We start from the raw sequence: 46,044 nt of genomic DNA on the forward strand, positions 1-46,044 counted from the left end.
CTATCGGGGAACAACCACCCGCTCTTCAATATGTGACCGCTTCCGGCTTCAGGGCGACTCGCTCCGCGATTACCCCATGTTTGAAATCTAATAGCCGGCTGACGCACGCGCTGATGTCCGCGCTTCATGAAGATCGGAACCTGCTAAAGTGGGTAAAGACACTACTTCGATTCAATAACCCCGTTCGAGGTCGATCTTGTTGGACAGAGGCTCTCCTCTTGCGACTTGACCGCAGAGATCGGCGGCCTGGTCGATTCCAGAATCCACCCAGAAGCTCGCGACATGAGGTGTGACGGTCACCTTGGGATGAGTCCACAACGGCGATGAAGCCTCCAGCGGTTCACGCTCAAACACGTCAAGACAAGCACCAGAAAGCTGACCTTCGTCGAGAGCGCGGATCAGGTCGGCTTCGTTGACATGCGCGCCCCTGCCGACGTTCACAAGGTAGGCACCTCGCTTCATTGTTCCAAAGGCACTCGAGTTCAGTATCCCACGAGTGTCACCAGTCAGGGGAAGTGAACAGATAACGAAGTCCCGATTTGTGAGTGCGTCCGCAAGCTGGGCACGGCCAAAGTAACTGTGTATACCAGGAAGCGTCTTTTGACGACGAGACCAGACTGCTGTGTCGTAGCCAAAGTCTGCAAACAGCTTTGCGGCCCAGCCACCGATCCGGCCCGCACCCAGCACAACAAGTCTTGTCTCGGAGATCTTCCGCGGCGCGATCGGATTCCACAACTTGCGGGCTTGTAGACTCATGTAATCCGCAACATGCCGTTGCTGGCAGAGAACGCGAAGGACGATGTACTGCACCACTTCCGAAGCCTGCTCACGCGTTGCGAGCCTGATGAGCGGAACACTCTTGGGAAAGCTCTGAAGATCAATACCCTCGACACCGGCTCCCAAATAGACGACGGCGCTTAGCCCCGTCATGGCATCAAAAAAGCCAGGACTGGCGCCCTTGTCGATCAGCACAATATCTATGTCACTTTTGTTCCCGGCGTCTGGCCAAAGCCTGAACTCCAGCTGCGGCACACGGGTTTTCAGCTCAGCAGCCCATACTTGTGCATCAATGTAGTCAGGATACTCATTGACCATCAGAACGGTAATGGGCTCGCCTAACACTTCGCCCCTCCCAGATTCAGGTAATCAGGCATCCACCGGATTACCAGTCTGTTGAGACTGAGGTTTGCGCAAACTGGCACCAGTTGCAAGACCAGACCCCGGCAAAAATGGCGTTGGTGATCCGCCAAAGCCGTGATGTCTGCCCGCTGCTGGCCGAGGATATCGATTTCGCTTTCTTCAAGGCATAGTTCTCCCCTGGTGTTGCTGGAACGCATGACAACCGGGCCGGTCACGCCGGTGATGGATGGGCGATGGCCGGAGTTCCGCGATCAACCGCAGGATGTCGGTGAAGAGTTGCCTCGGGATAGCGACCTCCGCATCTGGAAGGCGACATAACGCCCATGGCTGATAACCTCGGCACCGATCTTGATGAGCTTCTTTGTCACCTGGTAAGTGGTGCCAGAACATCTTTCCTGCTGTCGGCACTGCGGACGTTGCCGGGACGCAGGGCACGGCGTTCGAGGTCACCTAGCTGGTTGAATTCCACGCATCCCTCTTCTGGGATAGAGATTCTTGCAAAAGCCTATTTCGGCAGATGCTGCGATCAGGTTTTCACTGGCGGCTATGTTTGGCGATCTCAGCCCGACGCTCTGGCCTCATAATCTCGGCCCGCTTCTTGCCGCCTTTCGCGCCCAGCGCTTTCGCGGCAGGTCTTTGCCGTCGTCAATCACGTCGTCGGCTTCCTCGCCAGTGGCAATCCGCATGACGCGAACGACATTGCCGATAATGTCGGCGGGGCGCTTCTGGCCTTTAGGTCCGGTTGGCATTCCTAGTTCTCCGCATGGCTAAAGACGACAGCGCCGTTGTCCTTACGAACTTCAACGGACACGATTCCATCGTCACCCTTTCGGATTTGGAACATGGAGGTTGCATGATCTTTCGCGGTCTTCTCCTCGTCGAAGATCACCTTGTCGACGATGCCTTGCCTTCCATACCAGATCACAGTGTAGACCATTGTTGCTGCCATGCGTTCCGCTAAGCATATAGGCGTTTTCGCATATGGGGCAAACGAGATAGGCGTTTCCGCGTATTTCAACCTGAGACACTACCGAGCAGGGTGAAGGGTTGCGCGAATGATGAATAGGAAGCAGCGCACCCGCCCCTCATCCGCCTGCCGGCACCTTCTCCCCGTATAGAGACGGGGCGAAGGGCTCCGCTCACCCAACCGTTTCTTAATGTGTTTTCGCTACACGCGTAGCCAGAAAAGAAGCGGAAAACGGAGTGTGATCGGGGTGCGCTTTTCCGCGGCGACGACAGCCGGGCGGTTCTTGCCGCAGCGCCTTGCGCTGCGCATCGGGCCGCTGCTTGGCCTGATCGATGCCGTGCTGTTCAGCGCCGGCGCGCGGGGCGAAGCCGGCCGCATGTCGCTGATCGCCTTTTCGGTCCGCATCGTCAGCGCCGTCATCGCCTTCGTCAGCCAGGTCCTGATGGCGCGCTGGATGGGCTCGTTCGAATACGGCATTTTCGTGCTTGTCTGGGTGACTATGGTCATCGTCGGCAACCTTGCCTGCCTCGGTTTCCACACCTCGATCATCCGCTTCATCCCCGAATATCGCGAGCGCGGCATGTTGGCCGAATTGCGCGGCATCGTGCGGGCCAGCCGGCTGTTCGTGCTGATTGCCTCCACCGTGATCGCCGGCCTCGGCGCGCTCGGCGTCTGGCTGCTGTCGTCCTACATCGAAAACTATTACGTCGTGCCGTTCATCCTCGGCATCATCTGCCTGCCGATGATCGCCATGTCCGACCTTCTGCAAGGGCTGGCGCGGGCCAATTCGTGGGCGCTGTTTGCGCTGTCGCCGACATTCCTGGTGCGGCCGGTGCTGATCCTGGCGTTCATGGCGCTGATGCTGCTGGCGGGCTACGCACCGGACGCCAAAACGGCGATCTTCGCCGCCATCGCCGCCACCTATGCCACCACGCTCGGCCAACTCATCGGCGTCACCTCGCGCATCGACAAAAGGATCCCGGCCGGGCCGATGAAGCTGCATTTTGGCCAATGGTTCATCGTCTCGCTGCCGATCTTCCTGGTCGAGAGCTTCTTCTTCCTGCTCACCAATGCCGACGTGCTGATGGTCGGCGCCTATCTCGATCCCAACGACGTCGCCGTCTATTTCGCCACGGTCAAGACGCTGGCGCTCGTGCATTTCGTCTATTTCGCCGTCAAGGCCGGCGTTGCCCAGCGCTATGCGCAGTTCACCCATGGCGAGCCGCAAAAGCTCGCCGCCTTCGCCCGCGAAACCGTGTCGTGGACCTTCTGGCCGTCGCTGGCGATGGCGCTGCTGGTGCTGGCGCTGGGCGAGCCGATGCTGACCCTGTTCGGCCCGGAATTTTCCACCGGCTATCCGCTGCTGTTCCTGCTGGTGTTCGGGGTCGTCGCGCGGGCCGCCGTCGGCCCTTGCGAAAGCCTGCTCACCATGAGCGGCAACCAGAACATCTGTGCCGCTGTCTATGCCATGACGCTGGCCTTCAACATCGCGCTCAGCGTCGTGCTGATCCCGCTCTTCGGCCTGTGGGGCGCGGCGATGGCCACCGTCTTCGCCATGATCTTCGAGGCCGGCGCGCTGTCCTTCACGGTCTGGCGCAAGCTCGGCATCGCCATGGCCATTTTCGTGCCCGCCAAAGGAGCCGCCTGATGGCTGCCGTCCCCTTGCTCGAGGAAACCAGCGGCGGCCCGGCCGGCGCCATGGTGTCCGGCCTTGCCGGACTTGCCCGCGAAGCCGATCCCGCCCATGTCGAGATCCTCGCCAACAACCGGCCCGAGCGCAAGCTTGCCATCTATCCGGCCTCCGCCGGCTTCGACCTGGTCGAGGAGCTCGACTATCTCTGCACGCGTACGATCGAGCCCAACGTCTTCTTCAATCCGCGCTTCCTGGCGCCGGCGATGCCTAGGCTCGAGGACCGCGAGGTGCGGCTGGCCGTAATCCGCGACGGCGACCAGTACCGCAACCGGCTGCGCCTGCTGGTGCCGTTCTCGGTCGAGCGACCGGTGGTGCCGCTCGGGGTTCCCGTGATGCGCACCTGGTCGAGCCCGTTCGGCCCGATCGGCACGCCGCTGGTCGATCGCGACGATCCGATCGGCGTCATTGAGGATTTCTTCGCGATGCTGTCGAGGCCGCATCTGAAGCTGCCGAAGGTCTTCGTGCTGCCCGACATAAGGCTGGATGGCCCGGTGGCGAGCCTGCTCGCCAGCGTCGCCGAAACGCGCGGCCTGACGCTGGTGACCACCGGCAAGGCCGACCGCCCGGTGCTCGAAAGCGGGCTCGACGGCGAGGAGTATCTGAAGACTTCACTGCGCGCCCACCATTATCGCGAGTTCCGCCGCCTGAAGCGCCGTCTCGCCGATCTCGGCCAGCTGGAGCATGTCGTGGCGCGCGGGCCGGACGAGATCCGCCACGCCATCGAAAATTTCCTGACGCTGGAGGCTTCCGGCTGGAAAGGCCGCGAGCGCACCGCCATGGCCATCGACCGCTACCGCGCCGCCTTCGCCCGCGAAGCGGTGCACCGGCTGGCCGAGCAGGACCTCTGCCGCATCCATTCGCTGACGCTCGACGGCCGCACCATCGCCTGCCTGGTCGTCTTCGTCGAGGCCGGCGTCGCCTACACCTGGAAGACCGCCTATGACGAGACGCTCGCCGCCTATTCGCCGGGCACGCTGCTGATGATCGAGGTGACCAGGCAGCATCTCGACGACCCCAACATCATGATGACCGATTCCTGCGCGGTGCCCGACCATCCGGTGATGAGCCGGCTGTGGTCTGAACGCAAGCCGATGGGCACGCTGGTGATCGGGCTGACGCCGGACGCGGACCGCCCCGCCCGTCAGGCGGCCTCGCAGCTTCACCTCTACCGCGAAACCCGCAACATGGCGCGCCTGCTGCGCAACCGGATGAGGAGCCTGCTGCGGCGGCGCTAGTGCATCGGATCCAAAGTGGGACCCGGCCCGGCCGTCCGTCTCCACACCGTCGGCCCGCTCGGGCCTAGCTCGTCAGGGTTAATTCTCCCGATCAACGGAAAGGATTAGCATCGACGCAGTCCCAACCGGGATGAGGCGATCAATTACGGCCGCGCGTCCAGCATCATTGCCGCCTCGGTCCTGCACGGCCAGAAGAAAAATCTGGGAGGAATGCATGACGAAAACAACTCACCTCAGGCGTCTCGGTATCGTCGCCTTGGCAGGTCTCGTTGGCGCGTGTCTGAATGCCGCCGCGCCTCGGGCCGCCGAACCCGACAAGGCCGAGATCGATGCCCTGCGTAAATCGCTGTCCAGGTATGAAGACTACAAGGTTGCCATTCGCGAGCTTTATCTATCGACGGTTGGATGCGTCTTCTACAGCGGAGAAAAGGTAGAGGGGGCGATGGACTACCCTAAGGGCGCGATGGGCATCCATTTCGTCAACGTCACGACTGTCGGCCCGACCGCGGATCCGACGCGTCCCAATGTGCTGATCTATGAGCCGGTCGGCGGCGAATTGCGCCTGGTCGGCGTGGAATGGCTCGTGCCCTTGACGCCGGACACCAAGGAGCCGCCGAAGCTTTTCGGCCAGACATTCATGGGGCCTATGGAGGGGCATTATCCGCTCATCCCGAAGGAGTTCCACCACTACGACCTTCACGCTTGGCTGTTCAAGGAGAACCCGCTCGGAATGTTCAGCCCGACGAACCCGGACGTGAAATGCGACAATTATGCGTTTCCGATGCCGGAGCAGCCGACCAAGATGGTGCCGGGGCCGATGTGATAGCGACCACCGTTACAGTCTGGGTTGTCGAAAGCGCTCGGGGCCTCAGTTATCCCAGGAGGCTCCTGGGATAACGACCAAACCGAGCTCTCTCGACGGATGGGAAAATGGTGCCCCTAGCCGGGATCGAACCAGCACTCCTTGCGGAACTCGATTTTGAGAAGCCGGATATGCCTTATCCTAATCTTATCCGGCAGTATCCAATTGTACGGTAACCGATTGTAGCGGCTAGCCTTTTCGGCCCGTCCAATCATCCATACCTAACCGGACATACGCCACGGTTTGATTTCTGGCTGCACCTACTCTGCACCTGAAATCGACCTCAACGGAGGTTAGGCATGCCCAAGATCAAGCTCACAAAGACGGTCGTCGATGCCGCGAGGGCCGATCAGGAACCCTACGAACTTCGCGACACAGTCATACCTGGGTTTTTGCTGAAGGTCACCCCGACGGGACGCAAGGCATTCATGGTGGCCTACGTCGCGACCAACGGCCAGCGGCGCAAACCGGCCATCGGGCGCTTTGGCGAAATCACCGTTGAGCAGGCTCGAACGATTGCCCAGGACTGGCTCGCCGACGGCCATTGACAGACACCGGGGCGCCGAATGTCCGAAATCGCACGCGGCAAGGGGCAGTGACCATGAAAATTGAGCGGACCGACGACAGGAGTACGATCGACCGGTGCGTCGCGCGCACGCGCGCTCTGCTGCAGGACGCGCTGATTGCCCTGATCCCCGAGCGCGGCTATGCGGCTCTCACCGTGGGAGACATCTGCCAGAAAGCTGATGTCGGCAGGTCGACCTTCTATACCCACTACGCCGGCAAGGACGAACTGCGCAGCGCGACCCTGGAGGCGCATCTGCAGTCGCTGAGCAAGCGCGTGTCGGCAGACGGAAAGACGGGCTACCGCCTGTTCGAATTCAGCCTGCCGATGTTCGAGCACGCGCGGACGTTCCGGTCGCTTCATCACGCGCTGCTTTCGAGCAGCGGCGACACGATCCACGACCAGTTGCGCGAACGGATACGGCGCGCTGTGCGGGTGGAACTTGCCGGCAAACGGACCGGCGGCACAGGGATGCCCACCGAATTCGCCGTCCAGTTCATATCAGGAGCATTTCTCGCCGTGCTTGCCTGGTGGATCGCCGAGAGCGCCAGCCTTTTGCCGGCGCAGGTCGACGACCTCTTCCAGCGGATGGCCGCTCGGGGTGTCTCCGCCATGGGCATCGGCGGCTCGGATTGAAGCAGGCTTAAGTTGAATCATTCGCGTCGCCGATCCCGGCGTCGTTGGGCACTTTATTATCGTTCCTCCGGCGGCCGAATCTTGCGGAACGTCACGAGCAGAAGAATGTCATAGACGATCTTCAGGGCTCCAGCGATGAGGAGCGGCCAGCCAAAGCCCGAAACGGCAAGCAGCGAGCCGGCCAGCATCGGACTCGCCGCCGATGCGAGGCTGCGTGGCACGGCGGTGACGCTCGCTGCTGCGGCACGCTCGCCCGGCGTCACCACCGCCATCACGTAAGAGGTGCGGGTTGGCACGTCCATCTGCGACAGCGCACTCCGGATCAGCAGAAGGACGATCACCGGAGCGAGGCTGTGCATGAACGGAATGAGCAGCAGGCAAAGGCTCGACGGCAGGTGGGTGAATACCATCGTGTTCACCAGTCCGATTCGTTTGGAGATTTGAACCGCCACCAGATACGACACGGCTGAAAGCACGCCCGTGCAGAAGAAAATTGCGCCTGTGGTAGCGAGGGACAGGCCAAAGGTTTGATAAAGCCACAGTGCCAGCAGGGACTGAACCACAAGGCCGCCCGCAAATGCGTCCAGGCTGAAGAGCGCGGCAAGCGCAAGGACGATGGTTCGAGACTTGCGCAAGGGCTCCGCCGGCGCAGCATCCGCTTCGATCGATGCGTCGGGCAGCCGCCGATACAGGAGCAGCGATCCGACCCCAAGGAAGGCATAGAGCAGGAAAGCAAGCTGAAGGGCCTGTTTGATTTCTATCCCGATCAGGTGTCGCAGGAGGTCGGGAGCGCCGGCCGCCAGAGCGCCGACAGCCCCAATGAGGGAGCCGACAACGCTGTAGCGGGCAAACAGCGCGGTTCGATCGCGATCGGTGACGCTGTGGGCAAGTTCCGCTTGCTCGAGTGGCAGAAACACGCTCACGTCGCCGGAGGATGGGTTCAATGTTCCGACGAACGCGACCAAGAGCAGCGGCCAGAAATCATGGACGAGCGCAAAGGCAAGTCCGGTCAGAATCATCAGGCCCGCTGCCGCGATGAGCAGCGAGCGGCGCGAGAAACGGTGCGCGATGGCTCCGACGCCCAGCGTGAGCGCCGCCGATCCCGAGAGCGTTGCCGTGGCGAAGATCCCGATCTCGAAAGCGTTGAAGCCGAGCGCCGCCAGATAGGCGGGAAGCAAAAGACTGACAAGTCCGTCGCCAAACGCCCGCAATCCCCGTGACGCCAGCAAATGGGAAGCCGTCGGGCCGGCACCGGACGGCAGGAGCACAAGTCTGCGCTTCGGCAATTGCAACGCTTCCGTCGGCCTTCGAATTGTCAACGCACCTCCTGCATACCGCCGGGCAGAATCCAGAGCCTAGATCGAACCCGTGGCGACGCCGTAAAGAATACCCAATATTGAACAGGCCACCAGGACCGGGATCATGCCGACCTTGAAACGGAATACCGCTACCAGTGCGCCGAGCGTCAGGACCAGTGACGGGATATTGACGGAATTGAACACCGGCACGTCCAGCGTGATGCCCAGCCAGCTGACGTCATGGAGTTCGCGGAACAGGACATGAAGCGCGAACCATACCGCCAGGTTCAGGATCACACCAACCACCGCGGCGGTGATGGCAGACAGCGCTGCGGACAAGGCCTTGTTGCTGCGCATCGTCTCCATGAACGGCGCGCCGAGGAATATCCACAGGAAGCACGGGACGAAGGTTACCCATGTCGTGAGAAGGCCGCCGAGCGTTCCGGCAACCAGCGGGCCGAGCACGCCTGGCGCCCGATAAGCTCCCATGAAGCCGACAAACTGGGTGACCATAATCAATGGGCCGGGCGTCGTCTCGGCCATGCCGAGGCCGTCCAGCATCTCTCCTGGCTTGAGCCAGCCATAGTGCTCCACACCCTGCTGGGCGACATAGGCCAAGACCGCATAGGCGCCGCCGAAGGTAACCATCGCCATCTTCGAGAAGAAGATCGCAATATCGGTGAAGACGTTGCCTTGCCCGAGGAATGCAAGCAGCGCGAGGACCGGGACCAGCCATAGCAGCAGTCCCACACCTGCCACCTTGAACCCCCACGCGGCGGAGGGCCGTGCATGAGCCGGCACCCCTTCGCCAAGCGCGGAGTCGGCATCGTCGACCTGCGTTCCGCCAACCTTGCCATGTCCGTTGCCCGACTTGAAAGCAGCCCAGCCTGCCCTGCCCCCCACGTAACCGATCCCAGCTGCGATCAGAATGACCAGCGGAAACGGCGCATGAAAGAAGAACAAGGCGATGAAGGCAGCCGCAGCGAGGCCGACCATCACATTGTTCCTGAGCGCTCGCCTGCCGATCCGCAGGACCGCTTCGAGCACAATGGCCAGGACCGCAGCCTTCAGGCCGAAGAAGAGCGCCTGGACAGCGCCGACATTGCCGAAGACCGCGTAGATCCAGCTCAGGATCATGATGGCGATCGCCCCGGGCAGCACAAACAGGGTTCCCGCCACGAGACCGCCCTTGGTCTTGTGCATAAGCCAGCCGATATAGATTGCCAATTGCTGTGCCTCAGGACCGGGCAGCAGCGTGCAGTAGTTGAGCGCATGCAGGAAGCGAGTCTCGCCGATCCAGCGCTTTTCCTCGACGATGATGCGATGCATCATGGCGATCTGGCCGGCCGGGCCGCCAAAGCTGAGCATCGCCACGCGAGCCCATACGCGCATAGCGGCAGCAAACGAAACGCCATGGTCGTGAGCCTCGGCCGGAGACGGGTGGGCCGCGATGGACTGCTCCAGATTGGCCATTGTTCGGGTCCTTGCGATCATCCGCGTTTCTTGCGGAAATACTGATAGAGGTTGTCGAAGACAGGAGCGCCCTGCGCGATCCGCTGCTCGTCGCTCTCATTAGCCATGGCTATGCCGGCAATCAGGCTGGCAATTCCTGTCGCCTCCTCGCGGCCGAACTTGTTGTCCTTGAGGTCGATGTCATGGACGATCTCGGCGATGGCCTGAAGCGCTGGGTCATTGATGCCGGCGCGGGTAAGCAGAACCTCGAAGCTGCAGCGATCGCCCTCATGGGTGATTTCGCCTTCGAACATGTCGAAGCGCAATTCCCCCTCCTTTGGCACGTATCCCTTGCCCGCCACGAAGCGGATGATCGCGTCAGCATCGATGAAGCGATGGATCAGCCAGCTGCAGGCAATACGGTCGACATGCACGTCCCGGCGTGTGACCCAGATCCGGCCCTTGAGCTCGCTCGGCTCGGCGGCCTTCTTCGGTTCCTTGGTCATAGCCTTGTCCTCTACAAGCTGTGTCTCGAGTTCGGCGATCAGGCCTTCGACGGCGAGGCGGCCGCTGGCGCCGAAGAAGTCGATTGCCGCCACTTCGGCGAGCCTCTTGCGCAAGCGGCTGAGTTGCGAACGCGCTTCCGCCCGTCTTTCCGATGTCGCGTTCGTCTTGATTTCAGCGGCCAGATCGCCGGCTTCCTCGACGATCTCCCCGTAATCGACGTCACGGGCGGCGTCGAACATCGCCCGCACCTGCGCGTCCGACAGACCGTCGACAAGGCGTGCCTCGCACATCATGGCCTCGCCGCCGCCAGCGACGATCTCCTTCAGAAGCCATTCGAAATCCTCCTGCATCTCGGCATTGGCCGGCAGGGCGTAAACGGTGCTTTTGACTGCGACCGCGCCGATGCCTTGCAACCGTCGCCAGATCTTCACCCGGAAATAGGCTGGCTTGCTTGGCAGCTGATGGATCAGGAGCAGCCAGCGCTGATCCTGCGATTCCCCCTCATTCATAAGTGAACCGTATCACGAACAGAGTGAGATGCAACACTTGTATCATTCTTGATTCGAGCATAGCGTTTGCTTCCTCACGGATGGGCCGTGCCGCCGAACGAGGGAACCCGATGCCACACCAGATCATGCCGCTGCCGTTCAAGCCGCCCAGGCTCGTCGGATTGTCCGAACGGTTGTTGGCCAGCCACTACGAAAACAATTACGGCGGTGCCGTTCGCCGCCTCAACGCCATCGAACGGCGGCTCGACGGTCTCGATTGGAACACGGCGCCCGTCTTCGACATCAATGGTTTGAAGCGCGAGGAGTTGGTTGCCGCCAATTCGGCGATCCTGCATGAAATCTATTTTGATGGGCTGGGTGGCGCCGGCGATGCCGGTGGCGATCTTGCCGCAGCACTGGAGCGCGACTTCGGCAGCGTGGCCGCATGGCGCGCCAAGTTCATGGCTTGTGCGAAGGCGCAGGCCGGAGGCTCGGGATGGACACTGCTGACCTGGTCGGAGCGCCGCGATCGGCTGACGATCCAATGGGCGGCGGATCACACCAACTGCCTCGCTGGCGGCATGCCGATCCTCGCGCTCGACATGTACGAACATGCCTACCACCTCGATTTTGGCGCCAAGGCTGGCGCCTATGTCGATGCCTTCATGAAGAACATCCATTGGGAGCGGGTTGCCGCCCGCCACCGGCGGGCTGTCGTGCAGAGCGATCCTTCAACAGGACCTGCATCGGACGAAAGGCTTCCAACTGTTGCGCCAGAGAAACTGCGGATCCGGCTCGACCAGGGCGAAGATCTCGTCGTGCTCGACGTCTGCCTCGCCGAGGATCTGGCAAAACGCAGCGATATGCTGCCCGGAGCCAAGCTCCGCGCTCCCGAGACCATTGCCGATTGGGCCGCTGAACTGCCGAAGGACAGGCCAGTCATCGTCTATTGCGTCTACGGCTTCCAGGTCAGCGGCGACGCCGTCGCCGAACTGCGTCGCCGCGGCGTCGATGCAACAGCGCTCTCAGGCGGCATCGCCGCCTGGCACGCCATTGGCGCCCCAACTGTCCCCCTGGTGATCAGCGAAGAAAGGATTGCGTCATGAAATGGGTTACCCGCGAGCGTCCGGTCATCGACCGAATCGCCTGCCCCTGGTTGATTGCACGCTTCATCGACAAGGAACCGGAGTTTCTCTTTGTGCCGCCTGATCAGGTGATCCCTGTTGCCCGGGAGACTGGCGCGACGCCTTATGACGTGCCCGGCGTCGAGTTCACGCATGTCGGCGACGGCTGCAGCTTCGACACTTTCGTCTCGAAATATGGCCTCGAGCGCGACCCGGCGATCGTGACCATTGCCGCGATCGTGCGCGGCGCCGACACCGACCGGCACGATCTCACGCCACAGTCGGCCGGCCTGCTCGCGATCTCCATGGGTCTGCGGGATGTGACACCCGACGACCACGAGGTGCTGAAGCACGGTTTCGTCATCTATGATGCGCTCTACGCCTGGGCCTCCCGACGCAAGGCGGAGACCCACAGCTGGCCACCCGGCTCGAAGCCGGCGGCCGCATGACCAATTGGGCACTGGGGGCGGATCTCAAGGAGATATCCCATGCATGCAAAACTGATGATCGGTGCGATGGCCACGGCAATGTCAGCGCTGCTCCAGCCCGCCGCCGCAGCTCCCGACTGGCAGATGGTTGCAAAGACATTCGGCAAATCCGGAACCGAAATGCCCGATGGCGTCTACAGGGTCGGCCTGCCGCGAACTGACTTGAAAGTATCGCTCGACGGGGTGGCTCTTAAGCCGGGATTCGCCCTCGGAGGCTGGGTCGCGTTCGAACCGATGGGAAACCAGGCCATGGTCATGGGTGACATCGTCCTGACGCAGGACGAAGTGAACCCGGTCATGAAAAAGCTTGAAGAAAGTGGCATCGAGATCACCGCGTTGCACAACCATCTGCTGCGCTCGCAGCCGATGACGCTTTACATGCATGTCTTCGGCGAGGGCGACCCCGTCGCGCTCGCCACAGCACTTCATGCCGGGTTGGCGCTGAGCAAGACGCCGATGGAGAATGCCACGCCCGCCGCGGCACAGCCGCAGATCCCGTTCGACACCGCCGCTGTCGACAAGGCTATCGGTCGCAAGGGCAAGGCCAATGGCGGCATCTATCAATTCACCATCCCACGGGCCGAAACGATCACCGACGGCGGCATGACCATCCCTGCGTCCATGGGCAGCGCCATAGGCATTAACTTTCAGCCAACCGGAGGCGACAAGGCTGCGATCACAGGCGATTTCGTGTTGATCGCGTCGGAGGTAAACCCCGTGCTGCGTGCCCTGCGCGACAACGGCATCGAGGTAGCGGCCTTGCACAGCCACATGCTCAACGAACAGCCACGGCTCTTCTTCATGCATTTTTGGGCCAATGACGATGCCGCAAAGCTGGCACGCGGGCTAAGGGCGGCTCTCGACAAGATGAATCTTTCAAACAGCTAGCCCGCGGAATCGCGGGCAGTCGCGAGCAATTTGTCTGGTCGTGATACGTGCCGTTCCAATCGTCGCGGCTAGTTCGATTGTGACGGACTGACTCGCCGTCCAGGTGCTACTGTCCATCGATCGACGCACGCGCGATAACACCGATCACTCGCACGAACGGGTCGACGCGGAGCCGACGTTGCATGGATTGGGTTCAACTGTGCCTGCTCAGCGTGGCGGGCTTTCTCACCTGGGCGCTCAATACGGTATCAGCGGGCGGTGGCGGTTTGCTGTTGATCTCAGCAGTGACGTTCCTCACGGGCAGCGCCGCAGTCGCTCCAGTGATCACCTTAACCGAGCTCATCGGCAATCCGGTTCGGATCCTTGCATTTCGTCGCGACGTCGATTGGAGCATCGTGCGCTGGTATTTGCCCGGCGCCATCTCAGGCGGCGGGCGCTTGGCTGTTCGCCAACGCACGCGCCGAATGGCTGCAGATCTTCATCGGCCTCTATCTGATCGGCGCCATTTTGGAATTCCATGGCGGCGCGCGCGAGCGGAGCTATCGGGCCCGCCTTTGGTGGTTCTTGCCCGCCGGCCTGATCGTGTCCCTGCTCTCCGCTTTGATGGGCACAGTCGGCCCGGTGCTGAACTCGCTTTACCTGAACTATGGGTCCCGCAAGGAGACCCTGGTCGCGACGAAGTCGGTGAATTCGTTCGTGACAGATATTGTCAAAGTCACGGTCTTTACCGGTCTCGGCGCATTTGGCGGCCAGGCGCTGGCTTTCGGCCTTGCGACCGGATTTGGTGCTGCGCTTGCGACGCTTGCGGCAAAACCTTGGCTCGAGCGGATGAGCGGACGGCAATTCCGGACAGCGGTCGTGATGCTGATGGCCGTGAGCGGCATGCTGATGATCTGGAAGCAGCACGACCTCATCGTTGCGCTCTACCATGAGCTCGCCTTCTGTCTTCAAGCCAACCAGGACGAATGCGTCCAAACGTAAACCTGCGCCGCCCGGACTTCGGGGCGCGAGGTGGTGCTGGACCAGTCGTAAGGATCAGTGATGGTGACCTTCCGGCTCCGCCATCTTGAACGGCAGGATCTGTTCCCTGCCCTTTGCCGCCAGGATCAGCCTCGCCTTGAACTCGTGCGGCTCGGCCGGGGCGACGCTGCTCTCAAGGCTATGATGATCGCCCGCGACTGGTGCGAGGGAAAGCGTCTCGGAGCCTTCGGACCGGTCGATGATTACGGTTGCCTGGAGATCGTCGGCATGGCTGTCGATGGTGAGGCGCATACGTTCGCCGGCCGGCGTGTCGACGATTTCGAGCGTGCCCGTTGCCAGCTCGCAGGCGACCTTAAACGGCTCGGGCGCGTGGTGCGCATGGCCGGAACCTGCCACCACTGGCCCGCGCTCGCCTTCCAGGCGGATGTTCGCCTCCGAGAGCGCGGGTAGATGGTCGAACAACTCCCCTCTCAGAGCCTCTGTGATGCCGACCACATCGTTCGCGCTCGCGGTTTCGGCCACCTTGATGGCGATATCGGCATGCAGCCTGTGGCCGATCCAGCGCGCCTGCACCTGGGCGACCCGTTCGATGCCCCGCACATGTTCGGCGGCATGATGGATTTCGTCGACAATGCCTGGCTCGACGCCATCCAGCATGCGCGTCAGCACCGCCTTTGACGACTGCCAGACAATGGCGAAGATCGCCACCGTGATCAAAAGGCCGACAATCGGATCGGTGAGCGGAAAGCCGAGCCAGACGCCGATGGCGCCGAGAACGACCGCGAGGCTGGTGAAGCCATCGGTGCGGGCATGATAGCCGTCGGCGATCAGCGCCGCGCTATTGATCTCGCGGCCGACGCGGATGCGGAATACCGCGACCGCCTCATTGCCGAGGAAACCGACGAGGCCGGCGGCGGCAACCCAGCCAAGGAAACTGATGGCCTGGGGATGGATCAGCCTGTCGATCGCCTCATAACCGGCGACGATGGCGCTGAACAGGATGATCAGCACGATAACGATGCCGGCTAGGTCCTCGACCCGGCCAAGGCCGTAGGTGAAGGTCTTCGACGGTTTGCGCCTCGCCAGCATGAAGGCGATCCACAGCGGGATGGCGGTGACCGCGTCGCCGACATTGTGGATGGTGTCGGCAAGCAGCGCCACGCTGCCCGACAAGAACACGATGATCAGTTGCAGCAACGATGTGATCGCCAGCACGACAAACGACCATTTGATCGCCCAGATGCCGCGTGTCGTCGTCGCGATGGTGGGATCGACCACGCCGTGCGTATGGCCATGTCCACCGCCCTCGCCATGATCATGGCCGTGCCCGCCAAAGCCCTGGGTTGCCGGGCCGAAGCCAAACCAGTCGCGAATACCGTCCATCACGGGGGGTGTCTCACAGGTACTTGGTGATGTCCTTGAACTCGTCGATCGAGCGGCGCTGCTCGCGCGGCAGCGGCCCTACGACATCTTCCAGGCAATGATTGAGATGATCCTGGATGAGCGTCTTCTTGGCTTGGGAAACGGCCTTCTCGACCGCATGAAGCTGCTGGGCGATGTCAAGGCAAGGCCGGCCTGCTTCGATCATCTCTATGACGCCCCTCAGATGGCCGTCGGCCCGCTTCAGCCGTTTAACGATGTCGGGATGGGTCTCGTGTATGTGGGGACGCTCGTTCATCCTATGATACTATCCCCCTGGAGAGGATAGTCAAGGCAGGATGGTCGATCTCGCGGCACTCAGGAAACTGCTTCGAGGCAGGGACATCGCCCTGAGTCACCGTTAAATGCGACGCGATGATGTAGCGAGGTGCGCCGCTCAACCCCTCTCGAATGTGATCAGGCCGCATTGACTGCGGTGCACTCAAAACCCCTTGCGGCAAAGAGTTTCAAGATCCGCTTTCGCTATTCCCTCTAGGACGAGCGCGGGAAGAATATCGTTATCCCGCTTGAGATCGCGGCCATATGCCGCCGATAATATGGAAATTCCGGATTCGTGGAGGACCGCTGGGGTTCCGCTGATCTTCCCCAGAACGGCGGTCGGCAGCAGTCCGAACGGTACATCCTCGAGGATATAGCGGCTCTCGATAGTTGTCGGGCCAAAGCCACCGCGGCCACGGCGGTCCATCTCTTGGTTCATCTCCGAAACAGTGCTCATGGGCACATGGAACGACAATGAAAAATGTTCCTGGACGGTACGCACTGCTATCCCAAAATGGCCAGCGATCGCCAATCGTTCGGCGTCCAAAGCTTCGATAAAGCGGCCAACAGCCGGCGTGATGTTTCCGCCCTGGCTCCATTGCTCGGCTTTTTCCATGCGCGTCAGATTGAGAAGGGCAATTCCCAGATGGTTCTGCGGATTGAGGTTGCTGAGCGCGATAGCGAGCAGACCATCGCGCTTGACGAAACGATCGCCGAACAAGATCGTGCAAAGTTCGTGTCCTTGATCCTGGTAACTGAAAGGCAGCGTCGCGACATCAAGCTTCTGACGGATGGTGGTGACATGGACTTCGGTTGGTCCAAGCTGGCGACCGGTCAAGAGCGTTGTGCCCCAAACGACGATCGGCAAACTGACCTTTCGCTCCGCCAACCGGTTTGAGAGATACAGCGCCCCGAACGAACTATGCGAACTGATGATGACCGGGATTCCATCAATCAGATGAGGAACGGCGGCATCCATCACCATCTTGTGGGCGTACGCCGGAAGCGCAATCACCACCACGTCCGCGTTGACAATGGCATCTTTGCAATCCTTGGCAATGCGCACCGGCACCGTTGCCTCGATATCCCCCGTCGCTTTCAACAATTCGCCAGCAGCCAGCGCCTTGGTGCGCTGTCCCGACGGTGACCAAAGCATTGGCGAATGTCCCGATCCCGCCAAATACGCGCCAAGACCATAAGCAATAGCTCCAGCGCCCAGAATACTCACGCGCATAATATTCCTCCTGTTGCAGGCTTTTTGGTCCGAGAATCCTCGCCATCCTCACCTGAACGTTTTCCATCAAGAGGCTTCGCAAGTTGGAGCCGCATCTGCCGTCCTTGTCCACCTCCGCCAAGGACTCCGGCTCTAAAGCCGCCCAAACGCACAAAGCCGTAACGAACATTAGTTTCCGCTTGACATATATCAAAAACGAATGAGACGATGTCAATCATACGAATTGCACATGAAGGGAGAGCATGGAAACCCGCGACCTTCAGACCTTCCTTGCGGTTGCTGCCAGCGGCAGCATCACCAAGGCGGCTGACATGCTCGGGCGCTCCCAGCCTGCGGTGACACGCACCATTCAGGATCTCGAGGCCGAGCTTGGCTTCGAATTGTTGCACCGGATCGGTCGACGGGTGCAGTTATCCGAGGAAGGAGTGGCGTTCGAGGAGGAAGCTCGACGCCTGCTGATGTCCTTCACCGAACTGGCGGCGCGAGCCAAGATGATCGCCGCCGGCAGGGGAAGGATCCTGCAGATTGTCACAACCTCTGCGATCGGCACCGGCTTGATCCCGACGGCCCTGGCTGAGCTCCAAGGTGCCGAGCTTCCGCACGAGACGCATCTCGGGCAGTTTCTTCCCTCGATCGTCGCCCAGGAAGTGCGCAGCGGACGTGCCGAGATCGGGTTTTCAAGCCTGCCGCTTGATACGCCCGGTCTGGATGTCCTGCGGCTCTATTCGGCGCCCGATGTTGCAGCCGTGCGGGAGGACGATCCGCTGGCTGAACTTGATGTCATACCACTTTCCGCTTTTGCCGGCCGCCGCGTCGCCACGTTGCTCAATCCGCTGCGTTTTCAGTTGCATGTCTCCAAGGCATTGGCGGCCAGGGGCATCGACACCGGCCCAGTAATCCGGACGAATACTGCCTATGGCGCGTTGCAGCTTGTGCGCCGGACTGGTGTCGCGGCTGTCATCGACCCCCTCACCGCCTATGGCGTAGCCTTGCCTGGGGTCGCCATTCGCCCGATCGACGTAACCGTTCTCTTTTATTGGGGTGTTGTGGCTGCAGCAAACCGTCACCTTCGTCCAGTCGCGCAGGCGCTGATGGATGCGGTCGAGGCGGTGGCTGAACGGTCGATCGTCGGCTTCAAGAAACTCGATCCGGCCTTGGCCGGCCAATTGGTGACCGATCCTGCATCCGGCACAAATCACGGAACGGGAATATGAAGCATACGCCCACCGCGCCAATCTCGACAGGTCTTGCCGCGCTGGAAGCGCAGCTTGCGCAGGATCTCGACTTTCTCGAACTGCCCGCCAAGCCATGGGTTCCCGCGCGTCCGCACAATGGCACGCCTGTCCGTGACGTCGTGGTGATTGGCGCCGGCATGTGCGGACTTGCTGCCATGGCAAAGCTGGTGCTGACCGGGATCACCAACGTCGTCGCCTACGACGCGGCTCCGGCCGGGCGCGAGGGACCATGGGTAACGTTTGCCCGCATGCAAACGCTCCGGTCACCGAAGACGCTTCACGGTCCGTCGCTCGGGCTGCCGCGGCTGACGTTCCGCGCCTGGTTCACGGCACAGTGGGGGTCCGAGGCCTGGCAGTCGCTGGACAAAATTCCCAAGGGCCAGTGGATGGATTACCTGGTCTGGTACCGCAAGGTTCTTGCTCTGCCGGTGCGCAACGGCGTGCGCATGACTGGTGTCGCACCCGTTGGTGATCTGATCGCGATCGATATCGAGGGCGCGGAAACCGGCCGGGTTCTGACCCGCCATCTCGTTCTGGCCACTGGTCGCTCCGGTCTCGGCGGCTTTGCCGTACCCGATTTCCTCAAAGGAATCGATCGCGCCTATTGGGCCCATTCGGCCGACGACATCGATTTCGACGCGCTGAAAGGCAAGCGCGTGGCGGTTATCGGCGCCGGCGCCTCTTCCATGGACAATGCCGCGACGGCACTCGAGGCGGGCGCCGGCTCAGTGGACATGTTGATCCGGCGCAAGGAAATGCCGCGCATCAACAAGCTGACCGGCATCGGCAGTCCGGGTGTTGTCCTCGGCATGCATCAATTGCCCGATGCCTGGAAGTGGAAGTTCTTCGACTACACCGCCTCGACCCAGACGCCGCCGCCGCGCTCATCGACGCTTCGCGTGTCTCGCCACCCCAATGCCCGGTTCTTTCTCGACTGCGGCATCGTCGCGGTCATGGAAGATGCGGGAGGCCTGCTGATTGAAACCACGCAAGGACCAATACGCTACGATTTTCTGATCGCGGCAACCGGCTTTTCAAACGACTTCAAAGGCCGTCCGGAATTCGCAGCCCTAGCACCACATATCCGCATCTGGTCGGATGGCCGATATACGCCGGATATGGGGCCGGCACGTGCAGGCATGTCGGACGCACCGGATCTTGGTCCCGCCTTCGAATTTCGCGAACGTGTCCCCGGTTCCTGCCCGATGCTGGCGCACATCCACTGCTTCAACGACGCCGCCATGCTGACCCACGGCAAGGTCTCCGGCGATATCCCAGCCGTCAGCGCGGGTGCCGACCGTCTGGTCCGCGGCATTGCCGCGTCGCTGTTTGCCGAAGATGTCGAAACCCACTTCGCCAATCTGATCGCTTACGACACGCCCGAACTTCTGGGCGACGAATGGGTGGATTCAACACCCTTGCTACAAAAGGAGGCCGCCCTGTGATCGACGCGATGGACAAGGCCGCCGGTCTTTCACCGGATGATGCCCTTTTCGCCGCACGGCGGTTTCGGCCCGAATTCGTGCAAGGGGCGGAGGAATGTCGCCTCTCCGTCCTGCAGCCGGCAAACGATCAGGGGCTGGCGCCGAATTTGAGGGTTGCCCTGGCCCGTCGCATGGCCGCTCTGAATGACGATCCCGTCCTGATGGCCGAATATGATGTGCAGCTGGCTCAGCTTGGTCCGACTGAGCAGCTTCTGGCACTGGCCCAGGGGGAAACGGATTTGAATGAACCTCTCGCAACCATCGTCCGTCATGTCGACCTGATCACGCTGACGCCGAAAATGGCGGAAGCGAGCCATATCGCCCTCCTCGCCAAGGCTGGATTGAACAATCCTCAGATCGTCGCACTCTCCGAACTGATTGCCTTCGTCAACTTCCAAACGCGGGTGGCGACAGGCTTGCGCCTGATGAGGTCGAAATGATTTCCTCGGTTCGTCTGAAGCCATTGAATTGGCACCCCTACATCGCACCGGTCGAGCTATCGGAGGCCACGCCGGAACAGCTCGAAGCGATGAAGGTTACGCCCTCTGCGAAGAAGGTTTCGGAATATGTGCGCACCCTTGTGCATGACCCAGAGAGCTACCTTGCCCGCACTGTTCTGTTCAACGCCATCATGTATGTCGAAGGCGGACTTGTCCGTCCTGACCGCGAACTTGGTGCACTGGGCGCCTCGATCGTCAATGGCTGCAAATTCTGTGCCGTCGTTCACGCCCGCAGGCATTCAGAGTTGACCAAGAGCGACGAAGTCGTCACCGCGCTGTATCTCGACAAACCCGAAAAGCTTGGGCCGCGCGATGCGGCAATCTACAGTTTTGCCCGCCGCCTGTCGGCGGCGCCGTCGGAAGCGACGGCAGACGATATCGCGGCGCTTCGATCAGTCGGCATGGATGACCGCGAGATCATCGACCTGATCCACGCCATATCGATCTTCGGCTGGGCAAACCGGCTGATGCACGTTCTAGGCCATGCGGAGAGCGGGTGATGATGTCGCATGCGGTCAAGGCACTCCGTCTCACACTGTGAAGGGCACCAACCAGAAATGCTTGAACTCAAAGATGTAAAGCTGTCTTACGGAAGCACGCAGGTCCTGAACGGCGTCAATCTCTCGGTAAAGCGAGGTGACGTGGTGTCGATCATCGGCCCCAGCGGCACCGGCAAGACCACGCTGCTGAAATGCATCAACTACCTGGCCAAGCCGTCATCCGGAACCATCGCCTTCGATCAGATTCGGATGGATTACCAGCGCGCCGACAAGGCCGCCGTCCAGGCGATCCGGCTCCGGACAGCGATGGTCTTTCAGCAATTCAACGTCTTCAAGAACATGACGGTCCTCCAGAACGTGATGGATCCCCTGGTTGTCGTGCAGCGCAAGTCCACGGACGAGGCGCGCGAGATCGCCCTGCGGGAACTCGAGCGGGTCGGCCTCTCCCCGAAACGAGACAGCTATCCCTCCCAGCTTTCGGGCGGTCAGCTTCAGCGCACCGGCATCGCGCGCGCCCTGGCGGTTCGTCCCGACGTGATACTCTTCGATGAGCCTACGTCATCGCTGGATCCCGAACTCGTCGGTGAAGTCCTGAAGGTGATCAAGGATGTCACCTCGTCAGGCATCACTTCGCTGCTTGTGACCCACGAGATGCAATTCGCAAAGAACATCTCGAACCGAATTGTCTTCATGGATCGTGGCGTGGTTGCCGCCGATGGCAGCCCGGCTGAGATCTTCGATGCACCTTCCAGCCCACGCCTTGCTCAATTCCTGCAGTCGGAACTCGCTTTTCAATAGCTCAACAACTCTACAAGAAGGGAACCTAAGAAATGTCTGCAATCACATCCAGTTTGTCCCGCCGCGCTGCCCTGGCTGTTGCCGGCGGCATCGCAATCGCCCTTGCAACCGTGGGGATCAGCCACGGCGAAACGGTCAGGACGATCAAGATCGCGACGTCGGCGGAATCCAAGCCCCTGGCGTGGGGCGCGATAGGCGTCGAGCCGCAGGGCTATGAACCCGATCTCCTGAGGGCGATCAACGCAAAGCTGCCGCAGTACAAGTTCGAGATGGAAGGTGTCTCCGACATCGCGCAGGAAACCGGCCTGGCCACGGGCAAGTACGACATCGCGGTCGGCGGCTACTACAAGTCCCCCGAGCGCGCCAAGCAGTTCTTGATTCCGGAAAATCCAATGGGCGCCAGCCTGATGAAGATCTACAGCAAGAAAGACAGCGGCATCAAGGAGATGAAGGACCTGGTCGGCAAGAGGATCGTTCCGACCACGGCCGGCGGCGGAACCTACAAGTTCATCATGAACTGGCAAAAAGAAAACCCGCAATACAAGCTCGATGTAACGGCATCGAGCGCCGGTATTCCGTACCCGAACCGTCTGGACGAAGTCCAGAACGGCAAGTTCGACGCTCTCGTCCTGCCCTCGAATCTAGGTGAGCAGACCGTCATCGAGGAAAAGAAACTCGATATCGTGGCGTCCGAACCAGTGTTCAGCAACAACACCTACATGCTGATCCACAGATCAGACGAGAACAAGGTTCTGGCCGACGATGTGAACAAGGTTCTCAAGGAATTGAAAGACGACGGCACGATCGAAAAGCTCTCGCAGAAGTGGTTCGGCGAGGGCATCGTCCAGTACATGAAATAGCACGGCCGTCAACGACCATATTCGCTAGTCAGCGGCAAGACTGAATTGCAAGAAGGAGCGTTTCAAGTGGATGTTTCTGCTATGATCCCCGAGTTGCTCTCGGCACTGCCGCTGACGCTCGCCATCACGTTTACGGCCCTCATTACCGGGTTCTGCCTGGCTCTCATTGCGACAACCCTCCGGGTTCGCAGGGTGCCGGTGATCAGTCACCTGGTGGACCTCTACGTGTCCTATGCCCGCAGTGTTCCTGTCGTCCTCCAGTTGTTCGTCGCGTTTTACGGGCTTCCCCTGTTGGTGATCCTATTCGGCGCCAAAGATTTTATCTCGGCGACGATCGCTGCCATGGTGGGGTTGAGCCTCTACCACGGCGGCTATCTGTCAGAAGTCATGCGGCCTGCATACCTGGCCGTCGATCGCGGCCAGCATGACGCGGCCGACAGTCTGGGATACACCTTCCGACAGAAGATCACCCGCGTCGTCGGCCCGCAAGCGGTGCACTTCGCACTGCCGGGCTACGGGAACTCCATCATCTACCTGATCCATAACGTTGCGCTGGTCATGTATATCGGCGCGGCCGACGTCATGGCGACTGCGCATTTGATCATGGAGCGCGACTATAACCAGTACCAGTTCGAAACCTACCTCGTCCTGGCGGTCATCTATTCGCTGATGTGCCTGGTCGCGTGGCTCATCGTGCGCTTCTTCGAGCTTCGCTCACCGATGCAGGCGCCAGAGGCGACGACAACGACTCCGATCAAGAACGAGCTCATCGCCAGCGTCTGACGTAAGGGTATTCGATCATGTTTGACACCGATATTTTGCTCCAAGATACGCAGGAAATTCTGGGCGCCGTACCCGTGACCGTTGGAATGGCGCTCTTGATTTTCGTCCTGTCGACGATAGTCGGCAGCATATTCGCGCTCATCGAATACAGACGGTTGCCGGTGCTGCGAGAGCTCATCATGACTTACAAGATCGTCTTCAAGGGCGTTCCGATGGTCATCGTGATTTTCCTCGCCTATTTCGGTCTGCCGCCCGCATTCCAGTTCCTGTTCTCGTTGCTGGGGATCAACTTCAACGCCCACGAAACCCCCAATTGGGTCATCCTTGTCGTTGCGATTACCGGCTGTGTCGCCGCGTTCCAATCGGAGATTATCAAGGGAGCCCTGAACGCATTCGACACTGGTCAGTCGGATGCCGCCCATTCGCTGGGCTATACGGGCGGCCAACTGTTCCGACGGATCCTCTTTCCCCAGGTGGCCCTGACGGCAATCCCCGACCTGACAACCTCGATGATGGTCATCATGAAGGCGCTTTCCCTCGGGTTCGCCATCGAGGTTGTCGATATCTTCGCCCAGTCCCAATTAACCGCGGCGCTGAATTACTATTACCTCGAAGCGTTCGTGATTGCCGTCGTGATCTACATGGTGATTGCCTATATCGTCACCCAGATTGCCGACCGGCTGGAACGGGCGCTTAGGGTGCGGACGTGAGGCGCATGTGGGATAGGATGGCCAACCTTCGGATATCGAGCCGCACCTGGGAGGCAATTCTTTTGGGTATGAAAAGCTTGCGGAGAAGCCCAAGTAGCCGATGTATGTACCGGTGATTTGAAACTCCGCCTGCGGGTTTTAGATCCGCATTAGGAATGGAGCCAAGGCAGCCAGCCTCCGCCACAACCCTAGCAACGAGATTTGAGAAGATGGTGCGGGTGGTCGGGCTCGAACCGACACTCCTTTCGGAACTGGATTTTGAATCCAGCGCGTCTACCAGTTTCACCACACCCGCATGCAACCACCAAGTCCGTTCGCGGTGTTTGCAAGACCCCCGCGACTCCTATGTGGCTCCTGGGCCGCGTATGTGCCACAAGGTATTCCATGAAGTCCAGAGCGATTTCCCAGCGAAATTCGTGCGTTTTCATTCGCTCACGAGCCGAATGATCCAACCTGGGCATTTGGCACCGACTCCTAGTTCGACCCTCGGTCGCTTCGCATGACCCTAAGGCCGAGTTTGTTTCATGGGCTATTGGCCTCGAGCGGCTGCTCCGGGACTACAAAGTCGCGTCAGGAGCCGCCCTCTCAGAGCAATCTGCAAACGTCGCGATTTGGGGCCGCAAGCAGACGGACCGCTGCGTGCGCCCGCAAAGCGAATAGCCGCTATACAAAAGTCTCGTACTGGCTCTCAGCAACGGATACCGGATCGCTATATCGGCCCCCGGCGTCGGCGCAAACGAGGCTCTAACTTCGTTCGAAACCGTGGTAGCCTTCCGGGCCTCAATCGTCGAAAGATACTGGATCGCGATAGGCCGCGGGCGCCCACGCTTTCGTGCACCTGGACGAGGTCGCTGGACTTGACGTTCCCTTCGTCGAATACGGCTTCCCATGCGGTCAGGCCGACGACGGGTAGCGCCGCGGCCAGCACGAAGTCCAGACGCGTCGGTTTTCCTCGAAACAGACGCCCCGGGGGACCACCTAATGTTCGGCATAGCTGCAGATTCGGCATAGCTGCCCGGATTGCCGGGAAACCCGCCGTCGACATACCGGACTTCGTCTCCGACGCTGATCCCGTCGACTGCCTCGCCGACTTGTTCGACTACGCCGACACCATCGATGCCGAGGATCGTCGGCGATCCGGTTTCGGCATTGGGATTGTGCCTTTGCCCGCTTCTTCTGTTCTGCGGGTCGGCTGGGTTCACGCCGCCCGGACCTTGACGAGCACGTCCGAAGGTCTCTCGACTTTCGGCCTTGCTATCTCGCGAACCTGCAGGAACTCGGGTCCGCCGGGCGCATACATCACCGGCGCCCGCATCGTCTCAGACATTGCGCGCCACGCCACCGCTTTGCTCGATCGCGTTGATCAGCCGATGCAGATTGACGGCGTCTCCGAATGTCGGACTCTGACGGGTGCCGGAAGTCACGTCGGAAGCGAAGAGTTGGTAAAGCTTCCTCACGTTGCCCGTCAGGACGTTCTCGCCGGCGCCGAAGTCTTCGGGTACGGAGATCGGCTGGAGGGTCTCGTCTGCTTGCGCCCCCATAAGCTTGAACCCGCCCAAGCCAACGTAGCCGACGGGGCTCGTCAGCAAAAGGTCGCCCCTGCTGCCGTTGATCTCAACATGGAAATTCGTAGCACGCGACAGTCCGCCGCGGAAATGGCTCGTCACCACGCCGCCTGACGTGAGCTGGCCAGTGAAGGCAATCTGGTCGGCGACGTCGAGCGGAACCACTTCCTTGCTCTCCATCATCCTTATCGTTGGGCGCCGACTGACCAGTGTCCCCGACACGCTGAGGAAGCTCTCGTTGAGTGCGAACAGCAAGGCGTCGATCGTGTGGGCGAACGGCACGTGCAGCATGCTCGCGCCCGTGGACGGATCCAAGGTGTATCGGAAAGCCTCTTCGAGCTCCTCCCCCCAGGTAATACCGGAGCCAATGATCGAGGCCGAGAGCACCTCGCCCAGATAGCCCTCTTTGATCAGGTCGCGCATGTACCGGACAGTCGGATTCGCGCGGGTTTGAAGGCCGATCATTGCCGAGACGCCTTTTTCGGCGGCAAGCGAGTTCATCGTCTCGGCATCACGCAGGTTCATCCCGAGCGGCCATTCGGAAAACACAGACTTTCCCGCTTCGAGTGCCGCAGTCACGAGTTGAAGGTGTTCCGGCACTCTCACGGTGACAACCACCAGGTCGACATCTGGATGGTTCACAAGCTCTTCCGCCGACGAGACCGCGTGCGCGAAACCGAACTTGTCGGCTGACGCCCGCGCCGTTTCGATCCGACGATGGCTCACGGCAGAAAGCTGGAACTGCGGCAAACCTCTCAACGCAGGCACATGGGCGGTCGAGGCCCAACCGCGGTCGGGGTGAACGCCGATGATGCCAACTCTGATCCGTGCACTGGTCATTGGACGCGCTCCTTAGGCGTGATTTCCAGAATGGTCCGACGGAGCTCAAGCTTGGCGATACGCCACTGCCCATCCTCGAATTCCCAGCTTTCATGGTAGTGCCCGTAGCCGTGTATGCTGGCGGGGCGTGTGTCGGCGGTAGGCGGGAAGATGAGACAATCTCCTCCATCGACCAGATCGCGTTCACCTCCGTGTCGGACACCCACTCCATTTCCGATGCAGCAGATGCTTTTCCGCGATCGCCCTCGCCATGGGAGCACCCTGGTCGCCAAGCCCGATGAAACCCACTTGCTGGGTCGTGTCTATCATCTGCATCCTCCCAAAAAGCCGACAGTCATCTCCCACAGCCGTTGCGCGTTGGCGCTGTCGAGCGCGTATGCGGCCACACCCTCCAACCTCAACTGGGGGCGGTTCGGCACGACCGGAGCCTCGGCGCAGTTCTCGAAATACCGTCCGTTCGTTCCCTCGACCAACGGCGAGGCCGCGAGAAGCACCGAGGTGGCAGCGCCCTCCTCGGGTGTCTTGCGAAGGTGCTCGGGCGTACGCAGTCCTCCGGTATGACGCTGGAGGTTGGTCGCGATGGCTCCAGGATTCAGCGCGTTTGATACGATACCGTCATCGACCCATCGATCCTTGATTCCCACGGACAGAAGCGTGCAAGCCGTCTTCGACTGGGCATAAGCCAGAAGCGGGTCGTAGGGTATGAAGTGGAAGTGCGGGTCGTCCCAGAAGACCGGGCCGAACAGGCTGCCACTGGAGCTGACGGAGACGACGCGCGCGCCCTGGGCCTTGGCGAGAGCTCGGCGGAGACCTAGGGTCAGTGCGAAGTGCCCCAGGAAGTTGGTCGCGAACTGCATTTCCCATCCATGGGCAGAGCGTCGCAGCTCCGGCAACGCCATTATACCCGCGTTGTTGACGAGCGCGTGCAGGGGACCTTCCCAGTTGTCAACGAAACGGTCGACGGAGCGCAGGTCCGCGAGATCAAGCTGACGCAACTGGATCGCGGGGTTGCCGGTCTTCACCCGGAGGTCCGTCGCGATTTCCTCAGCGGTTTCACAAGCATGTCGCGGAATTCCTGCAGCTCGGCGCGGTTGCTTACCGGATTTCCGTGGCCTGGGATGATGATCGTCTTGTCGGTCGCCGCGGCCAGGTGGCGGCGGCAGCGCCAGTGCAGGGCTGACCATTTCGAAATCTCGACACGCCCAAACGAGAGCATCCGGTCAGGATAGGTCCGGGGCTGCCAGTGGAACCGTGTCCGCCCCAAGGAGGGGATAGACATGATCACGAGGACAGCCGTGACAAAGCCCACAACGACGAGACGGGAAGTCCTGATCGGAACCGGAGCCGTCGCTCTGACCACGACGCTGCCTCTGGAGGCCTTGGCTGCCACGGCGTCATCGAACTCAACCAGTGCAACCATTGAAGATGGGACTGAGACCATGAACAGCATCAAGGCGAAAGACGGCGCGCAGATTTTCTACAAAGATTGGGGCACCGGTCAGCCGATCGTGTTCCACCATGGGTGGCCGCTGAGCGGCGACGACGGTTTCAGCAGAGACATCGTGGGCTAACATGAGATCGGCGTGACGGCGGGCACCCCGGAAGTCGCCCATGCAGAACAGGGTCATGCTGAGCATTCGGTCACCGATGAACCGATCGAGTCCGCTTTGGGCGAGCGCCACGAAACGTTCGGCGTTTCCCAGCGACGCCTTGTAGTCACCCATGCCCACTTGTGCGACCCACAAGCCCCAAAGAGCCTCCGCTTGAGCGTCGACGTCGCCCAACTCCTCGGATATCTCCAACGCCTTGGCGAAAGCGGCCGGAGCTTGTGGCGCGAAGCCGATCTTGAACGCTTGGGAGAGCCCGAGCGCACTGTAGAGCTGCATGATCTGACGAGCGTACTCGTTTCTTCGCTTTCCCGGGTCGATGCCTAGCAGCGCGCGCTGGACACTGGTCAGGCATTCGTCGACCAGAGAAAGCTGGTACCACATCGGAATGGCGGCGACGGTGACCGCGAGGCCAACTTCGATATCGCCGTGCCCCGAGTAGGCCCAATCCAGAACGAAGCGCACGTTGTTGATGTGCAGAGCATACCTCAAAAGCCATTCTTCCCTCGGCAGAGTTTCGACCTCCTCCTGCGAATGCTCGAGGACATCGCATAAATAGCTCGCGAGTTGCCGCGTGACGGCATCGAGTTCTCCTTCCTCCCGCACCTTGTCCAGAACAAAGGCCCGTGTCGTGTCGAGAAGACGGTACCGCGCGGCCTTGCCTCGAGCGTCTACCGCCACCAGGGATTTGGCGACGAGGTCAGCGAGATGACCCGGCACATCGCGTTCCGCGGCATCCGGGCCGGTTGCGACGGCGACTGCCGCCTCCCGCCCGAAGTCTCCTGAGAACATTGCGAGCCGGCGCAGAACCCTCTGCTCACCTTTCGATAGCGCCCCGTAGCTCCAGTCGATCATCGCTGCCAGGGTTTGATGGCGGGGGAGAGCGGCACGCCGACCACCCGTCAGCAGCCGCAGACGGTCATTCAGAAGCTCCGCGATACCGCGCGTGCCAAAGGCCTCCACCCGCGCTGCGGCGAGCTCGATCGCGAGGGCGATCCCATCTAGCTGGCGGCATATATGCGTGACCACAGGAGCTTCGTCGTCATTGAACGAATACTCGCTCCCGGAAGAGGTCGCCCGCTCGACGAACAGTCGAATGGCGGGATATTCCAACGCGTCGGCGGCAGTCAGGCCGGCCGCGGAAGGCGGCATGTCGAGAGGGGGGAGCCTGTAGACGCTTTCGCCCTCCACCCGCAACGCCTCGCGGCTGGTGGCAAGGATGGTAATTTCTGGCGCTTCCCGGAGCAAGGCCTCCGCCAGACGGGCAGTGGCTTCGAGAACGAGTTCGCAACTGTCGAGCACGAGCAGCATATGTTTCCCGCGAAGGTGCCCGATGAGGCTCGCGGTCGGATCCCCCGATGTCTCCGGAAGGCGAAGCTGTGACGCCAGGACTGAAGGGACGAGTTGGGAGTTCGTTATTGGGGCCAGGTCCACGAAGCAAAGGCCATGTTCATGCGATGACAACAATTGTTCTGCCACGCGAAAGCCCACGGTTGTCTTGCCTATGCCACCTGGGCCGACAATTGTGACCATACGGAACCGTTGAAATCGCCCTTCGACGATCTTGATCGCTTCGTCACGTCCGATGGGGTGCGTCAGCTGTCTTGGAAGATTGTTCGGGGCCGTTGTCGTCTGGGGCTCGTGTTCAACATGAGAGCGGGTGAGAGGAGCAATGAACCGATAGCCTCTTGATGGAACGGCGACGATGTATCGCGGAGCGGCTTGATCGTCGCCGAGCACCCTGCGGAGCAATGCAATCTGAGCTCTGAGATTCGACTCCTCCACCGTGGCGTTGGGCCAGGCTCTCGCGGTCAATTCATCCTTCGTTACCAGTTCGCCCGCCTGCTCGGTTAACGCGATGAGTATTTCGAGCGCGCGGGAGCCGATCGTTACGGGCTCAGCATCCTTGAGCAGAAGATGTCGCCCCGGATACAGCAGGAATGAACCAAACGTGATCGCGACATCTGCCGCAGCGGTTGCCTTTGGGAAAGCTTGCCCTTGCATTCTATCCTTCGCTGGTAACGGAGCATTATCGGCCCGGAATATGGAGTGAAGCTGCGAACCAAGGGCGAGTGTGCCAGAGTCGAGTTGCTGGCGACCGAATGATTTCTCGATTCTCCAAGTAATATACGATCCCGACGTAAGGGGTCATCCATCTATTTTTGTGGGAGTCATATTGCTCTACTTTGGCGGGGACCGACCCCCAAGGGTCAAGCATGGTGTCTCAGGTTCTTGCGATGTCCAATCCAGTCAGCCTTGCGCTCGCGCGCCACAACCTCTCGGCCCTCTCGGGATCGATCGCATAGGGACGCACCCCAAATCCCTCGCTGGGCTCTACGCGTGCGACGTCACAATTCTCGCAATAGACCCCGCCTATTGAGTCCAACACAGGAGCGGTGGCACTCCAGACTGTCGTCGCCGCGCCTTGTTCCACGGTTTTCATATCCTCGCCGGATCGATTATGGGGGACCCATCCGGAGCGACAGCACCGAAAGCGTCGAATTCGGACCGGGTCAGATGACGAATGCCGGGTGTCATTATCATTCCGGGGTGTACGGAGAGGGCGCTAACGCCGTGACGGCGTCCACGGGTGTCGAGCGCAACCGCGAAAAGCGCGTTCGCAGTTTTCGATTGGCCGTAGGCCATCCATTTATCATAGGGACGTCGTACAAAATCGAGGTCGTCGAAATCGACATCACACATCTGATGGCCTCGGGATGAGAGAACAACCACTCGAGATCTTTCCGCTGCAAGTAATGCTGGCCATAGCAGTGCCGTCAGCCGAAAATGTCCGAGGTAGTTGATGGAGAAATGGCCCTCGTGACCATCTTCATCGCGGAACAGCGGCCTCGCCATCACGCCCGCATTTAGGACCAGAAGATCAAGTCTGCTTTGTCGCTCGAGAAAAGCCGTGGCGAAGGCTTTGATAGAGACGTCATTGATTAGGTCAACGGGCCAAACCTCAACCCCGTCAATCCCCTTCAAAGCGGCTCGCGCGCCGATAGGGTCGATCGCTGGTACGCAGATGCTAGCGCCGCATCCTGCCAGCACTCTGACGGTCTCCAGGCCCAGCCCGGAGGAACCACCAGTCACCAATGCAACCCGCCCGGCAAGGTCCACGCCACGTGCCACTTCCTCCGCGGTCACGGCAGGTCCAAAAGGGGTATGAAGCGGGGTTTGCAATTCTCCCATTTTTGTTTCCCCAGTCGATCCCGCTCGATGCTCAACGCAGATACCCTAGTAGCGGTTTTCCCGCGCGATGTCGTCAAGGGCCGCTTGGCGATAGGATAGATGCCCTGTCCTACCAGGCGTACTCACACATTTTGTGTTCTTTGGCCATTCGCACAGCAGCGCCATGAGGTGCTGGGCGTTGCGGCGCGGTCGTCCCCGTGACAGGTAACGAGAATTGGAAGATAGCGCCGTGAGGACCGGCCGCCGTCGCCCATAGCTTTCCCCGTGTGCTTCGACGATAGTCCGGCAGACGCCATCTCGATCCTCTCAGCGATCTACCTTGCCGGTCTCCCATTCGTCGCATTGTCACCGGAGACTGCAAACCAACCGCTGCCAGCGTAACCTTTGCTCCGCCTGAAGAGAGGCCTTCCGCAGCAGCATCAGTGAGACTCTATTCAAGCTCAATAAAGCGAGGTTGGCCCAATGAATGAACGCATCCAGGAAAGGTGGCCGGATATACCGTACGGTCCTTGGCGCAGCACGTGTTCCGCGTTGCATCTTTATAGTCAGATCATAGGGAAATATCGGCTCGCCCGCTCAGCGTGGGTGAACCATTCCTGGCATGCAACCCTCTACACTGACGCTCGCGGTTTCACGACCGGGCTAGTGCCAGATGGACCAGGCGGCATCGAATTGAGCCTCGATCTGATCAACCATGAAGTGGTCGGACGAGCAACCGATGGGCGCATTGCCCGGTTCCCGCTTGAGCCGATGTCGGTCGCCTTCTTTCACCGGCGCGCGTTGGATCTCATTCGTACTCTCGGTGGGACACCGGAGTTCCATGGCAGGCCGAATGAGATTCCGCAGGCTATTCCGTTCGCCGAAGACAGGATGGAACGCCCCTACGATGCCGATGCTGTGACACGGTTCTTCAGGGCATGTGTGGCAGTGACGAACGTGCTCCAGATCTTCCGTACGGCGTATCTCGGCAAGGTCAGTCCGGTGCATCTCTTCTGGGGAAGTTTTGACATTGCCGTGACACGTTTCTCCGGTCGACAGGCGCCCTCACATCCAGGCGGTATTCCGGCCCTGCCCGATGAAATCACCCGCGAGGCCTACAGCCACGAAGTCTCGTCAGCTGGCTTCTGGCCAGGTGGGGGTGCAATCGATTTTCCCGCGTTCTATTCCTATGCATACCCAATGCCGACCGGTTTTTCAGCTGCAAGAATTTCTCCCGAAGCCGCATATTACGATGAAAACCTCGGAGAATTTCTGCTGCCCTATGATGCGGTCCGGCTTGCCAACAATCCAGAACACACGCTCATGACCTTTTTGGAAAGCACGTATGGCGCCGCTGCTGAACTCGGTGATTGGGACAGGACTGCGCTCGAGTGCAAGGTTGGTAAACCTCGACAACCTCGGCCCATGTGAGACACAGAGGTTCGACTTAACTGATGACTTTTCCCGACTACGATTGTCGTCGTTCCGGGCGAACTGGGGCCGAGAACAGACCGCCAGCTTCGGTCTGCGGATCGTGCAGAGCGGACATTTAGGTTGGGCCCGGACATCGTCGTGACCTGACCCAAACGAGCCATTCCGGCAGGCAAGCTCGAATGTCTCGAATGTGGTGAATACGACATTGACAAAACCTCAGCCGTCGATGAAAGCGCGGGAAGAAGGGATTTGCTGAGCGCCGGTGAGGTCGGTTTCCTTTCAGAACAACTGATACTATGATCCTGCGGGGCCAGGCCAACAATGGACCGCAAGCTTGCCGCGATTCTCGCCGCCGATGTCGTGGGCTATTCGGCTCTGATGGAGCGCGATGAGGCCAGCACGTTCGAGCGCCTTCGCGCCGGACGCAAGGAACTGTTTGAGCCCGAAATTGCACGCCACCACGGCCGTATCTTCAAGCTGATGGGCGACGGGATGTTGGCCGAATTCGGCAGTGTCATCGATGCCGTCGAATGTGCGGCGTCGCTGCAGCGCGGGCTTGGCGAGCGCAACGCTTCGCTTCCCGAAACCGAGCAGATTCACGTGCGGATCGGCATCAACCTCGGCGAGGTGATCGTCGAGGGCGAGGACCGGTATGGTGACGGGGTCAACATCGCAGCCAGGCTTCAGCAACTGGCGGAGCCCGGCGGCATCTGCCTGTCGGGAAAAGTGGCCAAGGAGGTGGAGAGGAAACTGGCTTTCGCCTTCGAGCCGATGGGCGAGCAGAGGGTCAAAAACATTGCCCTACCAGTTCAGACCTATCGCGTGGTGCTTGATCCAGCGGCAGCGGGCACGACCCTCAAAGCTCGCCGCCGGCCGCGCGCCTGGCGCCTTCCGGTAGCGGCGGCTGTTCTCATCCTGGCCCTCGGCCTTGCCGCGGCATGGTGGCAGCCGTGGGAGAGGCCTGCGCAACCTGCTGCGCCCGCGGCCAGCGAGGCGGTAGATGCCCGGCCGTCGCTCGTAGTCCTGCCCTTCGACAATCTCAGCGACGACAAGGAACAGGAATATCTCGCCAACGGCTTCACCGAGGACCTGACGACCGAACTGGCGCGCGTGCCCGGCCTTTTCGTCCTCTCCCGCAACGCGGCCTTTGCCTACAAGGACAAGGACACGAAGCCTGCGGAGATTGCTGCGGCATTGGGCGTCCGCTATCTGCTGGAAGGCTCGATTCGCCGCGTCGGCGACAACATGCGCATCAATGCGCAACTGATCGACAGCTCGACATCCGGACATCTCTGGGCGGAGCGCTTCGACGGCCGGTGGGCGGACGTGTTCGCGCTGCAGGACAAGGTCGTCGGCAGCATTGCCGGCGCGCTCCAGCTCCGCCTGGTGAGCGTCGCGCCGGCCGCCCGCGTGGGAGGCACAAACAATCCCGAGGCCTATGATGTCTATCTCAAAGGGATGGACATCTATAACCGCATCAACACCCCCGAGGAGTTTGCGCAGGCTGTGAAGCATTTCCAGCACGCGGTGCAACTCGACCCCGATTTCGGCGCGGCTCATGCCCAACTCGCCTGGGCCTATTGGGACGCGGACATCGACCGGGCCGTGGTGATGGGGCTCACGCGAGCCGAGGCCTATGACAAAGTCCACGAAACCCTGAAGCTCGCCGCCCGACATCCTTCGCCGGGTTATTATCAACTGGTCGCCGAGTTGATGATCAGGGAGCACAACTCGGACGAAGCAGTCACCGTTCTTCTGAAATCGGTGGCGCTCGATCCTAGCGATACCTGGAATTATCTCTCGCTGGCCAATGCCCTGAATTTCAACGGCCGGCCGAAGGAAGCGCTGAGCTATCTCGATGCGGCTGCGCGCGTCGACCCGATCTCGTGGATGGACTACAGGCGCTACCAGGCCGGACTGGCCGAGTTCGGTCAAGGGAAATTCGAGGGCGCGGTTCGCTCCATCGAGAAGATGGACCTTGCTTCGCCCGATTCACCGGCCAACTTCTATGCCCTGCAAGTCCTTGTTTCGGCCTATGGGCATCTTGGGCGCACCGACCAGGCCGCGGCCGCCTTGGAAATGTTTAGGAAGGCTGTTGCGCACAGAATGGAATACGGGGAGAGCCAGTTGATCACCCAGGACTACATGGTGTTCAAGAATGTGGCCGATATCGAACGCCTTTTGGCCGGCCTGACCAAGGCAGGTGTGCCCGATCTGCCGGCATTGGCAAGGGCAGGCATGAATCCGAAGGACCGGCTCACAGGCGCGGAAATAAGGTCTCTCATGTTCGGCCACGAAACGCGCGGAAAATTGGCGTTTGACAAGTTCCTGCCTATGCAGCGCACGACCTCCGTCGACGGCGCCGTCAGCGAGACCATTGGCCAAAGGACCCACTCAGGAACCTCGTGGGTGCAAGGCAATTTCTTGTGCAATGCCTTTCCGGTAGAGCTGACAAGCTGTGGAGCAATTTATCGCAATGTGTTCAGGACGCCGGGGCGCGACGACGAATACAAGGCCGTTTACCGCTGGGACCAGTTCGAATTTTCGGTCGTCAAGTGAACTCCCAAATGCCGCAAAGGCCGAAAGTCTGCTTGCGGGATATACATGCGACCTTGTTCGCCATAACCGAAACGACCGGAATTGGCGCAACCACGACCTCCACCGTGGCCGCTGGCGATGTCGGCTTTCAGGCGCTGGCAAAGGCGACTTCGCCGGCCGACATTGGGCGCATTGCCGACGGTCTTGGGCCGAACATCAGTCAGTAGGCTTCGATTGTCAGAATTGCGTTCTGGAATCGCTTGGCCGCAAGATCCTCAGGCGTAATCCAATATTGAAGCGGCCCCATCTCTCCGACGGTCCAGTTGAGCGCCATATCCGGCCCAAGTTGGAGCAATAGCAGGTAGCGGTCCTTCATCTCGTCGGCTGCTGCCTGGACGACTTCACCCTTGCCAAGCATCTGATGGTTACGGGATACGTGGCGGTGAGACAGGGCGGCTACGATGTCAGGGCCGATGAGCGCTGCACCGTCCGGGGCTGTCAGACCGCCCTCGGCGCCTTGGATCGCCGCGATCGAAACCCAAGCGGACTCTCTGCAGCCATTTGTTTTTCGGCCGATAGCGGGCCTTCGGCGAAATTGGAGCTGTTGACTCTCCCAGACATTCGAAACGTGTGACCGCGGCTATTGGGTTCAATGATACGACCCTCGACGCAGGCCGTACGGAAGTCCTTGCCAGAGCCATCAATATACATTATGTGTAAATGTATATTGATATGAGGAAGGATGCCCGCATGCGCTCCATTGCCATCACTGACACGTTCTCGGTTGCAAGTCAGCCGAACGTTGCCGATTTCAAGCATTTGGCCGGCAAAGGCTTTCATGCGCTCATCAATGCACGACCCGACGGGGAGGAGGCTGGCCAGCCTGGAAACGTTGCCGAGCAGCGAGCAGCGCACTATGCCGGCCTTCGCTATAGCTTCGTTCCGGTCACCGGCGCGACGATCACGCGGGCCGATATTGACGCGTTCCGATCCGCTCTGGCTGCTTCGGCAGGGCCAGTCATTGCGCATTGCAAAAGCGGCGCACGGGCACTGACGCTCTACGTGCTGGGGGAAGTGCTCGATGGGCGGATGGAGGTCGACGATGTCGTATCCTTCGGAAAGAGCCACGGCTTCGACCTTTTCGGCGCGGTCAAATGGCTGGAAAAAACTGCCCGCGAGCGTCCGCGCGTAAAAGGCTTCTTCGACCCGCGCACCTATTCAATCCAGTATGTGGTTGCAGATCCGGCGACGAAGAGATGCGCCATCATCGATCCGGTGCTCGACTTCGATGGGAAGTCCGGCGCGACTGGAACCAGGAGCGCCGACGCCATCCTCGCCTATGTCGACGACGAGGGACTGTCGGTCGAATGGATCCTCGACACCCATCCGCACGCCGACCACTTCTCCGCGGCGCACTACCTCAAGGAGAAGACCGGCGCGCCAACCGCCATTGGTGCGCGTGTCGCCGATATCCAAAAGCTTTGGCACGGCATCTACAACCGGCCTTCCGCACAGGACGGTTCGCAGTGGGATCGGCTGTTCGCGGATGGCGATCGGTTCAAGGTCGGTTCCATCGACGCCCATGTGATGTTGTCGGCAGGACACACCCTTGCCTCTGTGACTTACGTTATCGGCGACGCCGCCTTCGTTCACGACACCCTCTTCATGCCAGACAGCGGCACAGCGCGGGCCGACTTCCCTGGCGGCGATGCCCAGATTCTGTGGCGATCCATTCAGAATATCCTCGCGCTGCCGGACGAGACGCGCCTTTTCACGGGCCACGACTACCAGCCGGAAGGCCGGACGCCACGCTGGGAGAGCACGGTCGGTGAACAGAAGCGCGCCAACCCGCATGTCGCCGGGATGGACGAGGCTGCCTTCGTCAAACTGCGCGAGGCGCGCGATCGCTTGCTGCCCATGCCCAAGCTGATCCTCCACGCACTGCAGGTAAATCTGCGCGGCGGCCGCCTTCCAGAACCGGAAGACAACGGCCGGCGCTATCTCAAATTTCCGCTCGACGCGCTCCAGGGAGCGGCATCGTGACTGCGATGGACGATTTGAAAACGAAAGGCATGAGCCTTGCCGCCATGGAGGTCCGCGCCGGCGAAGTCGCGGGATTGTTAAAGACGCTCGCCCATCCGGTCCGGCTGCTGCTCGCCTGCACGCTTGCCGAGGGCGAATACTCGGTCGGCGCGCTCGAGGAAAAGCTCGATATCCACCAGCCGACGCTCTCTCAGCAACTCACCGTTTTGCGCGAGGCTGGGATTGTCGAGACGCGACGCGAAGGCAAGCAGATTTTCTACCGCCTTACGGCGGACAAGGCGGCGCAGCTCATCGGGGCTCTCTATGGTATCTTCTGCGAGCCTGGGAGCACGTCATGAGCGGTTACTGGGTGTCGCTGATCGGTGGCATGATCATCGGCCTCTCTGCGGTCTTGCTGCTTGTCCTGAATGGGCGCGTCGCCGGCATAAGTGGCATTGTCGGACGTCTGGCGCAGGGAGCTAACATCCTGACGAACGGCGCCTTCGTCGTAGGCCTCGCCCTCGGACCGGTGTTGTTCCTCGCACTATTCGGGCATATGCCGGCGGTCACCGTCACCGGGTCGTGGCCACTGATCGTCGTCGCGGGCTTGCTCGTGGGTTTCGGCACGCGCATGGGTTCGGGCTGCACCTCGGGCCACGGCGTCCTCGGTCTTGCCCGGTTGTCGCGGCGCTCTTTCGCCGCCGTCGTCACGTTCCTCGCGGCCGGCGTGCTCGCCGTCGCTCTACTGAAGTGCGCCGCACCATGACCGTTCGCAAGTCGCAAATCATCGTTTCCGTCGGCGCCGGTCTGGTCTTTGGCTTCGGCCTGTCGCTGTCGGGCATGCTCGACCCGATACGCGTGCAAGGCTTTCTCGACGTCTTTGGCGCGTGGGACTCGAGCCTGGCCTTCGTGCTTGGCGGCGCCGTCGCGGTGGCCTTCGTCGGACTCCGCGTGGGGCGGCGCATGCCGCGGCCGATACTCGACACGACGTTCCATTTCCCGGTGTCGACAAGCATCGATGCGCGGCTGATCGCGGGCTCCGCGCTATTCGGCCTCGGCTGGGGGCTCGGGGGATTGTGCCCCGGCCCCGCTGTCGCCTCGCTGTCGCTTGGCCTCTGGCAAACCTGGCTCTTCGCGCTGGCAATGCTCGCCGGCATGATATTTCACGACCGGTTCTTCAAGCGGATGCGGCCTTGACCGGCGCCATGGTGAGCGCCGTCGGCTCGGGCGGTATCGTCGGCTTGATGCTCGGCCTGCTGGGTGGTGGCGGCTCGATTCTTGCCGCACCGCTCCTGCTCTATGTCGTTGGCGTTTCCAGCCCTCACATCGCCATCGGCACCAGCGCACTTGCCGTTTCGGCCAACGCGATTGCCAACTTCGCCGGGCATGCGCTGAAAGGGCACATCTGGTGGCGCTGCGCGATCGTCTTTGCCGCTGTCGGTGCGGTGGGCGCACTCGCCGGCTCCAGCTTCGGGAAGGCTATGGACGGTCAGCACCTGCTCGTCCTGTTCGCCCTGCTGATGATCGTGATCGGCGTCCTGATGCTCAAATCACGCAAGACCGTAGCCGCAACGGCTCGGCCCGTGGATCGACGTATGTGTCTGCTGACGGCGTTCGCTGCGATCCTCGCGGGTGGTGCGTCCGGATTTTTCGGCATTGGCGGCGGGTTCCTGATCGTGCCCGCCCTATTGGCCGCCACGGGGATGCCGATGATCAACGCGGTCGGCTCCTCTCTGCTCGCGGTCTCCGCCTTCGGCCTCGCAACTGCCATCAACTACGCCGCCTCCGGGCTGATCGACTGGCTGCTCGCGGCCGAGTTCATTGGCGGCGGTATCCTTGGGGGGATGATCGGCATGACTGTCGCCACTCGGCTTTCCGCCGGCAGGGACACGCTCAACCGCATCTTCGCCATCGTTATTTTCATTGTCGCAGGCTACGTGCTGTGGCGGAGCGAAGGCCGCTAGACGCTGCCTCCATAACGAGAAATCACCCCGCGCCGTGTGCAGCCGGTTTCAAGGTTCCAGGCTGGATCGACTTGCTTTGTGGTGCGGTTCCATGTCGGCTGTTGGCGCAAGCGCGTCGATCCGAGGCTCTCGGGAAGGTCGGCTTCCAGACGGTGATCAAGTCGCCCTGAACGGCCGACTTCGGCGCGTGGCAGACGTCCCTCAAATCATGGCGTAGAAGCGCCGCAAACCGGCGGGGGTCAATATCGCGTCGTGCCTCAGCTTTGTGATGAATGCCATTTATACGCCATTGGCGCCGCGGGCAGTTGCGGACGCGGCTCCTATTCTGCACCTGGACGGCTTTGTGAGGCTTTGAGGAATAAAGGTCCGATTCATTAACGCTTTGATTTTCTTATTCGTTTTTGGTTTTGCGACACTCCGTCGCATGGTAGACAAACCACTTTTTGAGTCGAGCGCGTCTACCAATTCCGCCATAGGGGCTCAGGCCGGGCGGCCTGGATGGGCGCGGACTATACGGTTGGAGGCCTGTTCGTCAACTGGCCAATTCCCTGGAGCCTATCTAGCCCAAGCCTAAGCTTCGATTTCGTCGTCGGAGGCTTCGGTCCATAGTGGGCATCTCAGCCCGTTGAACCCTTCTACCGCAACAGCGGCCACAGAATGCCGATGAATACTGACGCCCCATCCATGAGCCAATGCGCCGTCGCCAGCGGCAGCACGCGGTGCACATGATCAGATTGAGTTAGGATCGGGTTCTGAACGCTACGGTGGAAACGAGTTCAGCCAAGTCCGGTTTCCGGAGTGAAAGCAGAATGTATCGACCCGGCCATGAGCAAAACATCACCGAGGGCGGCTCACATCTCCTCGAGGGCGTCGGCAATATAGCCGCCGGTCTGAAGCTTCCACAGTCGGGCATAGAGCCCGTCGCGCTCCAGCAGCGCCGATGGTTTTCCCTCCTCGACGATGCGGCCTTTGTCGAGGACGACGATCCGGTCCATCCTGGCAATCGTCGACAGGCGATGGGCGATGGCGATCACGGTTTTGCCTTCCATCAGAAGAGCGAGCTTGTCCTGGACCGCCGCCTCGGCTTCGCTGTCCAATGCGGACGTCGCCTCATCGAGAACCAGGATTGGCGCGTCCTTGAGCAACACCCGGGCGATCGCGACGCGCTGGCGCTGGCCGCCGGAAAGTTTCACCCCGCGGTCGCCAACGAAAGCGTCGTAGCCGGTTCGGCCTTCGCTATCTCTGAGATCGGCGATGAAGTCGTCGGCCTCGGCCAGCATCGCGGCGTGCTCCACCTCCTCCGGCGGGGCATCGGGCCGGCCATAACGGATGTTGTCGCCGACGGAGCGATGCAGAAGCGAGACGTCCTGGTTGACGACGCCGATGCTCTCCCGAAGGCTGGCCTGGGTCACGCTGCGGAGATCCTGCCGATCGATCAGGATCGCGCCGCCCTTCAGCTCGAAGAACCTTAGGAGCAGGCTGACAAGGGTCGACTTGCCGGCGCCGGAGAGGCCAACGAGCCCGACCTTCTCGCCTGCGCGCACGGTGAGCGACAGGTCTTCGATCACCCGTTGGCCCTCGCGGTATTCGAACTGGATGTTCTTGAACTCGACTTCCCCGGCCGAGACGTCGAGCGGCTTGGCGTTCGGCGCGTCTTTTATGGTCGGCGGCGTCGTCACGACCGGCATTGCGTCGCGGATCGTGCCCACCGCCTGGAAAATCTGCTGGCCCATCTGCAGGAAGGCACGGGAGTTGGCGTTGAGCCGCTGCACGATGGCGATCGAAGCGGCGAACTGGCCAACCGTGACGAAGCCGGCGACAAATCCCCAGAGCCCTATGGCAACATTGGTGAGAAAGAGGGCAACGTTGAGCAGGACGACGCCCATATCGGTCGTCAGATAGATGCGCCTTTCGCGCTGCTGGGTCTCGATGGCGTTTTCCATGACGGTCCGTATCGCGCCCGCCTCGCTGTCTTCCGCCGCAAACAGCTTGACCATCTGGATGTTGCTGTAGAGGTCGGTCATGGCGCCGACCACGAGGCTTCGCCCGCGCGCCGAGCGGCGCGACCGCTCGGAATATTGGGGTACCGCCACCACCGCAATGGCGATGTTGGCGGAGATCCAGACGAAAACCGGCAGCGCCAGCGGCCACGACAACGCGCCAAGCAGAACGAGCGAACCGACGAGTTGCACCAGGAACAGCGGTATTCTGTAGAAGGCCACGACGATCTGCTGCTGCACGGCGGATGCGACTTGCGAAATGCGCGACGCCACCTGACCGGCGAAGAGATCGTGGAAGAAGGCAAGGTCCTGGCGTTCCACTGCCTTGTGGCCCTGCCACTGCATCGCCGCCGGCATGCATACGGGCACCGTCTGCGAGTTCAGCGCATTGCCCACGAAGATGAGCAACGGCAGCACGGGGAAAACCAGCACGCCGAGCACGACCAGCGTCGGCCAGTCCTCCTGCAGGAAAACCGCCGCGCCCTTCGCGCTCACCCCGTCGACGACGAACGAGGCCCCCCAGATCGTCGCAAGGTTGATCCCCTCGACCGCCATCATCAGGATGGTAATGGCCGCAAGGGTGCTGCGGAACATCCGCGCAAAATGCAGGAGCAATGCAAACGGCCCGCTCGCAGGCAGCGGCGCGGGTGGAATATCCAGCGGACGGATGAGCGTCTCAAAGGGGCGATAAATGAAATCAGACAACGACATGGCGGCGCAAAGGGCGAAGCAGGGAGAGAGGATGCGACAGGAATCGCCGGTATTTAAACACGGATCGTGTTCGACCGGAAAACGCGGCAACGTATTAGAACTCGCCTTGACGCATTTCAGGCGCAGAAGTTCGATGCCCTTGCCTGTTCGTCAACGGCCAATTCCCGAGATCCGGTCTCGCCCAAGCCCGGCCTTTCGATTTCGTGAAGCAGCTGCCATTGTGCAGCGCGGAAAATCTTTCTAGACAGGCGGCGCATGTCATTGAAGCGCACCCTGTCCGACGAGGTTGATACGGGGGCGCTTCCAAGTCTTGTTTGTGCCATGTCGTGACCCCAAGACCGCTACTGGTTTGGGCGTGCATTAGGAGTGCCGATGCTTCGCGGACTTTACGACTGGACCTTGTCGCTGGCGGCGAGCAAATCCGCCGAATGGTGGCTGGCCTTCATCGCCTTCGTCGAGAGCTCTGTGTTCCTGGTGCCGGCCGATGTGCTCTATCTGCCGATGGCGCTGTCGCGGCCGGATCGCGCTTACCGTTATGCGCTGGTTGCCACCGTCGCCTCGGTGCTGGGCGGCATCGCCGGCTGGTTCATCGGCCACTACGCCTATGACGCGGTGGCGCGGCCGATCCTCGAATTTTATGGCAAATACGACGAGTTCGAGGCGATGCGCGTCTCGTCGGGTGTCGGCTTCATCATCCTGATGCTGGTCACCTCCGGCCTCGCCCATCTGCCGCCGATCAAGGTGGTGACAATCCTGTCCGGCGTCATCGGTGTTCCTTTGCTGCTGTTCATCGTGCTGGCAATCGTTGCGCGCGGCGCCCGCTTCCTGTTTCTCGCCTGGCTGTTGCGCCGCTATGGCGAGCCAATCCGCCACTTCATCGAAAAGCGCCTTGGCCAGATTGCGGGCGCCGCCGCCGCTGCCCTGATTTTGCTCTATATCGTCGTCAAATACGCCGTCTGAACGGCATCGAACCGAATGGACTGAGTCCGATGACAGCGACCGTGAATGCCGATACCGGACGCCAGCGGCTGCGCACCGCCCTGTTTCTCGCTGTCGCCATGGCTGCCACGGTCGGCTCGGCGCTGGCCTTCCAGTATCTCGGCGGCTACATCCCCTGCAAGCTCTGCCTCGAGCAGCGCACCCCTTACTACGTCGGCGTGCCCTTGATGCTGCTGGCGGTGCTTGCGTCGGCTCTTCACGCGCCAGCCTGGATAAGCCGTGGCCTGCTGGCCATTGGCGGCCTGCTGATGCTCTACGGTGTCTATCTCGGCGTTTATCACTCCGGGGTCGAATGGGCGTGGTGGCCGGGCCCGACCGACTGCACCGCAGCCGCCGGACCGGTGGACACCGGCGGCAAGGGCGTGCTCGACGCTCTCGACAAATTCGTCCCGCCCTCCTGCGACAAGGCGGCGCTCCGCATCCTCGGCCTGTCCTTGGCCGGCTGGAACGCCATCGCCAGCTTCGTCCTGGCAGTCGTAGCCTTCCGCAGCGCCTTCGCCCGCGATTGATTTAGCGCGACACGAGATCATCCAAGAATTCGGCAGGCTGAGTCGTGTGGAGTGATTGTCGAGAACCGAAGCGGAGCGGACATTGGTCGGTGAGCATCGGAAGCGCAAAAAATCGCTTCAGACGGCCAGCCTCCCGAATTGTCGGATGATCTCAAGGTTCGAGTTCGACATCCCAGTAGAGATAATCCATCCAGCTTTCGTGCAGATGGTTGGGCGGGAACAGCCGGCCGTTATTATGCAAATCATGTACCGTCGGCTGATAGGGCTTCTGCAGCGGCCACATCTTGGCGTGGGCCGGCATCATGCCGCCCTTCCTCAGATTGCAGGGCGAGCAGGCAGCGACGACATTCTCCCAGGTCGTGGCGCCGCCGCGATGGCGAGGAATGACATGGTCGAACGTCAGATCGTCCGGCGTACCGCAATATTGGCACTGGAAACGGTCACGCAGGAAGACGTTGAAACGGGTAAACGCCGGATGCCTCGACGGCTTCACGTAAGCCTTCAGGCTGACGACGCTCGGCAGCTTCATCGAAAAGGTCGGTGAAGAGACGGCGTGTTCGTATTCGGCGACGATGTTCACCCTCTCGAGGAACACCGCCTTGATGGCATCCTGCCAGGACCAGAGCGACAGGGAGTAATAGCTGAGCGGACGGTAATCCGCATTCAGCACCAGCGCTGGAAGCCCATCCGGAGATACGGCAACCGTCACGTCGTTGACCTCCTTCACCTAGAACCGGTCGACGCGGATACTGTAAGCCCGACATGACAGGGATGTGAAGCGGATTGTCGATCTTGCCGGGTCTCAAAAACGCATGATTTCAATGCTTTTTTGCGGATTCAGGCCGGAGGCGCGGCATCCCTGCCCTTCAATTCGCGATAATAAGCCCAGAAAAGCCGCGATGCGACACCGCGCCACGGGCTCCATGATTCGGCAAGCCGGATCAGCATTTTCTCCGGCGGACGCGGGTCGATGCCGAGTGCATGGCCGACCGCGCTCTGCAAAGCAACGTCGCGCGCCGGAAAGATATCCGGGTGTCCGGCGGCAAACAAAAGGTAGACTTCAGCCGTCCACGGGCCGATGCCCGGGACCTTGGTCATGGCTGCGATAGCCTCGCTTGCATCGAGCCGGCACAGGTGATCGAGGTCGAGCCCGCCGGCCACCGCCTGGGCGACGGCAATCAGACCGCTCTGCTTGGGCCGCGACAGCCCGGCCTCGCGAAAGATCGCCTCGTCGGCGGCAAGGATCGCCTGCGGCGTCAGCGGATCGAGCAGTTTCGTCAGCCGGCCGAAGATGGCATCGGCGCTCGCGCGGGACACTTGTTGTGAAACGACGATCGAAGCAAGGCTCCTGAACCCCGGCTCCGACAGCCTGAGCGGCACCTCGCCGGCCATGCCGCGCACTTTTTCCAGGCGTGGGTCGAGCAAGCATAGCCTATCCAGCCCTTGCGCAATGTCGTCGAGACTGGCGATGCGTTGCATGTCTGCTTGTTCCAAAATCAAAAGTGCCGCACGCTTCGTCACGCGTCCCTCTGGACGCACGACGCCGCCGGCGCAAAGTAGCAATTGGCGAAAGCGCCGCACAACCCGATTGCCGCCGGACAATGACACTGCTGACATTCCGCTTCGCGCCGAGCCCGAACGGCGAACTGCATCTCGGCCATGCCTATTCGGCGCTGCTCAATCAGAAATTGGCAAAGGCGGCGGGTGGACGCCTGCTGCTGCGCATCGAGGATATCGATACGACGCGCTGCACGCCGGAATTCGAGACAGGCACTTTTCGCGACTTGAAATGGCTGGGGCTTGGCTGGGAGGAACCGGTGCGCCGCCAGTCCGAGCATTTTGCCGAATATCAGGCGATGCTCGAGCGGCTGATCGAAGCGGAGCTTGTCTATCCGGCCTTCATGAGCAGAAGTGAGATCCGCGCCTTCATCGCCGACAGTGAAAAGCGCGGCCGCGACTGGCCGCGCGACCCGGACGGCGTGCCGCTCTATCCCGCCGCCGACAAGGCGTTGCCGGCGAGCGAGCGTAAGCGGCGCATCGCCGAAAATGTGCCATTTGCCTGGCGGCTGGACGTCGATGCGGCAATGGCGCGCGCCGGCAAGGACCTGTTATGGGCCGAATACACGGACGAGACGCTCTCCGCGACGCGTCGTATCGAAGCCCGTCCGCAGGATTGGGGCGACGTGGTCGTGGCGCGCCGCGAAATCCCGACCAGCTATCATCTCGCCGTCACCATGGACGACGCGCTGCAGGGCGTCAGCCATGTCGTGCGCGGCCAGGACCTTTATTCCGCGACCAGCGTGCAGCGGCTGCTTCAGCAACTTCTTGGCCTGCCGCAGCCGGCCTATTTTCACCATCGCCTGATCCTCGGCCCTGACGGACGAAAACTGTCGAAGAGTCTTGGCGATACCGGCCTTGCCGCCCAGCGTAAGGCGGGCGCATCGCCCGCCGACGTCAAGCGGCTGGTCGGTCTCTAGACTAGTTTCCGTCCACAAACGCCCATTTTGGTGAGCGTTTACAGAGGTTTGCCGCAGGAAGAAACGTCGTTTGCGGTACCG

45 protein-coding genes, 1 tRNA gene and 5 pseudogenes are annotated in these 46,044 nt (G+C 61.0%); 28 read left to right on the plus strand and 23 right to left on the minus strand.

Annotated elements, in window-relative coordinates; all coding sequences use genetic code 11:
* Positions 1-171: 171 nt before the first annotated feature.
* From NKJ46_RS29635 to NKJ46_RS29650, 4 genes and pseudogenes are all read right to left on the minus strand, one after another.
* A complete protein-coding gene (locus NKJ46_RS29635; protein WP_352670045.1) occupies positions 172-1,122 on the minus strand; it encodes an NAD(P)-dependent oxidoreductase in 951 nt (316 codons plus the stop codon).
* A 177-nt stretch (positions 1,123-1,299) separates the two neighbouring features.
* Positions 1,300-1,502: pseudogene (locus NKJ46_RS29640) on the minus strand (hypothetical protein); the annotation flags it as partial.
* Between the two features lie 216 nt (positions 1,503-1,718).
* Positions 1,719-1,889, minus strand: coding sequence for a hypothetical protein (locus tag NKJ46_RS29645; RefSeq protein ID WP_352670047.1), 171 nt, complete (start codon positions 1,887-1,889; stop codon positions 1,719-1,721).
* 2 nt (positions 1,890-1,891) lie between these two features.
* The gene (locus NKJ46_RS29650) at positions 1,892-2,089 is read right to left on the minus strand and encodes a hypothetical protein (RefSeq protein ID WP_352670050.1); all 198 of its coding nucleotides are present in this window, start codon (positions 2,087-2,089) and stop codon (positions 1,892-1,894) included.
* Positions 2,090-2,354: 265 nt separating this feature from the next.
* On the opposite strand from NKJ46_RS29650, the gene NKJ46_RS29655 reads away from it, so the two are divergent.
* The 5 genes from NKJ46_RS29655 to NKJ46_RS29675 all read left to right on the plus strand — a co-directional run bounded on the left by NKJ46_RS29655 (position 2,355) and on the right by NKJ46_RS29675 (position 7,098).
* Positions 2,355-3,755: a lipopolysaccharide biosynthesis protein gene (locus tag NKJ46_RS29655; protein WP_352670141.1), complete on the plus strand. Its 1,401-nt coding sequence runs from the start codon at positions 2,355-2,357 to the stop codon at positions 3,753-3,755.
* Complete coding sequence (locus tag NKJ46_RS29660; RefSeq protein ID WP_352670052.1) at positions 3,755-5,035, plus strand: GNAT family N-acetyltransferase; 1,281 nt, start codon at positions 3,755-3,757, stop codon at positions 5,033-5,035. The genes NKJ46_RS29655 and NKJ46_RS29660 overlap by 1 nt, the downstream gene beginning before the upstream one ends.
* Before the next feature lie 214 nt (positions 5,036-5,249).
* A complete protein-coding gene (locus NKJ46_RS29665; RefSeq protein ID WP_352670054.1) occupies positions 5,250-5,858 on the plus strand; it encodes a hypothetical protein in 609 nt (202 codons plus the stop codon).
* Between the two features lie 338 nt (positions 5,859-6,196).
* Complete coding sequence (locus NKJ46_RS29670; RefSeq protein ID WP_502903478.1) at positions 6,197-6,445, plus strand: Arm DNA-binding domain-containing protein; 249 nt, start codon at positions 6,197-6,199, stop codon at positions 6,443-6,445.
* Positions 6,446-6,498: 53 nt separating this feature from the next.
* Positions 6,499-7,098, plus strand: a complete 600-nt coding sequence (locus NKJ46_RS29675; protein ID WP_352670057.1) for a TetR/AcrR family transcriptional regulator — start codon at positions 6,499-6,501, stop codon at positions 7,096-7,098.
* A 56-nt stretch (positions 7,099-7,154) separates the two neighbouring features.
* Here the strand turns inward: NKJ46_RS29675 and NKJ46_RS29680 are convergent, their stop codons facing one another.
* The 3 genes from NKJ46_RS29680 to NKJ46_RS29690 all read right to left on the minus strand — a co-directional run bounded on the left by NKJ46_RS29680 (position 7,155) and on the right by NKJ46_RS29690 (position 10,864).
* Positions 7,155-8,309, minus strand: coding sequence for an MFS transporter (locus tag NKJ46_RS29680; RefSeq protein ID WP_352670060.1), 1,155 nt, complete (start codon positions 8,307-8,309; stop codon positions 7,155-7,157).
* A gap of 144 nt (positions 8,310-8,453) precedes the next feature.
* Complete coding sequence (gene chrA, locus NKJ46_RS29685; protein ID WP_352670063.1) at positions 8,454-9,869, minus strand: chromate efflux transporter; 1,416 nt, start codon at positions 9,867-9,869, stop codon at positions 8,454-8,456.
* A 17-nt stretch (positions 9,870-9,886) separates the two neighbouring features.
* On the minus strand, positions 9,887-10,864 hold the full coding sequence (locus NKJ46_RS29690) for a chromate resistance protein ChrB domain-containing protein (protein ID WP_352670066.1): 978 nt from the start codon (positions 10,862-10,864) through the stop codon (positions 9,887-9,889).
* A gap of 110 nt (positions 10,865-10,974) precedes the next feature.
* Here NKJ46_RS29690 and NKJ46_RS29695 point away from each other — a divergent pair, with 110 nt between their 5' ends.
* From NKJ46_RS29695 to NKJ46_RS29710, 4 genes are all read left to right on the plus strand, one after another.
* Positions 10,975-11,949, plus strand: coding sequence for a Fe-Mn family superoxide dismutase (locus NKJ46_RS29695; RefSeq protein WP_352670068.1), 975 nt, complete (start codon positions 10,975-10,977; stop codon positions 11,947-11,949).
* Positions 11,946-12,416: a chromate resistance protein ChrB domain-containing protein gene (locus tag NKJ46_RS29700; RefSeq protein ID WP_352670071.1), complete on the plus strand. Its 471-nt coding sequence runs from the start codon at positions 11,946-11,948 to the stop codon at positions 12,414-12,416. The genes NKJ46_RS29695 and NKJ46_RS29700 overlap by 4 nt, the downstream gene beginning before the upstream one ends.
* A gap of 39 nt (positions 12,417-12,455) precedes the next feature.
* The gene (locus NKJ46_RS29705) at positions 12,456-13,343 is read left to right on the plus strand and encodes a DUF1259 domain-containing protein (protein ID WP_352670074.1); all 888 of its coding nucleotides are present in this window, start codon (positions 12,456-12,458) and stop codon (positions 13,341-13,343) included.
* A gap of 363 nt (positions 13,344-13,706) precedes the next feature.
* Positions 13,707-14,324 carry a sulfite exporter TauE/SafE family protein gene (locus tag NKJ46_RS29710; RefSeq protein ID WP_352670076.1) on the plus strand — a complete coding sequence of 206 codons (618 nt, stop codon included), beginning with the start codon at positions 13,707-13,709 and terminating at the stop codon, positions 14,322-14,324.
* A gap of 54 nt (positions 14,325-14,378) precedes the next feature.
* Here NKJ46_RS29710 and NKJ46_RS29715 read toward each other — a convergent pair whose 3' ends face one another.
* From NKJ46_RS29715 to NKJ46_RS29725, 3 genes are all read right to left on the minus strand, one after another.
* The gene (locus tag NKJ46_RS29715; protein ID WP_352670079.1) at positions 14,379-15,710 is read right to left on the minus strand and encodes a cation diffusion facilitator family transporter; all 1,332 of its coding nucleotides are present in this window, start codon (positions 15,708-15,710) and stop codon (positions 14,379-14,381) included.
* 10 nt (positions 15,711-15,720) lie between these two features.
* Complete coding sequence (locus NKJ46_RS29720) at positions 15,721-16,002, minus strand: metal-sensing transcriptional repressor (RefSeq protein WP_352670082.1); 282 nt, start codon at positions 16,000-16,002, stop codon at positions 15,721-15,723.
* A 183-nt stretch (positions 16,003-16,185) separates the two neighbouring features.
* Positions 16,186-17,256: an NAD/NADP octopine/nopaline dehydrogenase family protein gene (locus tag NKJ46_RS29725; RefSeq protein WP_352670084.1), complete on the minus strand. Its 1,071-nt coding sequence runs from the start codon at positions 17,254-17,256 to the stop codon at positions 16,186-16,188.
* Positions 17,257-17,498: 242 nt separating this feature from the next.
* On the opposite strand from NKJ46_RS29725, the gene NKJ46_RS29730 reads away from it, so the two are divergent.
* The 8 genes from NKJ46_RS29730 to NKJ46_RS29765 all read left to right on the plus strand — a co-directional run bounded on the left by NKJ46_RS29730 (position 17,499) and on the right by NKJ46_RS29765 (position 24,126).
* A complete protein-coding gene (locus NKJ46_RS29730; RefSeq protein ID WP_352670086.1) occupies positions 17,499-18,470 on the plus strand; it encodes a LysR family transcriptional regulator in 972 nt (323 codons plus the stop codon).
* Positions 18,467-19,936: an NAD(P)-binding domain-containing protein gene (locus NKJ46_RS29735; protein WP_352670089.1), complete on the plus strand. Its 1,470-nt coding sequence runs from the start codon at positions 18,467-18,469 to the stop codon at positions 19,934-19,936. Before NKJ46_RS29730 ends, NKJ46_RS29735 begins: the two co-directional genes overlap by 4 nt.
* A gap of 8 nt (positions 19,937-19,944) precedes the next feature.
* Positions 19,945-20,415: a CMD domain-containing protein gene (locus NKJ46_RS29740; protein ID WP_352670090.1), complete on the plus strand. Its 471-nt coding sequence runs from the start codon at positions 19,945-19,947 to the stop codon at positions 20,413-20,415.
* Positions 20,412-20,975, plus strand: a complete 564-nt coding sequence (locus NKJ46_RS29745; RefSeq protein WP_352670092.1) for a peroxidase-related enzyme — start codon at positions 20,412-20,414, stop codon at positions 20,973-20,975. The genes NKJ46_RS29740 and NKJ46_RS29745 overlap by 4 nt, the downstream gene beginning before the upstream one ends.
* Before the next feature lie 57 nt (positions 20,976-21,032).
* Positions 21,033-21,773, plus strand: coding sequence for an amino acid ABC transporter ATP-binding protein (locus tag NKJ46_RS29750; RefSeq protein ID WP_352670143.1), 741 nt, complete (start codon positions 21,033-21,035; stop codon positions 21,771-21,773).
* Between the two features lie 32 nt (positions 21,774-21,805).
* Positions 21,806-22,633: a transporter substrate-binding domain-containing protein gene (locus tag NKJ46_RS29755; protein WP_352670094.1), complete on the plus strand. Its 828-nt coding sequence runs from the start codon at positions 21,806-21,808 to the stop codon at positions 22,631-22,633.
* 66 nt (positions 22,634-22,699) lie between these two features.
* Complete coding sequence (locus tag NKJ46_RS29760; RefSeq protein WP_352670097.1) at positions 22,700-23,416, plus strand: amino acid ABC transporter permease; 717 nt, start codon at positions 22,700-22,702, stop codon at positions 23,414-23,416.
* A gap of 17 nt (positions 23,417-23,433) precedes the next feature.
* Positions 23,434-24,126: an amino acid ABC transporter permease gene (locus NKJ46_RS29765; RefSeq protein ID WP_352670100.1), complete on the plus strand. Its 693-nt coding sequence runs from the start codon at positions 23,434-23,436 to the stop codon at positions 24,124-24,126.
* Between the two features lie 210 nt (positions 24,127-24,336).
* Here NKJ46_RS29765 and NKJ46_RS29770 read toward each other — a convergent pair.
* From NKJ46_RS29770 to NKJ46_RS29815, 9 genes and pseudogenes are all read right to left on the minus strand, one after another.
* A tRNA-Leu gene (locus NKJ46_RS29770) sits at positions 24,337-24,421 on the minus strand.
* A 262-nt stretch (positions 24,422-24,683) separates the two neighbouring features.
* Positions 24,684-25,328, minus strand: a complete 645-nt coding sequence (locus tag NKJ46_RS29775) for an alcohol dehydrogenase catalytic domain-containing protein (protein ID WP_352670103.1) — start codon at positions 25,326-25,328, stop codon at positions 24,684-24,686.
* Positions 25,325-25,453 (minus strand): hypothetical protein, encoded by a 129-nt coding sequence (locus NKJ46_RS29780; protein WP_352670106.1) that lies wholly within the window; start codon positions 25,451-25,453, stop codon positions 25,325-25,327. The genes NKJ46_RS29775 and NKJ46_RS29780 overlap by 4 nt, the downstream gene beginning before the upstream one ends.
* Entirely contained in the window at positions 25,446-26,531 is a 1,086-nt protein-coding gene (locus NKJ46_RS29785) for a Gfo/Idh/MocA family protein (protein ID WP_352670109.1), read from the minus strand. Before NKJ46_RS29785 ends, NKJ46_RS29780 begins: the two co-directional genes overlap by 8 nt.
* Positions 26,528-26,721, minus strand: a pseudogene (locus tag NKJ46_RS29790) (nuclear transport factor 2 family protein); the annotation flags it as partial. The gene NKJ46_RS29785 and the pseudogene NKJ46_RS29790, both read right to left, overlap by 4 nt.
* Positions 26,722-26,836: 115 nt before the next feature.
* A pseudogene (locus NKJ46_RS29795) lies at positions 26,837-27,583 on the minus strand (SDR family NAD(P)-dependent oxidoreductase); the annotation flags it as partial.
* A 2-nt stretch (positions 27,584-27,585) separates the two neighbouring features.
* Positions 27,586-27,684, minus strand: a pseudogene (locus tag NKJ46_RS29800) (MBL fold metallo-hydrolase); the annotation flags it as partial.
* A 250-nt stretch (positions 27,685-27,934) separates the two neighbouring features.
* Positions 27,935-30,142 (minus strand): ATP-binding protein, encoded by a 2,208-nt coding sequence (locus NKJ46_RS34885; RefSeq protein ID WP_502903479.1) that lies wholly within the window; start codon positions 30,140-30,142, stop codon positions 27,935-27,937.
* A 220-nt stretch (positions 30,143-30,362) separates the two neighbouring features.
* Positions 30,363-31,330 (minus strand): annotated as a pseudogene (locus NKJ46_RS29815) (SDR family NAD(P)-dependent oxidoreductase).
* 462 nt (positions 31,331-31,792) lie between these two features.
* Here NKJ46_RS29815 and NKJ46_RS29820 point away from each other — a divergent pair.
* The 3 genes from NKJ46_RS29820 to NKJ46_RS29830 all read left to right on the plus strand — a co-directional run bounded on the left by NKJ46_RS29820 (position 31,793) and on the right by NKJ46_RS29830 (position 35,508).
* Entirely contained in the window at positions 31,793-32,740 is a 948-nt protein-coding gene (locus NKJ46_RS29820; protein ID WP_352670112.1) for a DUF5996 family protein, read from the plus strand.
* Between the two features lie 324 nt (positions 32,741-33,064).
* Entirely contained in the window at positions 33,065-35,302 is a 2,238-nt protein-coding gene (locus tag NKJ46_RS29825; protein ID WP_352670115.1) for an adenylate/guanylate cyclase domain-containing protein, read from the plus strand.
* Positions 35,303-35,355: 53 nt separating this feature from the next.
* Positions 35,356-35,508, plus strand: coding sequence for a hypothetical protein (locus NKJ46_RS29830; RefSeq protein WP_352670117.1), 153 nt, complete (start codon positions 35,356-35,358; stop codon positions 35,506-35,508).
* Here NKJ46_RS29830 and NKJ46_RS29835 read toward each other — a convergent pair.
* Positions 35,502-35,858 carry a DUF1963 domain-containing protein gene (locus NKJ46_RS29835; protein WP_352670145.1) on the minus strand — a complete coding sequence of 119 codons (357 nt, stop codon included), beginning with the start codon at positions 35,856-35,858 and terminating at the stop codon, positions 35,502-35,504. The two genes, NKJ46_RS29830 and NKJ46_RS29835, sit on opposite strands and share 7 nt — an antisense overlap.
* Positions 35,859-36,031: 173 nt before the next feature.
* On the opposite strand from NKJ46_RS29835, the gene blh reads away from it, so the two are divergent.
* From blh to NKJ46_RS29860, 5 genes are read left to right on the plus strand one after another with little or no spacing between them, the layout of a single operon-like run.
* The gene (gene blh, locus NKJ46_RS29840) at positions 36,032-37,324 is read left to right on the plus strand and encodes a bifunctional sulfur transferase/dioxygenase Blh (protein ID WP_352670119.1); all 1,293 of its coding nucleotides are present in this window, start codon (positions 36,032-36,034) and stop codon (positions 37,322-37,324) included.
* Between the two features lie 5 nt (positions 37,325-37,329).
* Entirely contained in the window at positions 37,330-37,662 is a 333-nt protein-coding gene (gene bigR, locus NKJ46_RS29845; protein ID WP_352670148.1) for a sulfite-sensing transcriptional repressor BigR, read from the plus strand.
* A complete protein-coding gene (locus tag NKJ46_RS29850) occupies positions 37,659-38,069 on the plus strand; it encodes a YeeE/YedE family protein (protein ID WP_352670122.1) in 411 nt (136 codons plus the stop codon). Before bigR ends, NKJ46_RS29850 begins: the two co-directional genes overlap by 4 nt.
* Positions 38,066-38,500 (plus strand): DUF6691 family protein, encoded by a 435-nt coding sequence (locus NKJ46_RS29855; RefSeq protein ID WP_352670125.1) that lies wholly within the window; start codon positions 38,066-38,068, stop codon positions 38,498-38,500. Before NKJ46_RS29850 ends, NKJ46_RS29855 begins: the two co-directional genes overlap by 4 nt.
* Positions 38,501-38,508: 8 nt before the next feature.
* A complete protein-coding gene (locus NKJ46_RS29860; RefSeq protein WP_473600042.1) occupies positions 38,509-39,267 on the plus strand; it encodes a sulfite exporter TauE/SafE family protein in 759 nt (252 codons plus the stop codon).
* A gap of 851 nt (positions 39,268-40,118) precedes the next feature.
* Here NKJ46_RS29860 and NKJ46_RS29865 read toward each other — a convergent pair.
* Positions 40,119-41,978, minus strand: coding sequence for an ABC transporter ATP-binding protein (locus NKJ46_RS29865; RefSeq protein ID WP_352670131.1), 1,860 nt, complete (start codon positions 41,976-41,978; stop codon positions 40,119-40,121).
* 372 nt (positions 41,979-42,350) lie between these two features.
* Here NKJ46_RS29865 and NKJ46_RS29870 point away from each other — a divergent pair, with 372 nt between their 5' ends.
* Positions 42,351-42,938 carry a YqaA family protein gene (locus tag NKJ46_RS29870; RefSeq protein WP_023677958.1) on the plus strand — a complete coding sequence of 196 codons (588 nt, stop codon included), beginning with the start codon at positions 42,351-42,353 and terminating at the stop codon, positions 42,936-42,938.
* Between the two features lie 29 nt (positions 42,939-42,967).
* Entirely contained in the window at positions 42,968-43,486 is a 519-nt protein-coding gene (locus tag NKJ46_RS29875; protein ID WP_352670133.1) for a disulfide bond formation protein B, read from the plus strand.
* Positions 43,487-43,637: 151 nt separating this feature from the next.
* On the opposite strand, the gene NKJ46_RS29880 is transcribed toward NKJ46_RS29875, so the two are convergent.
* Both NKJ46_RS29880 and NKJ46_RS29885 read right to left on the minus strand, forming a co-directional pair.
* The gene (locus NKJ46_RS29880; RefSeq protein WP_352670135.1) at positions 43,638-44,195 is read right to left on the minus strand and encodes an HNH endonuclease; all 558 of its coding nucleotides are present in this window, start codon (positions 44,193-44,195) and stop codon (positions 43,638-43,640) included.
* Positions 44,196-44,323: 128 nt separating this feature from the next.
* Positions 44,324-44,965, minus strand: coding sequence for a DNA-3-methyladenine glycosylase family protein (locus NKJ46_RS29885; RefSeq protein ID WP_352670137.1), 642 nt, complete (start codon positions 44,963-44,965; stop codon positions 44,324-44,326).
* Between the two features lie 122 nt (positions 44,966-45,087).
* Between NKJ46_RS29885 and gluQRS the strand changes: the two genes are divergently transcribed.
* Positions 45,088-45,963 carry a tRNA glutamyl-Q(34) synthetase GluQRS gene (gluQRS, locus tag NKJ46_RS29890; protein WP_352670139.1) on the plus strand — a complete coding sequence of 292 codons (876 nt, stop codon included), beginning with the start codon at positions 45,088-45,090 and terminating at the stop codon, positions 45,961-45,963.
* Positions 45,964-46,044: the final 81 nt, after the last annotated feature.

The organism is Mesorhizobium sp. M0166 (genome assembly GCF_040322255.1).
GTDB lineage: Bacteria > Pseudomonadota > Alphaproteobacteria > Rhizobiales > Rhizobiaceae > Mesorhizobium.

Bases quoted from the DNA above. Each gene is read 5' to 3' on its own strand.
- NKJ46_RS29785 (WP_352670109.1), bottom strand. From the start codon at position 26,531: ATGACCAGTGCACGGATCAGAGTTGGCATCATCGGCGTTCACCCCGAC.
- NKJ46_RS29665 (WP_352670054.1), top strand. From the start codon at position 5,250: ATGACGAAAACAACTCACCTCAGGCGTCTCGGTATCGTCGCCTTGGCA.
- NKJ46_RS29735 (WP_352670089.1), top strand. From the start codon at position 18,467: ATGAAGCATACGCCCACCGCGCCAATCTCGACAGGTCTTGCCGCGCTG.
- NKJ46_RS29850 (WP_352670122.1), top strand. From the start codon at position 37,659: ATGAGCGGTTACTGGGTGTCGCTGATCGGTGGCATGATCATCGGCCTC.
- NKJ46_RS29875 (WP_352670133.1), top strand. From the start codon at position 42,968: ATGACAGCGACCGTGAATGCCGATACCGGACGCCAGCGGCTGCGCACC.
- gluQRS (WP_352670139.1), top strand. From the start codon at position 45,088: ATGACACTGCTGACATTCCGCTTCGCGCCGAGCCCGAACGGCGAACTG.
- NKJ46_RS29765 (WP_352670100.1), top strand. From the start codon at position 23,434: ATGTTTGACACCGATATTTTGCTCCAAGATACGCAGGAAATTCTGGGC.
- NKJ46_RS29690 (WP_352670066.1), bottom strand. From the start codon at position 10,864: ATGAATGAGGGGGAATCGCAGGATCAGCGCTGGCTGCTCCTGATCCAT.
- NKJ46_RS29865 (WP_352670131.1), bottom strand. From the start codon at position 41,978: ATGTCGTTGTCTGATTTCATTTATCGCCCCTTTGAGACGCTCATCCGT.
- NKJ46_RS29745 (WP_352670092.1), top strand. From the start codon at position 20,412: ATGATTTCCTCGGTTCGTCTGAAGCCATTGAATTGGCACCCCTACATC.
- NKJ46_RS29860 (WP_473600042.1), top strand. From the start codon at position 38,509: ATGGTGAGCGCCGTCGGCTCGGGCGGTATCGTCGGCTTGATGCTCGGC.
- chrA (WP_352670063.1), bottom strand. From the start codon at position 9,869: ATGGCCAATCTGGAGCAGTCCATCGCGGCCCACCCGTCTCCGGCCGAG.
- NKJ46_RS29740 (WP_352670090.1), top strand. From the start codon at position 19,945: ATGGACAAGGCCGCCGGTCTTTCACCGGATGATGCCCTTTTCGCCGCA.
- NKJ46_RS29825 (WP_352670115.1), top strand. From the start codon at position 33,065: ATGGACCGCAAGCTTGCCGCGATTCTCGCCGCCGATGTCGTGGGCTAT.
- NKJ46_RS29700 (WP_352670071.1), top strand. From the start codon at position 11,946: ATGAAATGGGTTACCCGCGAGCGTCCGGTCATCGACCGAATCGCCTGC.
- NKJ46_RS29720 (WP_352670082.1), bottom strand. From the start codon at position 16,002: ATGAACGAGCGTCCCCACATACACGAGACCCATCCCGACATCGTTAAA.
- NKJ46_RS29870 (WP_023677958.1), top strand. From the start codon at position 42,351: ATGCTTCGCGGACTTTACGACTGGACCTTGTCGCTGGCGGCGAGCAAA.
- NKJ46_RS29695 (WP_352670068.1), top strand. From the start codon at position 10,975: ATGCCACACCAGATCATGCCGCTGCCGTTCAAGCCGCCCAGGCTCGTC.
- NKJ46_RS29885 (WP_352670137.1), bottom strand. From the start codon at position 44,965: ATGCAACGCATCGCCAGTCTCGACGACATTGCGCAAGGGCTGGATAGG.
- NKJ46_RS29755 (WP_352670094.1), top strand. From the start codon at position 21,806: ATGTCTGCAATCACATCCAGTTTGTCCCGCCGCGCTGCCCTGGCTGTT.
- NKJ46_RS29725 (WP_352670084.1), bottom strand. From the start codon at position 17,256: ATGCGCGTGAGTATTCTGGGCGCTGGAGCTATTGCTTATGGTCTTGGC.
- NKJ46_RS29670 (WP_502903478.1), top strand. From the start codon at position 6,197: ATGCCCAAGATCAAGCTCACAAAGACGGTCGTCGATGCCGCGAGGGCC.
- NKJ46_RS29650 (WP_352670050.1), bottom strand. From the start codon at position 2,089: ATGGCAGCAACAATGGTCTACACTGTGATCTGGTATGGAAGGCAAGGC.
- NKJ46_RS29820 (WP_352670112.1), top strand. From the start codon at position 31,793: ATGAATGAACGCATCCAGGAAAGGTGGCCGGATATACCGTACGGTCCT.
- NKJ46_RS29855 (WP_352670125.1), top strand. From the start codon at position 38,066: ATGACCGTTCGCAAGTCGCAAATCATCGTTTCCGTCGGCGCCGGTCTG.
- NKJ46_RS34885 (WP_502903479.1), bottom strand. From the start codon at position 30,142: ATGCAAGGGCAAGCTTTCCCAAAGGCAACCGCTGCGGCAGATGTCGCG.
- blh (WP_352670119.1), top strand. From the start codon at position 36,032: ATGCGCTCCATTGCCATCACTGACACGTTCTCGGTTGCAAGTCAGCCG.
- NKJ46_RS29645 (WP_352670047.1), bottom strand. From the start codon at position 1,889: ATGCCAACCGGACCTAAAGGCCAGAAGCGCCCCGCCGACATTATCGGC.
- NKJ46_RS29705 (WP_352670074.1), top strand. From the start codon at position 12,456: ATGCATGCAAAACTGATGATCGGTGCGATGGCCACGGCAATGTCAGCG.
- NKJ46_RS29780 (WP_352670106.1), bottom strand. From the start codon at position 25,453: ATGTCTGAGACGATGCGGGCGCCGGTGATGTATGCGCCCGGCGGACCC.
- NKJ46_RS29750 (WP_352670143.1), top strand. From the start codon at position 21,033: ATGCTTGAACTCAAAGATGTAAAGCTGTCTTACGGAAGCACGCAGGTC.
- bigR (WP_352670148.1), top strand. From the start codon at position 37,330: ATGGACGATTTGAAAACGAAAGGCATGAGCCTTGCCGCCATGGAGGTC.
- NKJ46_RS29675 (WP_352670057.1), top strand. From the start codon at position 6,499: ATGAAAATTGAGCGGACCGACGACAGGAGTACGATCGACCGGTGCGTC.
- NKJ46_RS29730 (WP_352670086.1), top strand. From the start codon at position 17,499: ATGGAAACCCGCGACCTTCAGACCTTCCTTGCGGTTGCTGCCAGCGGC.
- NKJ46_RS29660 (WP_352670052.1), top strand. From the start codon at position 3,755: ATGGCTGCCGTCCCCTTGCTCGAGGAAACCAGCGGCGGCCCGGCCGGC.